Genomic DNA, 57,671 nt, shown 5'->3' with positions numbered 1-57,671 from the left:
GGTGCCCGGCGGCGGATCGCCTCCAGCCAGCGCGAACCGTTCTTCGAGCCCATGCCGCGCCGCCCCAGCCAGTACAGGGCGATGTCCCCGAGGAACGCGGCCACCGACGCCACCACGAACACCATCAGCAGCGCGAACGGCGCCGTCTGGTGGAACGCCACCACGGCCGCCGAACTGACCAGCGCCCCCGTCGGCACGACCGGCAGCAGCGCCCCCACCAGCACCAGCAGGAACAGCGTCGGATAGCCGATCGCCTGCTGCGTCGTCTCGTAGGGCAGGGGAGTGGCCGCGACGGACAGCACCATCACCGGGCGCCCTCCGCGACCCCGCTCGACGGGCGTCTCACTCCGCCACCCCCGGTCGTACGCTCTCCCCGTGCTCCAGCCGGTGCACCGCCACCTCGGGCGCGCGCAGCGCGGCGAGGCGCACGAACTCCGCACCGGGCGCATGGAATTCATGGGGGCGCACGGCGTCCATCCCGATCGGCCAGTACGTGCCGTAGTGCACCGGGATCGCGCTGTGGGGCGCGAGCAGCGCGAGCGCCTCCGCCGCGCGCCCCGCATCGAGATGTCCCTCGCCGAGACAGGGCCCCCAGCCGCCGACCGGCAGCAACGCCACGTCGACCGGCCCGACTTCCTTGGGCATCGACTCGAACAGCCCGGTGTCCCCGGCGAAATAGGTCCGCGCCTCACCCTCGACGACGAACCCGAGCGCCGGTGAGCGGTGCGGTCCGACCGGCAGGCGCCGCCCGTCGTGGTGGGCGGGCACGGCACGGACGACCAGGTCACCGACGCTCACCTCGTCCCCGGGCGCCACCTCGCACAGCCGCAGATGCCGCAGCCTGCGCAGCCCCCGCACCTGGCGCGGCGCCCCGCGCGGCACCACCAGCCGGGTACCCGGCGCGAGCCGGGCCAGGGACGGGACATGCAGATGATCGGCGTGCAGATGGGACACCAGCGCCACGTCCGCGACCGCCGCCTCGGGCGGGGGCGTCGCCCCACGGCGCCTGCGCAGATGCGCGAGCCGGCGCGTGAACAGCGGGTCGGTGAGCACGCGCGTGCCCGAGTCCTCCACCGTGCAGGTGGCGTGACCCCACCAGGTGACCTCCACCGGCACTTCTTTCGCCTCCTTCGCGCTACTCCCCCGAGCCTACGGGCTGGAGTAGGGTCTCAGGCTCTGGACCCGGAGGTGAGGGGGACGCCGTGGGAGACAAGAGTGACGCCTTCGCCCTGTCCTGCCAGGAGATACCCCGTGAGTGCCCGGGGCGGACGGCGGGACGCGGAGCGGTCGTGCGGGTCGCCGCCATCGCCAGCCTGACACCTCTGGAGGAGCTGGAGGCGGACCCCTTCCTGGTCGACTCCCGCAGCCAGCACGCCATGTGCGCCCGCTGGGCCGCCGAGCGCGGCTACGTGGTGACGCGCGAGCTGCTCGTCCGCGGTCTGCGCCCCGACCACTGCGCCTTGTGGGCCGACGTCGACGCCGGCCATGTCGACCTCTTCGTCGCCCCCAGCCGCCGCGTCCTCGAACGCGCCCTCGCCTCCGTCGACGACTTCACCGCCGAGTGCGCCCGCCGCGGTGTCCGCGTCGAGACCGTCGGCCGCGCCGAACCCGCCTACGACGCCCAGATGAAGGCCAGCGTCCACCGCCGTCTGTCGATGCCGACAGCGGGCTACGACGGCCGCTGAGCAACGAGGACCGCCGCCCGCCGAGGACCGCCGCCCGCCGAGGACCGCGGCACGCTGAGGGGCGCCGCCCGCTGAGGACCGCCGCCCGCTTTGGGTCGCGGCACGCTGAGGACCGCCGCTCGCCGAGGGTCGCGGCACGCTGAGGGGCGCCGCCCGCTGAGGACCGCCGCCCGCTTTGGGTCGCGGCCCGCTGAGGACCGCCGCCCGCTTTGGGTCGCGGCCCGCTGAGGGGCGCCGCCCGCTGAGGACCGCCGCCCGCTTTGGGTCGCGGCACGCTGAGGACCGCCGCTCGCTGAGGGTCGCGGCACGCTGAGGGGCGCCGCCCGTCGAGGGCCGCTGGGATCCGGGAGTCGCCGCGCATCGACTGCGGGGGCCGGGGGCCGCCGCGCTCCGAGAACCGCGGGGATCCGAGAACCGCCGCCCGTCGAGGGCCGCTGGGATCCGGGAGTCGCCGCGCATCGACTGCGGGGGCCGGGGGCCGCCGCGCTCCGAGAACCGCGGGGATCCGAGAACCGCCGCCCGTCGAGGGCCGCTGGGATCCGGGAGTCGCCGCGCATCGACTGCGGGGGCCGGGGGCCGCCGCGCTCCGAGAACCGCGGGGATCCGAGAACCGCCGCCCGTCGAGGGCCGCTGGGATCCGGGAGTCGCCGCGCATCGACTGCGGGGGCCGGGGGCCGCCGCGCTCCGAGAACCGCGGGGATCCGAGAACCGCCGCCCGTCGAGGGCCGCTGGGATCCGGGAGTCGCCGCGCATCGACTGCGGGGGCCGGGGGCCGCCGCGCTCCGAGAACCGCGGGGATCCGAGAACCGCCGCCCGTCGAGGGCCGCTGGGATCCGGGAGTCGCCGCGCATCGACTGCGGGGGCCGGGGGCCGCCGCGCTCCGAGAACCGCGGGGATCCGAGAACCGCCGCCCGTCGAGGGCCGCTGGGATCCGGGAGTCGCCGCGCATCGACTGCGGGGGCCGGGGGCCGCCGCGCTCCGAGAACCGCGGGGATCCGCGAACCCCGGGGATCCGACAACCGCCGCCCGTCGAGGGCCGCTGAGGACGGGGAGCCGTCGCGCGCCGGACGCCGCCGAGAGCCGCTGACTGCCGTAGGCCGTGGCGAATTGGGAGCCGTCGCGCATCGCCGGCCGCCGGAGGCCGACAGCGCGCTCCGTGCCGTGCCCGGGGCGTACCCCGGCGCTGCCTCCGTGCCACCCCTCGGTGCCACCCCGGCTCCCCGGCCCTTGTGACAGGCTGGGCGCAGGAACGGGACGTAAGGGTGGCCGGACGTGGGCGGTGAGCGTTGGCGGAGGGTGCTGAGCGGGTTCTGGCGGATGCTGGCCGTGTGGGCGGTGTCGACGCTGACGATGCTGGTGCTCGCGGGTGCCCTGCCCGACTTCCGGCTCCAGTCCAGCACCGGCGAGAGCGCCACCCAGATCGCCGTCACCGCGGCCCTCGGCGCGGGGGTCTTCGGTCTGCTGTCCTCCCTCGTGTGGCCGCTGCTGGTACGGGCGTTGCTGCTGGTGCCCGCCCTCGTCCTCGGTGTGCTCGTCTTCTTCCTCAACGGCTCGCTGCTCCTCATCGCCCTGTGGATCAACCCCTCCGGTCAGGGTGAGGCCGCGCCCGAGACCGCCGTGGTCGTGGCCGCCGTGATGTCCGCGGTCGCCTCCGCCACCGGCGGCGCCCTCGCCGTACGCGACGACGACGCGTACCGGCGCCGCCTGTACCGGCTGGCCGACCGCCGCCGCAGGCACGCCGACGGCCCGCCCGGTCCCGTCGGACCCGGCACCGTCTTCCTCCAGCTCGACGGCGTCGGCCACGACGTGCTGGAGGCGGCCACCGCGAAGGGCCTGATGCCGACCGTCGCCGCCTGGCTCGGCGCGCCCGCGCCCGGCACCGGGCACGTCCGCGCCACCCACCGGCTCACCCCGTGGCGCACCGACTGGTCCAGCCAGACCGGTGCCAGCCAGCTCGGCATCCTGCACGGCAGCAACCACGACGTGCCCGCCTTCCGCTGGTACGAGAAGGAGAGCCGGGAGGTGATGGTCTGCAACCGTCCCTCCAGCGCCGCCGAGCTCCAGCGCCGCGCCATCGAGCGCACCGGCGACGGGGGCCTGCTCACCGTCGACGGCGCGAGCCGCGGCAACCTCTTCAGCGGCGGCGCCGACCAGCTCGCGCTCGTCCTGTCCATCGCGGCCCGCCGCGGCAAGCAGAACCGGTCCCGCGCCGGGTACTTCGCCTACTTCTCCGACCCCGCCAACGCGGTCCGCACCGCCCTGTCCTTCGCCGCCGACGTGCTGCGCGAGATCGGCCAGTCCACCCGCGCGCGCCTGCGCGAACAGCGGCCCCGCGTCAAACGCGGCGGCCTCTACCCGTTCATCCGCGCGTTCGCGACCGTCGTCGAACGCGATGTCGTCGTCGCCGCCGTCATCGGCGACATGTTCGCGGGACGCGCCGCGATCTACGCGGACCTCGTCGCCTACGACGAGGTCGCCCACCACTCCGGGCCCCACAGCCAGGACGCGGAGAAGATCCTCGAACGCCTCGACCGCTCCATCGCGTTGATCGCGCAGGTCGCTGAACACGCCCCTCGCGCCTACCGCATCGTCCTGCTCTCCGACCACGGGCAGAGCCCCGGCGAGACCTTCCTCGGCCGTTACGGCCTCACGCTCAGCAACCTGGTGCGCGCCGGCTGCGGCCTGCCCGTGCCGCGCAGGGCGGAGCGTACCCACAGCGGCGCCGAGGCCCGCTCGGCGGTCCGGGCCGCGCTGCGCATCCCCGTCGAGGAGGGCGGTGAGGAACACCGCCCGACCCGCCGCTCCGAGCCGGTCGTGCTCGCCTCCGGCAACCTCGGCCTGGTGTCCTTCCCGGACGTGCCGCACCGGATGAGCCGGGAGGAGATCGACGCCCGCCACCCCGCCCTGCTGTCCACCCTCGCCAACCACCCCGGCGTCGGCTTCGTCCTCGTCCGCAGCGAGGAGCACGGCGGCGTCGTCCTCGGCGCGCACGGCGCGGAGATCCCCGTCGCCGAACTGAGCGACGACCGTCCAGGACCGCTGGCCGACTTCGGTCCCGGCGCCGCCGACGCCGTACGCCGCACCCACGGCTTCCCGCACACCGCCGACATCATGGTCAACTCCTGGTACGACCCCCAGGAGGGCGAGGTCCTCGCCTTCGAGGAACAGATCGGCTCCCACGGCGGCCTCGGCGGCTGCCAGTCCCGAGCCTTCCTCCTCTCCCCCCTGGCCCTCTCCGCCCCGGTCGAGGAGAACGAGGAGTTGGTCGGAGCGGAACACATCCACCGGGTCCTGAGACGCTGGCTCAGAGAGGCCCACGGCCCACAGGTACCGGTGGGCGCGCAGGCGCCCCACAGGGGCGCGGGGAACCGCGCGACCAGCCCGAACGAACCCGCACCCGCCAACCCGCAGGACCCGGCAGACGCGTAGGCACCCTCGGCCGCTCTGATAATTCGGCTGCGGTCCTTCGAACAGGCGCCCACACTTGGTCGCACCGTCCGGAGGACAACCCCAGGAGCCCACCCCTTGCAGGCAGCCGTCACCGTCACCCCGTCCCGTCTCCCCGAGTTGCTGCTGGGCCTCGCCACCGTGCGGCCCGTGTTCGTCTGGGGTGCCCCCGGTATCGGAAAGTCCTCCCTGGTGCGGGACTTCGCCGAGTCGCTGGGCCTGGAGTGCGTGAGCCTGCTCGGTACGCAGCTCGCCCCGGAGGACCTGATGGGCGTACCGCAGATCCGTGACGGACGCTCGGTGTTCTGCCCGCCGGAGGCCATCGCCCGCGACGAGCCGTACTGCCTGTTCCTCGACGAGCTGAACGCGGCGACGCCGGATGTCCAGAAGGCGTTCTACTCGCTGATCCTCGACCGCCGCATCGGCGCCTACGAACTGCCGAAGGGCTCCATCGTCATCGGCGCGGGCAACCGCGCCACCGACAACGCCCTCGCCCGCCCCGTCGCCTCCGCGCTCGTCAACCGGCTCACCCACGTCCACCTGGAGGCGTCCGCGAAGGACTGGCTGGTGTGGGCGGCGGGCAGCGGCATCCACCCCTGGATCGTCGACCACCTCACCGACCGCCCGGACCACCTGTGGTCCAAGCCGCCGAAGACCGAGGAGGCGTTCTCCACCCCGCGCTCCTGGCACATGCTCTCCGACGCCCTGCACTCGTTCGGGCCGGGCCTCGACGAGGACACCCTCCAGGTCCTCGCCCACGGCACCCTGACGCCCGCCCACGCGGTCGCCTTCTGCGGCTACGTCAAGGTCGTCCGCAGCCGCTTCGGCATCGAGGCGATCCTGAAGGGCGACGCCCGCTGGCCGAGCCGCATGGAGGACCGCGACCTGCTGTACTTCCTCGCCGACTCGTTCCGCGGCCGGCTCATCAAGGACCTGCCCGCCGGCAAGCAGCACATGTCGGCGAACGGCCGGCAGATCGCGTACCGCGCCAAGTCCCTGCTGGTGCAGCTCGCCGAGATCTCCGTCGAGGTCGCCCAGACCGTCATCGCCTCCGACGCCGACGGCCACCCCGTGCTGCCCGCCTGGTTCCTGGTGGAGGCGGCCCGTGACATGCCCCGGCTGGTGGAGGCCCGCCGATGAGCCGCGGCGGCGGCAGGAACCAGGGCAACGGCAAGAAGAAGCGGGACATCGCGGGCGCCGCCTACTCCGCGGGCCTGGAGCTGGTGCGGGCCAACCCGGCGCTGCGCTCCATGGGGCTCACCCATTGCCGCAGCGAGACCTGCGAGCTGGTGCCCCGCGACGGCCTCGTCACCGTCGACTCCGAGGGCGAGGTGCACGCCCACCCCGACCGGCTCGCGGAACCCGGCGCCTGGGCCTGGGCCCTCGCCCACGCCTCCCTCCACGTCGGCTTCGGGCACGTCCCGGCCGCCACGGGGGAGCGGGAGCAGCCCGACCGCTTCGACCTCGCCGCCCGCTGCGTCGTCGTCAACCGCTTCCTGCTCACCTTCCCCATCGGCGACGCCCCCGAGCACCTGCCCACCTCCTACCCGGACGGCGACGAGGAGCAGCTCGCCGCCCGCTGGCGCCAGGGCGGGCTGCCCACGGCGTACGAGCGCTGCGGCACCGCCGACAGCGAGCCCGACCAGATCCTCCTCACCTGGCCGAAGTGGGCCGGACAGCCCCCGGACTGGCAGCTCGCCTTCGCCCACGCCCTCGCCGGGACCATGTCCGCCGCGATGGACATGGCGGGTGGCCGCCGCGACTCCCTGGACGGCGAGACGGTCCGCAAACGGCCCTGGGAGGAGGCGCTGAGCTGGTTCATCTCCTCCTACCCCCTGCTCGGCGGCATCGCCTCCGGCATGAAGGTCATCGCCAAGGCGGATATCGCCCACGCCCACGACATCGCCGTCGCGGCCGTCGACGCGACGGCCGGCGAGATCTACATCAACCCCCTCCGCGACTTCGAGGACGAGGAGTGGCGGTTCATCCTGGCCCACGAGATGCTGCACGCCGCGCTGCGCCACGGCGACCGCTGCGGCACCCGTGACCCGTACCTGTTCAACGTCGCCGCCGACTACGTCATCAACGGCTGGCTGTGCGAGATGCAGGTCGGCACCATGCCCGAGGGGCTGCTGTACGACCCCGAGCTGAAGGGCCTGTCCGCCGAGGAGGTCTACGACCGCATCTCCGACGACCTGCGCCGCAAGCGCCGTCTGTCCACGCTGCGCGGCAAGGGCACGGGCGACATCCTCGGCGGCCCGCTCGGCACGCCCGGCGACTACGTCGACCTCGACGAGTTCTACCGCCGGGGCCTCGGCAGGGGCCTGGACCTGCACCAGCGGCAGGAGCGCGGGTACCTTCCGGGCGGCCTGGTCGAGGAGATCCGCGCCCTGACCCACCCGCCCCTGCCCTGGGACGCGCAACTCGCCCGCTGGTTCGACGAGTTCGTGCCCCGCCCCGAGCCGGTACGGAGCTACGCGCGCCCCTCGCGCCGCCAGTCCGCCACGCCCGACATCCCCCGAGCGGGCCGGTACTTCCCGCCCGAGGAGGTCGCCCGCTGCACCTTCGGTGTCGTCCTCGACACCTCCGGCTCCATGAACCGGGTCCTGCTCGGCAAGGCCCTCGGCGCCATCGCCTCCTACGCCGAGGCCCGCGACGTACCGGCCGCGCGGGTCGTCTTCTGCGACACGGCCCCGCACGACGCGGGCTACGTCCCGGTCACGGAGATCGCCGGACGCGTCCGCGTCCACGGGCGCGGCGGCACCGTACTCCAGCCCGGCATCGACCTGTTGCAGCGGGCCGACGACTTCCCGCCGGGCGCGCCCCTCCTGGTCATCACCGACGGCTGGTGCGACGCGCTGCGCGTACGCCGCGAGCACGCCTACCTGATCCCACAGGGCGCACGCCTGCCGTTCACGGCCCGGGGGCCGGTGTTCCGGGTGCAGTGAGCGGGAGCCGACGGGGCCACGCGTGACCCCCGGTCAGTGGTGCGGCACGAAGCCCGAGCGGACCCTGCCGAACTCGTTCAGCGCTCGCAGGGCGGGTGCCATGACCGGGCCGTGGGCCATGTCGCTGAAGGAGACCGTGTGGCCCAGCGAACCGGCGAGCGTGATCAGCTTCTTCAGGGTGACCCGGTCGTCACGGAACACCGGGACGGGGATCCGCTCGTGCGCCGCCTCCAGCACCCGGACGTGCTCGCTGAGCCGGCTCGTCGCCGCGTCCCGGTCGCCCTCATAGAGGTCGTCCAGCGCGTGGAACGTGACCTCGCTGGTCCACAGGCCCACCGCGTGCACGGTGACGGTCTCCGCGGTGAGCGTCGGCGTAGCCGCCAGGTCGAGTTCGTGCCGACGGGCCTCACGTGCCACGGTGTCGACGTACTGCACGGTCGCCGTACCCAGCCCCGACAGATCACGCCGCGGCGGCACCCGCACCTCCAGCACCACCCAGTACGTCTCCTCGAAGGCGAGGTCCGGAGCGAAGATCCGGATGCCCTGCTCGTCGGTGACGATGTCCGGCAACGGCTCGGCCCCGTAGTCCTTCCGCGCCCGCTCGCCAGCCCGCGCGGCCTCGCGCAGCACCGCCGCACGGGCCCGGGGGTCGCCCACCAGGTCGTGGCCGTACAGATGCCGGATCTCCACGTCGGGGGCGATGTCCAGCTTCAGCTGGATGTCGACGGCCGCCAGGTGGTCGCGTCGGCTCAGGTCGCCCAGGAGGTCCGTCTTGACCTGCTCCGGCCGGGTGACGAGCGCGCAGTGGCCGCCGGCCAGCCCGGCGAGGGCGGCCAGTTCGGGCATCCGGGCGTCGCTGCCGAAGCCGAAGCAGGACAGGGTGAGGTCGCCGCGCAGCCGCGCCGCGATGTTCGTACGGATCGTGATCCAGTCCCGTTCGCCGGACGTGGGATCGCCGTCGGAGAAGAGGTACACACAGTCGACCGTCCCCCCGCTCACCGAGTTCCGGGCGACCTCGTCGATGCCGTACTGCACGGCGAGGTTGATGTCCGTGCCGCCCTCGGCGGTCAGCGCGGCCACCGTCCGCCCGAACCGCTCGGGTGAGAGGTCCTGCTTGCACACCGAGGGCAGCACCGTGCGGACCTGCTGGTTGAAGGCGATGACGGCCACACAGTCCGTGGGGCGCAGTTCGTCGTACAGCGTCTCCAGGGCGGACTTGACCGTGTCGAGCTTCTCGCCGCGCATGGAGAGGCTGACGTCGACGACGAACACGAAGTTCACGGGCAGGGGTTCACCGGCGGGCACGTCCCTCGCGGGGGCGTCGGCCGCCTTCAGCGTGACCTCCACGAAGTGGGTCGTCGCCTCGTTCGCCTTGAAGTCGCCCTCCACTGCAGCGACTCCATGACTGACGGCGACGGCCTCCTGGCCCTGGGGACCGGGCACCTGGTCGGTACGTTCCGCCACGAAGTCGTCGAACCGGATCTGTTCCTGCCCGATGATCACGCCCTGCTCGATCAGATCCCGCGCACCGAGCAGCGACCGGGTCCCGAAGGCACTGTTCCTACGGATGAACAGGCCGTCGTGGGGGAGGGGCAGCGATGCGTCGTGCGCAGGACGGGGAGGGCGGTCGGTCGGGGGGTGGATGTGGAGCGAGTTGATGTGGTCGGCCTGGACGACGGTGCCGGTGGAGTCGCCGGTGAAGTTGTTGCGGGGCGCTGCCCCTTGTGTCGGGCTCCCTGCCAAGGGGGGCGCGCCGGTCACTGGTCGGGGGCGACCGGCGGCACGGCGGGGCCTGCTCGCCATCCTTCCCCACTCGGTGAACATGGGCGGATCCGCCGTCCTCCGGAGCCCCGAGCGGATCTCCCGGCCCTGGCGCAGCCATCGCCACAGCGGTTCGTCGAGGGTGCCGGGGGCGGGGGCGGTGATCTCGGGATGGACCACGACGGTCAGTGTGCTCCCGTCGTGGAGGGTGTCGTTCATCAGCTCGTCCACTTGAGACGAGTCGACGTACCCCCAGGACGACAACCGCAGCGGCACATACATGCCCTCCGCCTCCGCGAACGCCCGGCAGTCGGCGAAACGTCGCCTGTCGTCGTCGGAGATCACGCCGGGCACGGCGAACGACCGCCGCCACCCGATGAACGGTAACGCCACCACGTGCCCGACCGCCCGCGCGGCCGGTCGGCGCGACGCGCCGCTGCGCCCCGGAACGCACATCCGCAGCGCCGCACCGGCCCGTAACAGGTTCCACAGCGTCGCCCCGTCGTCCGGTGACCGCTCGAACGGCCCACTGCCGGGGTGGACGACGACCACCGCGTCCGGATGGGTCGCCAGCGCCTCGTCCACCTCGTCCACGGTCCGCGCGGGCTCGTCCAGCGGCGCGAGGCCCATGGTGAGCGCGTACCCGCAGACCAGCTCGACTGCCGAGTACGGGCTGGCGTACGGCCCGACGTACACGACCGCCGTCCGCCCGGCCCCCGTTGCGTTCTCCTCACTCCGCATGCGCACCAACCCCGTTGTGCCCCAGAAGACTTGGAAAGTTCGACTACGTTCCCGGACTGTACGGCTTTCCCCTGACGCACGTCAGGCGAACGATCCGTCGGCCGCGGCGGGACACCGCCCCGTCGGCTGGGTGCGGGGCGGCTCGGTGTGATCGGATGGGGTCCGACCCCGTTGGAACGGGACCCACGTGAAAGGAAGAACCGTGGCTACCACGCGCTCCGCACACACCGTATGGGAAGGCAACCTGCTCGAGGGCAACGGTGTCGTCACCTTCGACTCGTCCGGCGCCATCGCCGAGCAGCCGGTGACGTGGGCCGCTCGCACGCAGGAGGCGAACGGCAAGACCAGCCCCGAGGAGCTGATCGCCGCCGCCCACTCCAGCTGCTTCTCGATGGCGTTCTCGCACGCCCTCGCCGGCGCCGGCACGCCGCCCACCAAGCTCGTCACCTCCGCCGACGTGACGTTCCAGCCGGGTGAGGGCATCACCGGCATCCACATCACCGTCGAGGGCGAGGTGCCCGGTCTCGACGAGGCGGGCTTCGTCGCGGCGGCCGAGAACGCCAAGGTGAACTGCCCCGTCAGCCAGGCCCTCAAGGCCGTGCCGATCACCCTGTCGGCCAAGCTGGCCTGACCCGCGGACCCACGACGGCCGGACCGGTCACCCTCTCGGGGGCAGGTCCGGCCGTCGGCGTCGCGGATGCGCGAGTCGCCGGGGGCGAGCACATTGGGCGCATGAGTGACGACGCACAGCCATCGGTGCCCGACGCGGAGCTGAGAATCGCCGTCGCCTTCACCGGCGGCCTCAGCCTCGCCGTCTGGATGGGCGGCGTTGCCCGAGAGCTGAACCTGCTGACGACCGCCGCGCGCGCCGACGCGTCCGGCACGCCCGCCGGGCTCGTGCGCGCCCGGTACAAGCGGCTGCTCGACCTGCTGCGGCTCGACGTCAGCGTCGACGTGCTCTCCGGCACCAGCGCAGGCGGCATCAACGCGGCCCTCCTGGGCCTCGCCACCGTACGCGGCTGCGACCTGGGCGGACTGCGGTCGCTGTGGCTCGACGAGGGCGCGCTCGGGACCCTCCTGCGTGACCTGGACGAGCCGCGACCGCCCTCCCTCCTCCAGGGCGAGGAACGACTGTTGCGCGGTCTGGAGACGGGGCTGAAGTCGGTCTTCGAGGACCAGGTGAAGGGCCTCGACCGTGTGGAGGGCCTCGACCCCGATCCCACCCGGGTCTTCATCACCACCACGCTCCTGGACGGCATGCCGCACCCCTTCCGGGACGACTACGGCAGCACCGTCCACGACCGCGACCACCGGGGGCTGTTCCGGTTCACCGCCACCGACCTCGAACGCCCACAGATCATCCCGGCGCTGGCCCGGGCGGCCCGCTCCAGCGCCTCCTACCCCGTGGCCTTCGAACCCGCGTACATCCCCGCGGGCGAGCCCACGCATCAGCGTCCCGACATGGGCCCCTACATGGTGCGGCTGCCCGCGACGCAGTTCTGCGCCGACGGGGGACTGCTGGCCAACCGCCCGATCGGGCCCGCGCTCCAGGCGGTCTTCGACCGGCCCGCGACCCGCGAGGTGCGCCGGGTGCTCGCCTACGTCGTCCCGTCCGCCGACGGCGCCTCCGAACGGCCCGCGGCGCCGCCCGTCCCCGACGACGTCCCGTCGCTGGGGCCGATGGTGCTGAAGGTCTTCGGCATCGTCACCTCCCAGAGCATCAGCGCCGAGCTGAGCGCCCTGGCCGCCCACAACGAGCGGGTCAGGAGCCGGCTGCGGGCGGAGACCCGGTTGGCCCGGATGGCGGTACGGGGCGCCGACCTCGGCGACGCGGACCTGCACCGGGAACACCGCGCGAAGCATGTGCGGGCGCTGGCCCGGTCCGTCGCCGAGGAGACCCTGGGCCAGATGATCGCCTGCGGCGCCGGCCCCCGGGAACGCCCGGTCGGTTTCGGCCCCGACCTGGACCGGCTCACCGCCGGGGCGGTCGACGTCATCGAGGGCGCCGGTCCGTTGCCGGAGGCCCTGCCGGGGGACGCGGAGGTCTTCGACGCGCTCGCCCGTTACGGGCGGCCGCTGCTCGACGCGGGCAAGGCCACCGTGCTGCGGCTGCTGCGGGAGAGCGGCGCTCAGGCACCGGCCGACATCCGTAAGGCCCTGGAGGAACAGGCCGGGAAGGTGCACGCCGCGATGCCGGCGCGGAGCAGGAACGATCTCCGTACGCAGGTCCGGCCGACCGTCGAGGCGGTGCTCGGCCGCGTACCCCCGGACGACGACCCCGTGGGCGCCGTGATCCGGACGCCCGGCTGGGCCGCCGCGATCACCGTACAACTGCCCACCGCGCAGGACCTGCCGGACCTGGCGACGGCCTGGCGGACCATGGTGGACGCGGTCCTCGACACCCGGCGGCGGTTCCCCCACGGGGCGCCCGGCGGGGGCGACGAGGCCCCGGCGTGGCAGGTGCTGCTGACCTATCTGGCCGGGACCCCGGCCGGGGCCGGGCCCGAGGCCGGGCCGGGTGATGCGCCGCCCCCCGGCGCCGTCGCGCGGCGGCTGTTCGACCTCCTCGCCGCCCAGCGGGTGATCTTCCCGGACGAGACGGCCGCCCGGCAGCGCGTGGAACTGATCCAGATGAGCGCCGACACCCGCACCCTGCTCGATGACCGGCAGACCGCCGCACAGAAGCTCACCGGGTTGCAGCTCCATCACTTCGGGGCGTTCTTCAAGCGGTCCTGGCGGGCCAACGACTGGATGTGGGGCCGGCTGGACGGCGCCGGATGGCTCGTCCACGTGCTGCTCTCCCCGCAGCGCCTGAAGGGGCTCGCGGCCGAGGGCGTGCCCGTGGGGGAACGGCTGAGGGAGATCGCCGGAACCGAGGCGCCGAGCGGGGTGTTCACCCCGGGTCCCGAGGGGGAGCCCGCCGAGCTGGCCTTCCTCACCGCGGACGACTCGGCGCCCCTGCCGGCGAGCCTGCCGCAGACGTCGATGTGGGTGGCCCTCGGCATCCAGCGGCTGATCGCGGCGGAGGAGCTGCCCTGTGTCGCCGAACAGGCCGAGGCCGACCAGAAGGCGGGCGGCGCCCATGCCGCGGCCGACTTCCTCCAGCGCTACCGACGGCGCTACCCCGACTCCCGGCAGCCGGTCGACCCGGACACCGTCGACGAGTTCCTGCGCGCCTGCCGGATCTCGGAGGAGACCTTCCGTCGTGAGAAGGACAGCAGGCTGCTGAAGCACACGGTCTCGCACGCCGCCGTGGTGACGGCCAACGCGGTCCGCGCGACAGTCGACCGGTGGTCCTGGCGCCTGCTCTTCGGCGGTGTGAGCCGGGCGCTGCGCCTGGCGCACGCGGTGCGCAGACGCACCTAGCCCCCGGCCCGGCCGCACCCACCGGGCCCCGTGCCCCGGTGGGGGACGCCCCCATGCCCCATTGACAAGAGGCCACTCAAGTTTTGTGCTGGTGGTAGGAGCCATGGGTCGGCGGGCAGGCGTGCGGGCGCGGGAGCCACGGGCGCGACCCGGGCGGAACCTTGCGGGAAGGGGACGGCGATGGGGCGTGCGGTCGGAATCGATCTCGGGACGACGAACTCGGTGGTGGCCGTGCTGGAGGGCGGCGACCCGACCGTCGTCACGAACGCGGAGGGCCAGCGGACCACCCCCTCCGTGGTGGCCTTCGCCAAGAACGGCGAGGTCCTCGTGGGCGAGGTCGCGAAGCGGCAGGCCGTGACGAACGTGGAGCGCACCGCGCGCTCCGTCAAACGCCACATGGGCGACGGGGGCTGGCGCTTCCCCGAGCAGGGCTCCGTGGACGGCACCCGCCTGAGGGCCCAGGAACTGTCCGCCCGAGTACTGCAGAAGCTGAAGCGGGACGCCGAGGCGTACCTCGGCGACGACGTCACCGACGCGGTGATCACCGTCCCGGCGTACTTCGACGACTCCCAGCGGCAGGCCACCAAGGAGGCCGGGGAGATCGCCGGCCTCAAGGTCCTGCGGATCATCAACGAGCCCACGGCCGCGGCCCTCGCGTACGGCCTGGACCGGGGTGACGAGCAGACCGTCCTCGTCTTCGACCTCGGCGGCGGCACCTTCGACGTCTCGCTGCTGGAGATCGGCGACGGCGTCATCGAGGTCAAGGCCACCAACGGGGACACGCATCTCGGCGGCGACGACTGGGACCAGCGGGTCGTGGAGTACCTCGTCAAGAGGTTCAAGGGACAGCACGGCATCGACCTCGGCAACGACAAGATGGCGCTCCAACGGCTCCGGGAGGGCGCCGAGAAGGCCAAGATCGAACTGTCCAGCTCCTCCGAGACGTCCATCAACCTCCCGTACGTCACCGCCTCCGCCGAGGGGCCGCTGCATCTGGAGGAGCGGCTGACACGCGCCCAGTTCCAGGAGCTGACGGCCGATCTGCTCGACCGCTGCAAGACGCCCTTCCACCAGGCCGTGAAGGACGCCGGGGTGAAGCTCTCCGCGATCGACCACGTCATCCTCGTCGGCGGCTCGACACGGATGCCCGCCGTGACCGAGCTGGTGAAGGAGCTCACCGGGAAGGACCCGCACAAGGGCGTGAACCCCGACGAGGTGGTGGCCGTGGGCGCCGCGCTCCAGGCGGGCGTCCTGCGCGGCGACGTGAAGGACGTCCTGCTGCTCGACGTCACCCCGCTGTCGCTGGGGATCGAGACCAAGGGCGGCATCATGACCAAGCTGATCGAGCGGAACACCACGATCCCGACCCGGCGTTCGGAGATCTTCACCACGGCCGCCGACAACCAGCCCTCGGTCGGCATCCAGGTCTACCAGGGGGAACGGGAGATCGCCGCGTACAACAAGAAGCTCGGCGTCTTCGACCTCACCGGCCTTCCCCCGTCACCGCGCGGGGTGCCGCAGATCGAGGTCGCGTTCGACATCGATGCCGACGGGATCATGCACGTCTCGGCGAAGGACCTGGCGACCGGGCGCGAACAGAAGATGACCGTCACCGGTGGTTCCGCCCTGCCCAAGAACGACATCGACCGGATGATGCGGGAGGCCGAGCAGTACGCGGAGGAGGACCGGCGGCGCCGGGAGGCCGCGGAGACCCGCAACCAGGCGGAGCAACTCGTCTACCAGACCGAGCGGTTCATCCGTGACAACGAGGAGCGGGTACCGGCCGACATCCGCGGCGAGGTCGAGGCCGCCGCGGCCGAGCTGAAGCAGCTCCTCGACCACCCCGAGGACACGGCCGCCCTCCGGGCCGGCATCGACAAACTCGCCACGGTCAGCCAGCGCATGGGCCAGGCGATGTACGCGACGGCCTCCGGGGCGCGGACCGAGGAACCCCGCCCCGGCCCGGACCCCGCCGACGAGGAGGGCGTCGTGGACGCGGAGATCGTCGACGACGACAAGAACACCAAGGGGGGCGCGGCCTGACGGAGCCGGCGGCCCCGAGTCGCGGGGCCCGCCCCCTTCACGAGGCGGCGGCGCTCAGACGCCGGCCGTGGCGACCTGCTCCGACGCGTCGCCGCCTCGTTCCCGCTCCCAGGCCGCGGGCGGGCTCAGTACGTGTCGCGGTACCGCCGCAGGATCTCGCGGGTGCGATCCGCGGAGGCGGCGTGCGCGGCCATGTGGTCGAGGACCTCCAGATGGAGGGCGACCTCACGGCGCGAGTCGAGGTAGAGGGCGCCGGTGAGGTACTCCGTGTAGACCATGTCGGGGAGTTCCGGCTCCGCGAAGCGGAAGAGGGCGAACGGGGCGTACGTGCCCGGATGGGGCCCGGCGGCGAACTCGGCGACCTGGAGGATCACATGGTCCTTCTCGGTGACGTCCAGCAACCGGTCGATCTGGTCCCGCATGACCTGGGAGCGGACACTCACCGGCCGTCTGAGCGCCGTCTCGTCCATGATCACCCACAGATGCGGAGGGTGCTCGCGGGTGAGGAGCTTCTGCCGAGCCATGCGCAGCGACACATGCCGTTCGATGGTGTCGGCGCCGGTCTGCCCGAGGGTCCCCGCCTCCATCACGGCCCGCGCGTACTCCTCGGTCTGGAGCATCCCGGGCACGAAGTGCGGCTCGTACTGCCGGATCAGATGGGCGGCGCCCTCCAGGCTCACATACAGGCTGAACCAGTCGGGCAGCACATCGTGGAACCGCTGCCACCAGCCGGGCTTGTTCGCCTCCTCGACGAGCTTCACGAACGAGGCGACTTCGTGCTCGGCGACACCGTACGTGGTGAGCAGGACCTGCACGTACGGGATCTTCAGCGCGACGTCGGCGGTCTCCATGCGCCGTACGGTGGCCGGGGCGACCCGCAGGACGCGCGCGGCCTCCTCGCGCTTGAGCCCGGCGGCCTCACGCAGTTCCTGGAGCCGTCTGCCGAGCACCACCTGACCGACGGTGGGCGCGGGCCGCCGCTCACTCACGCCACGCCTCCCCACGCGCCGAAGTACGCGTCAAGTCTGTCATGTTCCGGTGCACATCTCATGAGGTCGAGCGGAACGGGAAGCCCCCGGTTCCGGTTCGACCACGACGACGCCGTGGCGGAACACGCCACGGCGACCCACAGAGTAAAGGACGCTTCCGAAGAGTGAGCAACGGCTCCCCAGCGTGACATCCGTCATGGCCCCCTCCGAAGCGGCCCGCGCAGACCAGAGCCGGCGACCCGCCCCGAGCCGGCGACCCGACCGCCGAGGTGCCAGCCCGACCGCCGAGGTGCCGGCATGCTCCCGAGCCACCGGCATGACCTCCGAGGTAATCGACCGCCGTGCCCCGTACGCGGCAAGGTGAGGGCAGCGGGTTCCGGGCCGGCGCACTCCGGCCCGGGGCCCGGCCCCGGCGGTCCGTACGGCCGTCCCCGGCCGACCCGCTTCCCAGCCGACCGACTCCACCTCGACGGAGGGTGATGCCCCATGTCCGCGACCCCGCTCGCCGCTCTCGCCCGGACCACCGACCCCCGGACCATGCTGCGCCGCTTCCTGGCCGCGGACGCCGCCGTGACCGGGGTGAACGGGCTCGCCTACCTCCTCGCCGCCGGGCCGCTCGGCCGGTTCCTCGGGGTGGACCCGGGTCTCCTCACCGCACTCGGCGCGTTCCTCACGGTGTACGCGGCGGGCGTGGCCCTGCTCGCCGCGCGCGGGCGTCCGCCGGTGCGGTCCGTGCACGTGGTCGTCGAGGCCAACCTCGCCTGGGCCCTCCTCAGTCTCGTCGCCCTCGTCCTGTGGCTCACACCGAGCACGGCGGGCGCGGTGTGGACGGTGCTCCAGGCGCTGACGGTCGCCGGCTTCGCGGTGGCGCAGTACACCGCCCTGCGCGCGACGACCGATTGAGTAGTCGTCACATGACCAGTGACTGAAGGTACTTGACCGTCGCCGGGTCGGCCGGGAGGAACGTCTCGATGGCCAGCTCGGCCACGGTCACGTCCATGGGGGTGTTGAACGTGGAGATCGACGAGATGAAGGACAGTACGTGGCCCGCGTGCTCGATCCGCATCGGCAGCGCGAAGGACACACCCAGCTCCTCCTCGGGCTCCTCGTCGGCCGTGGCGGGCGGCAGCGGATACGCCGCGACCTCCTCGTACAGGGCGCGCAGCGGCTCCGAGCGGCGCAGGGCGATCTGGCGTTCCATCTGCTCCAGCAGGTGACCGCGCCAGGCCCGCAGATTGCGGATGCGGGGCGCGAGGCCCTCGGGGTGGAGGACCAGCCGCATCGCGTTGAGCGGCGGCACCAGCAGCGACTCGGGGACGCCGTCGAGCAGCATCGCGATGCCCCGGTTGGCGGCCACCACGTGGTACGTCGCGTCGAGCACCAGCGCCGGGTACGGCTCGTAGCCCTGGATCAGGCGCTCCACGCCCTCGCGGAGGGCCGCCATCGACGGGTCGTCCAGCGGGGTCTGCGGATATCGGGGCGCGTAACCGGCTGCCAGGAGCAGCGCGTTGCGGTCCCGCACGGGCACGTCCAGGTGCTCGGCGAGCCGCAGCAGCATCTCCTCGCTGGGCCGGGAGCGGCCCGTCTCCACGAAGCTGATGTGCCGCGCCGACGAACCGGCCCGCAGTGCCAACTCCAGCTGACTGACCCGCCGTTGCTCCCGCCATGCCCGCAGCAGCGGGCCGGCTCCCTGGTCGGGAGGGGTGCCGGGACGACTCGTGAGGCCGGACGGGACAATGGTCATACGTCAGAACGTAGCCGAGGCGATCGAGGAGTGGCGCGTGTACGACCCGTGGAACCCGTCCTGGGAGGCGACGGCGGTGTACCGGGCGCGGGTGCGGGGCTGCCTGCTGGGCGGGGCGGTCGGGGACGCGCTCGGCTACCCCGTCGAGTTCGCCTCGCTGGCCGTCATCCGCTCCACGCACGGCGATCGAGGGGTGACCGGCCTCGTCCCGGACGTGGACGGCGTGGTCGGGCGGGTCAGCGACGACACCCAGATGACCCTCTTCACCGTCGAGGGACTGCGGCAGGCGCACGAGCGGGCCCGCCTCAAGGGCATCGACGGCGCCTGGCCCCAGCTCGTCCGGGAGGCCTACGGCCGCTGGCTCGACACCCAGCGGCAGCCCGGCCCCGGCCCGCGCCCCACCTCGGGTCTCGCCGCCCTGCCCTGGCTGTACGCCCGCCGCGCCCCCGGCAACGCCTGTCTGTCCGGCCTCGCCCAGGTCCACCACCCCGACCCGGCCGCCCCGCTGGGGAGCCCCGGCCCGGTCAACCCCGAGTCCAAGGGCTGCGGCACGGTCATGCGCTCGGCGCCCTTCGGGCTGGCCCGCGTCCCGGCGGAGGCCGCGTTCGGGATGGCCGCCCGCGCCGCCCGGATGACGCACGGACACCCCACCGGCGGGTACGCGGCGGGCGCGCTGGCAGCGATCGTCGCCCATCTGGTCGCCGACGAATCGCTGGAGGGCGCCGTCCTGCGCACCCTGCGGCTGCTGTCCCGCCACCCCGGACACGAGGAGACCGGCACGGCCCTGAACCGTGCCCTCGACCTGGCCGCCGAGGGCGCCCCCACGGCCGAGAAGGTCGAGTCGCTCGGCCAGGGCTGGGTCGCCGAGGAGGCCCTCGCCATGGGCGTCTACTGCGCCCTCGCCACCCACAGCGTCAGCGAGGCCCTCCTCCTCGCCGTCAACCACTCCGGCGACAGCGACTCCACCGGCTCCATCTGCGGCAACCTCCTCGGCGCCCACTACGGCGACCACGGCCTCCCGCACGACTGGCTGGCCGCGACCGAGGGCCGCGCCGACATCACCGTCCTGGCGGACGACTTCGCGACGGAGAGCGTAAGGAAGTGACGGCCGGGGTTCGGATCCGTCCGGACCCGAGGGCGTGCCTCCCGGCCGCCCGAGCGGCCGGGCGCCTCAGGGGTCGGGGGTGCGGGTTCGTCGGCGGCTGCGGGTGCGTTGTGGCTTGTCGCGCCCACGCGGCGGAGCCGCATGTGTCACCTCCCCGCGCCCCCGAAAAGCGACCGGGGCTGCGCCCCGTGCTTTTCAGGGGCGCCCATCCGATGTCAGCGGCGCCGTGGGATGAAGGCCGGGCCGCAGACCCATGCCTTCAGGGGCGCGGGGAACTGCGCGAGAAACCACGCACCACCCGCAGTCGCCGACAAACGCGCAACCCCCTGGGCGCCCGGCCGAATGCGTACGGCGCCCGCTGGCCCCGTGCGGTGTGACCAGGACCGCGGCGGCCCCGCTGTGGCACGCTGAGAGGGACCGCACGTCATGGAGGGGACGTCACGGAAGGAGCGGGCCATGCCCGTCGAACCCTTGTCGCAGAAGGAGATCGAGGACCGGCTCGCGGAACTGCCGGGCTGGTCGCTGGACGGGGACCGGATCGCCCGCACCTACCGGCTGGCCTCGCACTTCGCGGCGACCGCGATGGTCGTGCACATCGCCCGCACCCAGGAGGAGCTCGACCACCACTCCGACCTCACCCTCGGCTACAACACCGTCTCGCTCACCGTCCACACGCACAGCGCGGGCGGCGCCGTCACCGAGAAGGACTTCGAACTGGCCCGGCGGGTGGAGGCACTCGCCCCCGGCCACGGGGCGAGCTGAGCCGGTGCTCGACTACGACAAGGAGGCGGACGACTACGACGCACTGCGCGGCGGCGAGCCCCGCGCCGAGGCCGCCGCCGACGCCGTACTCGGCCTCGTCCCCCGGGGCGCGCGCAGCCTGCTCGACGTCGCCTGCGGCACCGGCATCGTGACCCGGCGGTTCGCCGCCGCCCGCCCCGGGATGCGGGTGACGGGCGTCGACCTCACCACCGCGATGGCGCGCCGGGCCGCCGCCCGCCTCCCCGGTGCGATCGTCATGGGCGACAGCCGCCGACTCCCCTTCCCCGACGACGCGTTCGACGCCGTCACCAGCGTGTGGCTCCTCCATTTGCTCGCGGACCCGGACGACGTTCGAAGGGTCGTCGGTGAGTGCGCCCGTGTGCTGCGTCCGGGCGGTGTGTACATCACCACCGTCGACAAGGGGGCCGCCCACAACGTCGGCAGCGACATCGACGCCGTCCTCGCCACCCGCCCCCGCCGTCCGGCCACGGACACCTCGGCGGCCGTCGGGAAGCACGCCGACGAGCACGGGCTGCGCCCCGCCGGCGAGGCGCGCTTCCCGGGCCGCGGCCAGGGCCGGAGCCCCCGCCGCGCCCTCATGGACCTGCGCCGCGGCTGGTTCGTCACGCTCCCGCCCGGCGATCCCCTCGCCGACGACTTCGCCGTACGCCTCGCGGCCCTCCCCGACCAGGACCGGCCCCGCCCGGACCCGGAGTTCTCGCTCCGGGCGTTCCGCAAGAGGTGACCTGGGCCGGCGGTCAGGTCACCGCCGGCCGCCGGAACTCCATGATCCAGTTGGTCAGCCAGGTCTCCCCGCCGTCGAGCGAGAACGCCTGCTCCCAGCGGGCGGTGGTCGCGGACACGCCGGACCAGACGAACCGCACCCGGACGTCCTTGCCGTCGTGCGTGTCGTCTCCGTGGAACTCGCCCCGACCGCCCTCGAACCGGCCGACGACCGGGGGGAACAGCCTCCCGCTGCGGCTGGACGACCAGTTCAGTGACCACACGCGGGCCTCCGGATCGAACAGCCGCAGCGTCAGCCCCTTCGCCCCGAGGTGCGGCATGTCGATCTCGTCGATGTTCGCCGCCCCGTCGAACAGGGGCAGGCAGCGGCTGGTGGCCGGGAACTCCTCCCAGGCACTGTCCGGGGCGAGGAAGTCGGTGCGGCGGCGGTGGCGGACCTCCCACTCACCGTGGAAGAAGTCGAAGTCGTGCGGCCCGCTCATACCCGGCCCCCGGTGGTTCCGGCGGGCAGGGAATCAGCCAAGTAGGCGTCCAGATCGGGGAGTTGCGGTGCGAGCATATGGCGTACCCAGGCGTCGCGTTCGTGTGCGATCGGCGGCAGCTCCCACACGCAGCCGATCCACGGCCGCCCGGTGGCCACGAAGTGGGCGGGATCGCGGTCGGGGCAGCCGAGGACGGGCTGGCCCGCCGCCGCGCCCCCGAAGTGCAGGACGTTGTCCCACACCCAGCTGTACGCGTTGAGATAGGCCCCGTCGTCCCCGCCCCGGTGCAGTACGACGAAGGTCGCGGGCTGTGTCCCGTCCGGCTCCGGCAGCAGTTCGGGGAGGATCGCGTACGCGGCCTTCTCGACCTCGGGCGCGATGCCGGCCGGGTCCGCGGTGACGTGGTAGCGCTTGATGTGCCGGCCGGCCACCTCGAGGGGCGGCGGCACGGTCAGCAGTTTCTCACTGAAGGACATGACGCGACGCTAGGACCGCTTCACTGACATCCTGTGTCAGTGAAGTCCAGCCGTCTCGTCTCGATCCTCCTGCTGCTCCAGACCCGGGGCCGGATGACGGCCGCCCGGCTCGCCGAGGAGCTGGAGGTGTCGGTCCGCACGGTCTACCGGGACATGGAGGCGCTCGCCGCCGCCGGTGTCCCGCTGTACGGCGACGCGGGCCACGCCGGCGGCTACCGCCTCCTCGACGGCTACCGCACCCGGCTCACCGGACTCACCGGCCAGGAGGCCGAGGCCCTGTTCCTCGCGGGCGTCCCCGGTCCCGCCGCCGAACTCGGCCTGGGCGCGGTCCTGGCCGCCGCCCAGCTGAAGGTGCGCGCGGCCCTCCCCGACGCGCTGCGCCCCCACGCCGACCGGGTCGCCGGCCGGTTCCACCTGGACGCGCCCGGCTGGTACGCGGACGCCGACGACACCCCGTTCCTGCCTGCCGTGGCGGACGCCGTCTGGAACGGCCGGGTCCTGCATGTGCTCTACCGCCGCTGGGCCGAGCCCACCGACGTACGGCGCCGCCTCGAACCGTACGGGCTCGTCCTCAAGGCGGGCCGCTGGTACGTCGTCGCCGGCCCCGGGCCGCGCACCTACCGCGTCGACCAGATCCTCGAACTCGCCCCCACCGAGGAGGAGTTCACCCGTCCCGAGGACTTCGGGCTGGCCGCGTACTGGGCGGCGTACCAGCGCGACTTCCACGACCGGCTGCACCGCGCCGAGGTCGTCGTCCGCCTGGCGCCCGGCACCCGGCTCACCGGCCCGCAAGGGCGCGCGGTGGACGCGGGCGGCCGCCCGGACGACGACGGTTGGACCCGGGCCACCGTCCCCGTGGAGTCCCTCGACCGGGCCCACGACGACTTCCTGCGGCTCGGCACCGCGGTGGAGGTCCTGGAGCCGGCCGAGCTGCGCGAGCGCATCGCCCGGACGGTCGCCGAACTCGCCGCGAGATACGCACCGGGGGGCGGCAACTCGGCTGCGACCGGCGGCTGAGGAATCGGAACCCGTCTGCCATCCCGGGAGGTACCCTGTGCCGCACCCGCACGCGCACCACGGACGGACGATCCGCAAGGCCCGCAGAACGATCACCACACTGGCGGCGACCGCGTGACCGCCGCCGGACTCGCCACGTTCGGCGCGCAGCCCGCCGCCGCGGCCGGCACCCGCCAGGTCGAGAAGCTGGACCGTTCCTCTCCTGGTGGGACGGCGACCCCGTCCGTGAACTCCTCGACGGCACCCGCATCGACCCCGGTCGGGACCGGCACCAGGATCACGACCCTGTTCCACGACACCCAGTACCGCACGGGCCTGGCCTGGCAGAACACGGCGTACAACCAGCCCCCCGCACACCAGGTTCTTCATCGGCGCCGGGATGCCCACGGCGCCCCGGCCGCCGGTCCGCGCGCCCTGACCGGGATGACGACGCAGACACGAACGGATGTATTTTCGGCCGTCCTGGTGACGTCGGCCGGTCCGGGCGGGATCATCGTCCGGCCCGCCCCGTCCAGCACGCCGTCACCTCCAGGGCAGCGGCAGAGAAAGACCGTCGATGACCTTGTCCCGTCTCGTCACCGCCGCACCGGCGATCATCATGCTCGTCGCCGCCACGGTGATGCTCCTGTGGTGGATCCGGCACCGTGACGACGAATGAATGAGGGCGCGCGCCGTGACGGCGCGCGCCCTCGTCGCGTCCCGCTCGGGTGTCAGGTCACCGTGCAGGACTGGTCACCGAGCCGGAAGGCGGTCGGTCTGCCGTTCGTCCCCGACCAGCTTCCGGTGAAGCCGAAACTCACCGACGATCCCGCCGCGACGTTCGCGTTCCAGGCGAGGTTCTTCACCGAGACCGCCGCACCCGACTGGGTGTGGGCCGCGTTCCACAGCTGCGTGACGCTCTGGCCGTTCGGGAAGGACCAGTTGAGGGTCCAGCCCGTCCAGGCGCCGGTGCCCGTGTTGGCCAGCCGCACATCGGCCTGGAAGCCGCCCGACCACTGGTTGGTGATCTTGTAGGTCACCGTGCAGGCGCCCGTCGGCTGCGGTTCCGGATCGGGATCCGTGCCACCGCCCCCGCCGCCGCCCGTGTCGGAGGTGTCGCCGTAGATGACCCCGCGGCCGTTGGTGGAGACGTACACCCGGCCGTAGACCCGCGGATCACCCGTGATCGCCGCGCCGGTCCAACCCCACTGATGGGCGTCGTCGTTGATCCGCGTCCACGTGGCGCCCTTGTCCGTCGAACGGAAGATGCCGCGCACCCCGCCGATCCTGGCGCTGGTGTACAGCGTCTGGTACGAGGCGCCCGCGGCCGCCTTGCCGAAGCCGATGGTGTCGGCCTGCGCGACGTTCGACAGCTTGGTGAAGGTGGCGCCGCCGTCGGTGGAGTGCCACAGCCCGTACGCGCCGCCCGTCTCCCCGCCCGCGAGCCACACATCGCCCTTCGTGCCGGGCAGCGCCTTGAAGCGCACGCTGTCACCGCTCGGCAGGCCGCTCGCGTTCGACGCGGTGAAGGTCGCGCCGCCGTCCGTGCTGACGTAGAACTTCCCGGACTTGAAGCCGTAGAAGGTCTTCGGGTCGACCCGGTCGGACTCGACGATCGCGCCGGACGGTATCCCGCTCGACTCCTGCCACGACGTCCCGAAGCCCGTGGTGTACCGCACGCCGGTGCCCGCCGGGCTCCACACGAAGCGGCTGCCGTCCGCGCCGGCCGCGACCGTGCCGCCGCCGCTCACCCCCGACGGATCGGTGCCCGCGAACCAGTTGGCGCCGTTGTCCGTCGAGAACGCGATGTGCGGGCCCGAGTCCAGGTTCCCCACCCGCACCACGGTGTTCGGGTCGGTCTCGGCGAAGTCCAGACTGGTCGTCGTCGTGAAGTTCGGCTGGGTGAACATCATCGACGGGACCTTCGTCAGATCCGTGTGCCGGAAACCGCCGATGTCACCGAGCGCGCTGAGCAGCGGCGCCCCGGACGGGGGAGAGGCGAGGTCGTTGACGGCCGTCTCCTCCAGGCCCCGCACCATCGGCTTCACGGTGAACTTGGCGCCGCTGTCCCAGTTGGTGAGGTTCTCGGTGCCGTAGATCGTCGCGCCCGTCCCGTACATCATGCGGTTCGAGTCGAACGGGTCGATCTCCAGCGACTCCGTCATCCAGCCCAGCTTCGGCGTCTGTTCCGGCGGCGACGGGTTCGCGCCCCACGTCAGCCACGGCGACGACGAGACGTCCATGGTGAAACGGTTCTCGCGGTTCGGGTACGACGTGTAGTCCCACGCCTTCGTCCAGGTCGCGCCCTTGTCGGTGGAGCGGAAGATCTGGGTGTCCGGCCACCAGGAGCTGTACGCCGTCGCCATCACCGTGCCCGGCTTCTGGCGGTCCAGCGTGAGCCCGCTGAAGCCGAAGTACGTGTCGGCCTCCGCCACGGGGCTGATGTTCGTCCAGGTCCCCGTCGCCGTCGCGTACCGGTAGAGCCGGCCCTTGCCGCCGTCGTACGGGCCGCCCGTGTCGCTGTACGCCACGTACAGATGGCCGTTCGTCGCGTCCAGGACGCCCTTGTGGGCCAGTTGGCCGGTCGGCTGCCCGGCCACCCGTGACCAGGTCGCGCCAGCGTCCGTCGACCGGTAGACCGCGTTCTCCTTGTCGGCGACCCCGACGTAGATCGTCTTCGTGGCCGTGCCCGCGCCTCCCGTCGACTCGTCGAACGTGACCCAGACGATGCCCTGGTTGTCGCTGGAGTACCCGCTCGTGTCGGACGGGTCGGCCACGTAGTTGCCGACGTTCGGGAAGTTCGTCACCTGCGACCAGGTGGCCCCCGAGTCCGTGGACCGCCACAGCCCCTTCCCGCTGGGCGCCCCCAGATACAGCACACTGTTCCTGTGGGGGTCCACCGCCAGCCGCTCACCCATGCCCCGCCCCGGCATGTTCCCGCCCAGCTTGAACGGCAGATGCGCCTTCTGCCAGCTCGCCCCCCGGTCGGACGAGCGGTAGATCGCGCCGTTGCCCGGGTCCCAGCTGTTGGTGTACGTGCCGGCCGCCACGTACACCTTGTTCGGGTCGACCGGGTCGGAGGCGAGGCTCACCACACCCGTGTGCCCCCAGTCGTCCCAGCCGACGGAGTCCAGCAGCGGCGTCCATGTCTTCGACGACTCCACCCACCGGTACGCCCCGCCGATGTCCGTGCGGGCGTACGCGAGGTTCTTCTCCTTGCGGTTGAACACGATGCCGGGCACGAACCCGCCACCGTCGATACGGGCGTTCTTCCATGTGTAGGTGTCGGCGGCGATCGCCACCTTCTCGCCGGACCGCTCGGCTTGCTCCGCCTGTCCGCCCCGCTCGGCGGCCACCGCGGGCGGGGAGCCCGCGAGGAGACCGGCCGCGAGGGCCAGAACGGTGGTGAGGATGCGGGTTCTTCGCACGGTGAAGTCCTCTCCGGACGCGTGGGGGGAGGCGGATGGACGGGCGGCGCGAACAGCCGGGCGGCCCCCTGTGCGGGTGGGGACCGCCCGGCCCAGGTCCTGCCCCCGCCGGAGCGCAGGACCTCGTACCCGGAGCTTCAGCGGGGACTTATTCGAGGAGCTCCGCGTACGCACCCATGGCCAGGGCGATGTCCGCCTGGGCCCAGAACCGGTGGTACGTGAACGACGGCGCGGCGCCACCCGCCAGATACGCCTCGATCTTCGACCAGGCCGGGTCGTCCTCGTAGAACGACCGGATCGACTCGAACGTCGACGACGAGTTGATCGCGTCACCGTTCGGCATCGTGCCCGTCCACCCGCTCGGGATGTACACCCGGTCGTCGAACCGGTTGTAGTCCGTACGGGTCTCCGGGACGGCGACCCCGAGCGCGTCCTGGTGGTGCTGCCACAAGCCGTCGAGCAGCGCCTTGGCGACCCGGGCCGCGTCGGCGTCACCGGAGCGATCGGCGTAGTACGTCAGCGTCTTGGCGTACGAGCCCGCCACGCCGACGTCGTCGGTGTAGTCGGCGACGGTGACGTGCAGCCCGCTGTTGGAGCCGGGGCTGGACGGGTTCCAGGTGTTCGGGGCACCGGACCACTGGAGCGTGGAGGGAATCCGGTACGTCCCGTCGGGGTTGATCGTGGTCTTGGACAGCGCCCAGTCGACCCACTTGTCGAGCACCGTCTTCGCGGCGGCGTTGCCGGTCTGCTGGTAGTACTCGGCGACCCGCTCCATGGACCACGTCTGGAAGCCGAACCACTGATTGGACGGCGGGTCGTGGTACACGGGCTTCTCGTCGTAGTACATGCCGTAGAAGGTCGGCGTCCCGGCCGGGGGAGTGGCGTACCGCCCCGCCCAGCTGTTGGTGGCGCCGCCCGCGATCGCGCCCTCGTTGGACTGGAGCCAGCGGTAGAACTCGATCTGCCGGTCCAGGGACTTGGCCCAGTCCGCCTGCCCGGTCGCCGACTTGGGCTTCAGCGGGGCGTAGTTGGCGAGGGCGTACGCGGCGAGCGGGTTCTGGTAGCCGCCGTGCGCGTGGCTGGAGCCGATGCGCCAGGCCCAGCCGGCGTTGGTGTCGGTGGCGCCGCCCCACGCGTAGTACCAGGAGAGCAGGTAGAAGGAGGCGTCCTTGCCGGTGCCCGCGGGGCATGTGGTCGGCCCCACGCAGTTCCCGACCTTCTTGAAGTACTTGTCGTACATCGCGTAGCGCAGGTAGTCACCCATCTTCGCGGCCTTGCCGATGGTCGCGGAGACGTCACCGCCCTTGCCCTGCTGCTTGGCCCAGACGTCCGCCCAGTACGCGGCCTGCACGGCGCGCGCGTCGGCGTCGGGGGCGTTGGTGAACTTCCACTGCTTGGCGTAGGAGGCGTCACGGGTGAACAGGTCCAGGTACCCGTTCCTGCCGCCGTACTTGAACTGGTCGCAGGTGGGCTGCGGGACGGTCTCCCACACCGACTCCTGCGGTCCGCGCTGGAAGGTGTTGATGTACGACGGGCCCGTGTCGGCCGGACCGGCCTCGCACTTGCCCGGCGAGTTGCCGTAGCCGTAGACGTTGTCCACGTCCTGCAACCAGTGCATGCCGTAGATGTCGTCCGTGTTGTAGGCGCTCTTCAGCTCCCCGGCGATCGGGTCCGAGCCGACCGAGACCGACGTGTTGAGCTGCGCCGGGTACTCATTGGGGGTGTCGTGCTCGGGGGCGTACGTCGCCGGCTTGTTCGCCGTGTAGAAGGAGTTGGTCGGCTGGTCGGCCTTGGTGGGGATCATGTACTTCTCCATGATCTCCCAGGCGCCGTTGAACTTGGACCAGTCGCCCGTGACCTTGCCGTACATGGCCTGGAGCCACAGGAGGTAGCTGTACGCCTCCGAGGTGGTCTCGTGGCCGTGGTCCGGCGCCTCGACGATCAGCGTCTCCACCGAGTGGTACGGGATGCCCTCGGGGGAGAAGTAGCCGTTCGCCGGGTTGGTGATCTTGCCGTAGAGCTCCAGGAAGCGGGCGTCGTACACCTTCGACGCCGCCAGCTGTGTCACCGTCACCGCCGCCTTGGCGTGACCGGTGGCCGTCGACTCGAAGACCGCGGAGCCCGTGCCCGAGGAGTCGGCCGTGACGGTCACCTTCTGGGCCGTGTTCCAGTTCGACGGCGTGAAGGTCAGCGACGCGCCACCCGTGACCGACAGGCCCGAGTTGCCGGAGGCCCGCGCGGTCGTCACCGTCACATTGCCCGACGGCTGCGTCGAGAGCTTCACGTCGTACGTGCCCGTCTTGCCCTGCTGCACGCCCAGTTGCGTCGGTGAGGCCACCACCGCGGGTCCCGAGGCGACCGTGATGCCGACCGGCGCGGACTCCGCCGACGCGCCCAGGCTGTCGTACGCCTTGGCGACCAGCGAGTGGCTGCCCACGGACAGACCGGTGGCCGAGAAGGTGTACGGCGAGGTCGTGTCCGTGCCCAGCAGCCTGGTGTCGTCGTAGAACTCCACCTTGGTGACGGTCGCGTTGTCCGCGGCCGCCGCGGTGGCCGCCATCGGCACCGGGTCGCCCTGCGAGTACGTGGCACCCGCGGTCGGGCTGGTCAGCACGGTGATCGGCGGCTGGTGGGCGCCGACACACGCGGTGCCGTTGATCGCGAAGTTGGTCGGCGCGGTGTTCGTGCCGCTGTAGGTGAACTGGGCGCCGGTGCTCACCGCGGCCCCGACGGCGATGGTGCCGTTCCAGGACGCGTTCCTCGCGGTCACCGTCCGGCCGGACTGCGACCAGGTGCCGCTCCAGCCGCTGGTGAGCGTCTGGTTGCCCGCGTAGGAGTACGTGAGGGTCCAGCCGTTGATGGCCTCGGTACCCCGGTTGGTGAGGGTCAGCTCGGCGGTGAAGCCCGAGCCCCAGTCATTGGTCTTGTAGTCGACGTTGCAGGCCACGGCCGCCGCGGCGGCGGGGGACGATCCTGTGCCCAGCATCGTGAGGGGAAGAGCGAGGGCCGCGACCACGGCGGTCCACAGGCGCCGTGCGGTACGGCGTCCGCGTCTGGGGTGCATGCTCTGGTTCCTTCCGTGCGGCTCTTACGAAGGTGGGGGCGGAGCAGCAACAACAAGCCTTGAACCAGTGGGAGCGCTCCCATATTGAGGAGAGGGGTGCAGGCGGTCAAGGTGCTTGAAGAGTCGAAAAGATTCGATGACGGACGAGAAGATTTGTGGCGGGCAATAACGCAACACCCCTGTCTTTTACCGTCGCTTGGCGCTACCTTCACCAGCACCAGTGGGAGCGGTTCCACCAGTCGACGCGGCCGTCACGGCGCGCCCGATCTGCAAGGAGTCGCTCATGCGCCACCCCCCGCGTTCAGGTCTTTTACTCGTCTCCGTGAGCGGGCACGTCCCGCCGGACGGTGACGGGCCGCCGGTGTCCGAGCTGCCCGGCGACAGGGTCGTCCAGCGGGTTCGCGGACACCTGCGACCTGGGTCCGCGGCCGTGGAACCGACCCACCCCGCCCCGCGGCGATCCGCTTTTCGCCCGGGCCGGAACGGGAGCACATGGCCGGCTCCCGCCGGCCCGGCCTGAACCCCGCCCGCGACGACAGTCCCACCTCGTCGGCCGTCGGGCCGAGCGAGCGTCCGCGCCGCCTCGGCAGACGGGCACCCCGCACGACCCCCTACGGAACCTCCACGTACACCCCACTACGGAAGAGGAAACCCGCACTCATGAGCCGTACCAGAACAGCACTCCTCGCGGCGATGGCACTGGTCGCCGGCGCCGCCGGGACCGCGGTGGCCGCCGTGCCGGACGACTCCGGCATCCGGGCGATCCCCTGCACCGTCGACTACAAGGTGCAGAACCAGTGGTCCACCGGCTTCACCGCCGCCGTCACCATCACCAACAACGGCGCCGCGAAGTCCTCGTGGTCCGCGAAGTGGTCGTACGCGGGCAACCAGCGGGTGGGCAACGGCTGGAACGCGAGGATCTCCCAGAGCGGCAGCGCGGTGACGGCGTCCAACGAGACGTACAACGGGTCGCTCCCGACCGGTGGTTCGGTCAGCTTCGGCTTCAACGCCTCCTACAGCGGCTCCAACGCCCTCCCGGCGACCTTCACGCTGGACGGCGTGACCTGCAACGTCGACGACGGCGGTGGCGGTCCGGGCGAGCCGGGTCCGGGCAACCCCGGCTCGCGGGTGGACAACCCGTACGCCGGCGCCAAGGTGTACGTGAACCCGGAGTGGTCCGCGAACGCCGCCGCCGAGCCGGGCGGCAGCCGGATCGCCAACCAGCCCACAGGTGTGTGGCTGGACCGCACCGCCGCCATCGCGGGCGCCGGCGGCAAGATGGGGCTGCGGGCCCACCTCGACGAGGCGCTGCGGCAGAAGGGCTCGAGCGAACTCGTCGTCCAGCTGGTGATCTACAACCTGCCCGGCCGTGACTGCTCGGCCCTCGCCTCCAACGGCGAGCTGAAGGCCGACGAGATCGACAAGTACAAGACGCAGTACATCGACCCGATCAAGGCGATCCTCGCCGACCCGAAGTACGCCTCGCTGCGCATCGTCACGACGGTCGAGATCGACTCGCTGCCCAACCTCGTCACCAACACCGGCAGCCGCCCGACGGCCGTGCCGCAGTGCGACGTGATGAAGGCCAACGGCAACTACGTCAAGGGTGTCGGCTACGCGCTCAACAAGCTGGGCGACGTCCCCAACGTCTACAACTACGTCGACGCCGGCCACCACGGCTGGCTCGGCTGGGACGACAACTTCGCCCCCTCCGCCGCCATCATGAAGGAGGCGGCGACCGCCGAGGGCGCCACGGTGAACGACGTCCACGGCTTCATCACCAACACGGCGAACTACAGCGCCCTGAAGGAGAACAACTTCACCATCAACGACACCGTGGCCGGCAAGTCGGTCCGCGAGTCGAAGTGGCTCGACTGGAACCGCTACGTCGACGAGCTGTCCTTCGCCCAGGCCTTCCGGACGCAGGCCGTCTCGGCCGGCTTCAACGCGAACGTCGGCATGCTGATCGACACCTCCCGCAACGGCTGGGGCGGCACCGCACGGCCCACCGGACCGGGCGCGAGGACGACCGTCGACACCTACGTCGACGGCGGCCGCTACGACCGCCGCTTCAACACCGGCAACTGGTGCAACCAGGCCGGAGCCGGTCTCGGCGAGCGTCCGCAGGCGGCCCCGGCGCCGGGGATCGACGCCTACGTGTGGATGAAGCCCCCGGGTGAGTCCGACGGGGCCAGCTCCCAGATCCCGAACGACGAGGGCAAGGGTTTCGACCGAATGTGCGACCCGACGTACACGGGCAACCCGCGGAACAACAACAACATGTCCGGTGCCCTGGGCAACGCGCCGCTGTCCGGGCACTGGTTCTCCGCCCAGTTCCAGGAGCTGATGCGGAACGCGTACCCGGCGCTGTGACCTTCGCCGGCTGAGAGGATCCGCCAGGGGTGCGCACTTCCCCCACCCCCTGGCGGGTCCGGCCGCACGGCACACCCGCACGCGCGACGGCCGCCCGCCCCCTTCTCCACGGGGACGGGCGGCCGTGGCCGTTTCGGTGACATGGTGGTGTGACGCACGTCACCGTGACGTGGGTGGGGTACGGCGATGAGTTCCGGACGGGACGCCGGTCTTCATCGCCGTAACCCCCGGAGCGGACGAGGAGACCACCCCATGCGCATCGTCATCACCGAGTTCATGAGCCTGGACGGCGTCGTGCAGGCCCCCGGCGGCCCCGAGGAGGACACCGACGGCGGCTTCGCCCACGGCGGCTGGACGCAGGAGTTCTTCGACCCGGAGGTGGTCGGCGGGGCCTGGGACGAGGCGCTGCGCGCGGCCGACGCGCTGCTGTACGGGCGCCGCACCTGGAAGGCGATGGCCGGGGCCTGGCCCGAGCGCGCCGGTGACCCCTTCGCCGACCGGATCAACGCCCTCCCCAAGTACGTGGTCTCCAGCACCCTCGGCGACGACGAGCTGACGTGGAACACCACCCGCCTCCCCGGTGAGGAAGCCGTCGCCCACATCCGCAAGCTGCGCGAGAGCGAAGGCGGCGACCTGCTCGTCATGGGCAGCGCCGGCCTCGCCCGGACCCTCCTGCACGAGGGCCTCGTCGACGAGCTGCGGCTGATGGTCATGCCGGTCGTCCTCGGCGGCGGAAAGACGATCTTCCCCGACGGCGGCGCCAAGCACACCCTGAAGCTGGTCTCCACGGTCACGAGCCCCACGGGTGTGAACGTCTGTGTCTACCGGGCCGCCGACAAGGGCTGACGCCCGGAGAGCGCCAAGTCCGGAGATTTTGCCGTTACGGCAAGGGAGATTGCCGTTCGGTGGTGCGTCGGCGCAGGCTGACGGCAACCGGAAGAGAGGCTCACCACCATGGGACACCACCACCAGCACGGCCAGGGCGAGGGGCACGGCCACGGTCAGGGGCACGGGCGTCACGACCACACCGACATCGACTGGGCCGAGCTGGCCGAGCACCTGGAGGAGCAGGCGGAGCTGTTCGCGCCGCTGAACCGCCAGGCCGCCGCCTGGGTGGCCGAGCGGCAACCGGAGCCCGGGCTCGTCGTCGACGCGGGCAGCGGTCCGGGTGTGGTGAGCACCCTGCTCGCCGACACGTTCCCCGGCGCCCGGATCGTCGCCGTGGACGGCTCGGGGCCGCTGCTGGAGCGGGCCCGGTCCCGGGCGGAACGCCTCGGCGTGGCCGACCGGTTCGCCACCCTGGAGGCGGACCTCCCCGGGGGGCTGGCCGAGTTGGAGTACCCCGTGGATGTGCTGTGGGCGAGCCGCAGCCTGCACCACCTCGGCGACCAGCGGGCCGGCGTCGCCGCCTTCGCCGAACGGCTGGCCCCGGGCGGGGTGCTGGCGCTCGTCGAGGGCGGGCTGCCCACGCGGTTCCTGCCCCGGGACATCGGCATCGGCCGCCCCGGACTCCAGTCCCGGCTCGACGCGGTCGAGGAGCTCTGGTTCGGCGAGATGCGGGCCGCCCTGCCCGGCACGGTCGAGGAGGCGGAGGACTGGCCGGGCCTGCTCACCGCCGCGGGCCTGCGTGGCGCGATCTCCCGCACCTTCCTGCTGGACCTGCCGGCCCCGGCGTCGGAGGCGGCACGCGCCCACGCCCTCACCACCTTCCGGCGGCGCCGGGAGACCCTCGCGGAGTACGCGGACCACCTCGACCCGTCCGACCTCTCCACACTGGACCGGCTCCTGGACCCCGACGACAAGGCCAGCCTCCACCACCGCCCCGATGTGTTCGTCCTCGCGGCCCACACGGTCCACCTCGCCCGCGCGTGACACGGGCAAAGGGGCGGTGGGCGCCCGTGGCACACGAAACCGCCCGCCGGAGCATCTCCGGCGGGCGGTCTCGTCGGTCGGCGTCGGCGGCAGGGCCGACGTCGGCGAGCCTCAGGCCATGCCTCAGGCCATGTCGAAGGTCGCCGGGTCGGGGCCGATGCGGCGGTCCTCGTTCAGCGCGCTGATCGCGGCGATGTCCTCGGTGTCCAGGGAGAAGTCGAAGACCTCGATGTTCTCCTTGATGCGGGACGGGGTCACCGACTTCGGAATGACCACGTTGCCCAGCTGGAGGTGCCAGCGCAGCACGATCTGGGCCGGGGTGCGGCCGTGCTTCTGCGCGATGGCGATGATCGCCGGGACCTCCAGCAGGCCCTTGCCCTGGCCGAGCGGCGACCAGGCCTCGGTGGCGATGCCCTGCTCCGCGTGGTACTCGCGGGAGGCGCGCTGCTGGAGGTGGGGGTGCAGCTCGATCTGGTTGACCGCCGGGATGACGTCGGTCGCCTCGATCAGCGTCTCCAGGTGCTCCGGAAGGAAGTTGGAGACACCGATGGCCCGCGTGCGGCCGTCGGCGTACAGCTTCTCGAACGCCTTGTACGTGTCGATGTAGGTGCCGCGGGCCGGGACCGGCCAGTGGATCAGGTACAGGTCCACGTACTCCAGGCCGAGCTTGTCCAGCGACTCGTCGAAGGCGCGGAGCGTGGCGTCGTAGCCCTGGTCGCTGTTCCAGAGCTTGGTGGTGACGAAGAGGTCCTTGCGGGGGACGCCGGAGGCGGCGAGCGCCTTGCCGGTGCCCCGCTCGTTGCCGTAGATCGCGGCCGTGTCGATGCTGCGGTAGCCGGCCTCCAGCGCCGTGCCGACGGCCTGCTCGGCCTCGTCGTCCGGCACCTGCCAGACGCCGAAGCCCAGCTGGGGCATCTCGACGCCGTTGTTCAGGATGATCGGGGGGACCTTGCTGCTCACGAGCTCTCGATCCTTAAAGTCGTCGGTTGGTGCTTCCCATCGTCAACGATCACGGCACGCGATGCATTCCTGAGCGGCTCGCACGCGCACCGAATCGCAGAATGGCCGGAAATGGATCCGACGGTTCTACGTTATCGGTCCGGACCATTGACCGAACACCGTCACGCGGGAAGTCTTGCCGGCGCTCGACGTACATCACTGAAAGCCGGTCACGTACGTGAATGGATGGCCATGACCCCCACACGCAGGACCCTCCTCGGCGCCGCACTCGGCGGCACGGCCGCCGCCCTCGGTCTGCCGGCCACCGCGCACGCCGCCTCCTGGCAGCTGAAGTGGTCCCCCTCGGCGAGCGCGGACGGACTCCGCGCCTTCGAGACGATCGAGGACGACCGCGCCGACTCCCACACCGCCGGCGGGCCGCACATCCGCGCCACCGGCGACACCTGGCGGTTCGACATGCACACCGTCGACCGGGACACCTCCACCGACCGACAGCGCCAGGAGGTCACCGGCCTGCGCACCGGCAGCGGCTTCCTCCGCTGGACAGAGGGGCAGACCTGGCGGGTCACCTACCAGATGTATCTGCCGAGTTCCCTCAAGGCGACCACCAGCTTCACCCACATCATGCAGATGAAGCAGCCCGGCAACGGCACCTCCCCGCTCGTGGTGCAGTCCCTGCGCCGGGTGAACGGGGCGCAGACCATCGAGCTGAAGCTGCCCATCGACGACATCCTGGTCGGCCGCACCGACCTGGCGCCCCTGCACGACTCCTGGACCGATGTCGACATCCAGGTCAAGGTCGGCGACGGCTCGGCGGGTTCGGTGCGCTGGATCCTCAAGAAGGGCTCGACGACACTGATCGACGTCTCCCGAAGCGGCGTCGACACCTTCCTCGCCGACCGGCTGCGCCCCAAGTGGGGCATCTACCGCTCCCTCGGCGACACCTCGGGCTCCCTGCGGAACTGTCACATGCTGCTGCGGAACATGCGGGGCTACCAGCTGGTCTGACCCGGGTGCGCGAAGGAGGGCGGGCGCGTCCCCGGTGCTCTCACGCCCGGTACAGCGCCTCCACCTCCTTCGCGTACATCTTCTCGATCGCCTTCCGCTTCAGCTTCAGCGACGGCGTCAGCAGACCCTGCTCCTCGGTGAACTGGTGCGCCAGTATCCGGAACGTGCGGATCGACTCGGCCTGCGAGACGAGGGTGTTGGCGGCGACCACCGCCCGTCGCACCTCGGTCTCCAGCTCCGGGTCGCGCACCAGGTCGGCCGGTGACAGCTTCGGCTTGCCGTGCATCTGGATCCAGTGCTCGACCGCCTCCGCGTCGAGCGTGACGAGCGCGGCGATGTACGGCCGGTCGTTGCCGACGACGATGCACTGGGCGACCAGCGGATGGTCCCGCACCCGCTCCTCCAGGATCGCCGGGGAGACGCTCTTGCCGCCCGAGGTCACCAGGATCTCCTTCTTGCGCCCGGTGATCGTGAGATAGCCGTCCTCGTCGAGGGCGCCCAGATCTCCGGTGGCGAGCCAGCCGTCGTGCAGGGTCTCGTCGGTGGCCTTGGGGTTGTTGAGGTAGCCCTGGAAGACATTGGGGCCGCGCAGCCACACCTCGCCGTCGTCCGCGATGTGCACGGTCATCCCCGGGATGGCCTGGCCGACGGTGCCGTACCGGGTGCGCTCGGGTGGGTTCGCCGTCGCGGCCGCCGTGCACTCCGTCAGCCCGTACCCCTCGTAGATGTGGATGCCGGCGCCCGCGTAGAACAGGCCGAGCCGGCGGTCCATCGCCGAGCCGCCGGACATCGCGTACTTGATCCGGCCGCCCATGGCCTCCCGGATCTTCGCGTAGACGACCTTGTCGAAGAACTGGTGCTGCATCCTGAGACCCGCCGTGGGGCCGGGCCCGATGCCCCAGGCCTTCGCCTCCATCGCGTCCGCGTACTTCACGGCGACCTCGACGGCCTTCTCGAACGGGCCCGCCCTGCCCTCCCGCTCGGCCTTGCGCCGGCTCGCGTTGAACACCTTCTCGAAGATGTACGGCACCGCGAGGAAGAACGTCGGCCTGAAGGCGGCCAGGTCCGGCAGCAGCACGGCCGCGCTGAGCTGCGGCTGGTGCCCGAACTTCACCTTGCCCCGGATCCCCGCCACCTGCACCATCCGCCCGAAGACGTGCGCGAGCGGCAGGAACAGCAGGGTCGCCGGCTCCTGGCCCCTGCGGGACTTGAACAGCGGCGCCCAGCGCTCGATGACCGTGTCCGCCTCGACCATGAAGTTGGCGTGGGAGATGACACAGCCCTTGGGGCGGCCCGTGGTGCCGGAGGTGTAGATGATCGTCGCGACCGACTCAGGGGTCACCGCCCGCCGGTGCCGGTGCACCACCTCGTCGTCGAGCTGCGCGCCCGACTCGTACAGCTCCTCCACGGCACCCGCGTCCAGCTGCCACAGCCGGCGCAGCTGCGGCAGCCGGTCGATGACCGTCGCGATGGTCATCGCGTGGTCCTCGTGCTCGACCATCGCGGCCGTGCACTGGGAGTCGTACAGCATCCAGAAGACCTGCTCGGCGGAGGAGGTCGGGTAGACGGGGACGACCTGGGCGCCGATGGTCCACAGGGCGTAGTCGAACAGGGTCCACTCGTACCGGGTGCGGCACATGATGGCGACCCGGTCGCCGAACCGGACCCCTTGGGAGAGCAGGCCCTTGGCCAGCGCCAGCACCTCGTCACGGAACTCGGCGGAGGTCACGTCGCGCCACTCGCCCCGCTCGTCCTTGCGGCCGAGCGCGATGTACGTCGGGTCCTCCTGGGCGTACTCGAAGACGACGTCGGCCAGACCGCCCACCGGCGGCGCCGACGCCAACGGAGGGTTGGTGAACTCGCGCAAACCCGCTCCTCATGGCGCTCCGCACAGCGCGTGAAAGCTACCTCACCGGGAGCCGGGATGGGAGGGGAAACGGAGGGGACGAATCGCCAAGATCAGTACGAGCGGGTAACCGAAAATGTGTGCAGACGGGAAGAGTTGGGGCGAAATCCCTTACGGCACAGTAGGTTTCGCCACCGTAATCTCCACGGAATCTGTACGACCCGATTACGGCCGCCGCCGGGGCCGGGTCGCGCCGCTTCACGTCCGGCCCCGGCGGCTGCGGCCACACGGACCGACATCAGTTCCAGCGCAGCGGAGCACCGGTCCGTCACACCCCGTGGGCCCCGCCGTGGAGGCGGTCGCCGCCGGAGAGGATCGCCGCGGCCAGCGCGTCCGCCGCGCTCGCCGCCGCTCCCGGCCGCCGTCCGTGCACGAGCACGAAGTCGACCTCGCCCAGCTCCGGCAGCCCGGCCCGCTCGGGCACCCGGACCAGACCGGGGGGCACCAGACGACGCGAATGAGCCATCACGCCGAGGCCCGCGCGGGCGGCGGCGATCAGGCCGTTGAGACTGCCGCTGGTGCAGGCCACCCGCCAGGCGCGGCCCTCCCGCTCCAGCGCCTCCAGGGCCAGCGCGCGGGTGATGCCCGGCGGCGGGTAGACGATCAGCGGCACCGGGCGGTCGGGGTCGAGGCGCAGCCGCTCCGCGCCGATCCACACCAGCCGGTCCGTCCAGACCGGCTCGCCGTGCGGGTCCTCCGGGCGCCGTTTCGCCAGCACCAGGTCGAGCTTGCCCGCCGCCAGCCGCTCGTGGAGCGTGCCGGACAGCTCGACCGTCAGCTCCAGGTCGACCTCGGGGTGGTCGTGCCGGAAGCCCTCCAGGATCTCCGGCAGCCGGGTCAGCACGAAGTCCTCCGACGCGCCGAAGCGCAGCCGGCCACGCAGCCGGGTCCCGGTGAAGAACGCCGTCGCCTGCTCGTGCACCTCCAGCAGGCGGCGCGCGAACCCCAGCATCGCCTCGCCGTCCTCCGTCAGCTCCACCGAGTGCGTGTCCCTGGTGAACAGCTGCCGCCCGGCCGCGTCCTCCAGACGGCGCACATGCTGGCTGACCGTGGACTGGCGCAACCCCAGCCGCCGCGCCGCCTGCGTGAAGCTCAGCGTCTGCGCCACGGCGAGGAACGTCCGCAGGTGCGTGGGGTCGTACATGAGGCGCACCCTACCCCGGTCATCACGAAACACGATGACTGTCAGAGCCGTATGACGGATTCCCGATCACGGGGTGGGAGAGGACCATGGACAGGGGCTCTCCGGCCCCCGCCGAACACCTCCGATCGAAAGCACGTGGAGCACCGTGAAACGCCTGCGCCGGCCCAGTGGGATGCCGATCGACCCCTACATCCTGCTGTTGCTCGGGACGGTGGGCCTCGCGGCGCTCCTCCCGGCGCGGGGCGCGGCCGCCGAGGTCGCCTCCGGCGCGTCCACGGCCGCGATCGCCTTCCTGTTCTTCCTCTACGGCGCCCGGCTCTCCACCCGTGAGGCCCTCGACGGCCTGAAACACTGGCGGCTCCACGTCACGGTCCTGGCCTGCACGTTCGTCGTCTTCCCGCTGCTGGGCCTGGCCGCCCGGGGCCTCGAACCGGTGCTCTTGAGCCACTCCCTCTACACGGGGCTGCTCTTCCTCACCCTGGTCCCGTCGACCATCCAGTCGTCGATCGCGTTCACCTCGATGGCCCGCGGGAACGTTCCCGCCGCGATCTGCGCGGGCTCCTTCTCCTCCCTCGCCGGCATCGTCATCACCCCGCTGCTCGCGGCGAGCCTGCTCGGCGGCAGCGTGGGCGGCTTCTCCGCCGACGCGCTCTGGAAGATCGTGCTCCAGCTGCTCGTGCCGTTCGTCGCGGGACAGCTCGCCCGCCGCTGGATCGGTGGCTTCGTCACCCGGCACAAGCGGATCCTCGGTCTCGTCGACCGCGCCTCGATCCTCCTCGTCGTCTACGTCGCGTTCAGCGAGGGCATGGTGCGCGGCATCTGGAGCCAGGTCAGCCCGCTGCGGCTCGGCGGACTGCTGGTCGTCGAGGCCGTGCTCCTCGCGGTGATGCTCACGCTCACCTGGTACGGCGCGAAGCTCCTGCGCTTCGGCCGGGCCGACCGGATCGCCATCCAGTTCGCCGGCTCCAAGAAGTCCCTCGCCTCCGGACTGCCCATGGCGAGCGTCCTCTTCGGCGCCGAGGCGTCCCTCGCCGTGCTCCCGCTGATGCTGTTCCACCAGATGCAGCTCATGGTCTGCGCGGTCATCGCCAAGCGCCGCTCGCACGACCCCGAGGAGGCGGAGGTCACGGAGGGGCGAGACGGAGCGACACGAACCGAGGTCGGTACAGGGACACATTCCGCGTGATGTTCAGCTGAGCCGCCGCCGCGTTCGCGTCCAGCCAGTTGACGTCGTAGCTGAGGACCAGCCGACCGTCGCCGCCGACCGCCTCGTGCGCCTGCGGGTTGTACGCCGCGACCCCGTCCCTCGGCAGGGGCGGGCCGAACCCCTTCGTGGGCCCGTGCCAGGGCCCGGTGGGGGAGCAGGCCCAGTACGCGGTGACGGTCGTCAGGCCCTCGGTCCCGGCGGCCATCGTGAACAGCACATAGGTGCGCCCGTCCCGGACGACGCTGAAGGCGCTGCCGACACCCTTGTCCTCCCCGTTGCCCAACACCGCCGCGGGCCGCCCCCGCACCGCCCACCGCGAGCCGTCCCAGTACTCCCACGCGCCCGGCTCCCCCAGCCTGCCGCGCGGCACCCGGGCGACATACGCGTGGGAGGTCGGCCGGGACGCGGCCTGGGCGTCGGTGCCGCCGAAGACGTACGTCCAGTCGCCCGCGTCGACGGCCGTCGTCCCGAACAGCACCCGCCGGGCGGGAGCGGCGACCGACGCCTGGTCGAGGACCGTCCTGACCCCCTCCAGCCGCAGCGCGGGCAGCGACAGTGTGGCCACCTCGGTGGCCGTGGGCACCCCGTAGATCCAGGGCGCCTGACCCGCCGTACGCGTCCACAGCAGCACCCGGACGACCTTCTCGGCGGAGCCGGGGGAGCGGGGCTCGACCCGGGCGGCCACCGGCCAGCGCCACTGCCCCGGGGCGGGGTCCGGGAAGACGGGGGCCGGGAGGGTGGACTCCAGCCGGCCCGAGGCCGACATGACGACGGCCGAGTTGCGCACGAGGGGCGTCGCGACGTCCCGCCAGGCCACGGACTCGCCGACCGGGTTGGGCGGTGCGTGCACCTGGCCCAGATAGGTGTCGGAGAACAGCCACAGCACCCGCCCGTCGGGCAGGCGCACCGAGTGGGTGCCGTCGCCGCCGGTCCAGTCGTCGGTGCGGGTCGCGTCGTCGCCGTAGCGGGCGAACTCACCGGTCAGCGGCTCGTCCGGGTCCCAGTCGCGGACGGTGCGGGCCGTGCAGGTGCGGCCGCCCTCCCGGTCGTCGTCCGGGAGGGCGGTGAGCAGCACGGCAGCGAGGGCGAGGACCAGTGCCAGAACGATGACCGGTCCCGCCCCCGTCCGCCGTCGTGCTCCCGCGTCGTCGGGCACGGGAGGGACGTTAGTGGCCCCGGTCCACGCGGTCCATGGGCAGCCACAGGATCGCGTCGCGCCGCGCGGCCGTGTCCCCGGCCCGCAGACCGGTCACCTCGTCGTCGCTCAACGCCCGGTCGACGACAAGGACTTCGTCGAGAGCCCCGGTGAAGTGGACCCGGCTGTCGACGCGTTGCCCGAGATGCACCCCGAACGGGGAGTTCCTGCTGACCGATCCGGCGACGTCGCCGACGGCGAACCGTGTCCCGTCCACGAACAGCGTCAGCTGCCCGCCACCGCGCCGCAGCGCCAGGTGATGCCACTGCCCGTCGTTGTACGCGCCCGTCGACCGCACCGACACGGTCCTGGGCGGCGCGGCCCCGTCCCGCACGGTCATCAGCGCGGTCAGCCTCCCCGACGCCGGTTCACCGCGCACCCACACCTGGGGCTGCGTGGTCCCGACCCCGCCCATCCACAGCAGCGGATGCTCCCCGGTGGCCGCCGTGTACCGGAACCAGAGCGAGGCGGTGAACTCCTTGTCGTGGAGCGGCAGTCGGGACCGGTACGGCAGCCGTACGGCGTCGTCGGCGCCGTCGAACGCGATCGCGCCCCCGAACGCCCCGTCGGTGGGCCGCGCACCACCGAGCACGGCGGCGCGCCTGCCGCCGGGCGCCCGGTCAGGAGTCGTCGGGTCGGGGCCCCGGCGCGGCTTCAGCCAGTCCTCCGTGAACCGGGCGAAGCGGATCTCGTCGCGGGCGTCGACGGCACCTCCCTCGTACAGCAGCCCCACGACATCGTTGCCGTCGGTGCCGCGGTCGATCCGCACCAGATCCGAGTAGCCGGACCAGTCGGTGGTGACGACCGTGCCCCGGTCCACGCTCTCCCAGGTGCGGCCGCCGTCGTACGAGGAGCGGATCGCCATGGTCCGGCGGCGGTCCGGGTCGGCGGGCCCGGCCAGGAGCATGCGGTCGCCGAGCCGCAGTACGGAGCCCTGCACCTGGGGCATGTACAGGTCCGGGAGCGCCCGGAACGGGGAGGCGAAGCTGCGACCGCCGTCCCGGCTGACCGTCTGGCTGCGGTGCCCGAGGTCGGTGCCGTCCTGCTCGCGCCCGCTCACCAGGACAGAGCCGTCGGCGCGTTCGGTGAGTGTCAGCTCCGACGGCTTCTGCCGGAACGTTCCGTCGGTGGCGATCGGCCAGGTGTCGGTGGCGCCGATCCGCCAGTTCTCGCCGCCGTCGTCGCTGGTGACGAGCGCCGCGTGGTTGGCGGAGACCCGGCCGTCCGCCCAGGTCTCGGCGTTCACGCCGAAAACCAGGCGTCCCGCGTGCGGGCCCCGGGTGAGCTGGATGCCGTGCACCGGCCCGGTGGCGTACCAGGAGTTCCAGTGGGCCGGGCGGATCTGCTCGGCGAGCGAACGCGGCTCGGACCAGGTCAGTCCGTCGTCGTCGCTGTACTGGAGGTGCGGGGTGCGATCACAGGGAACGTCGCAGCTCGCGCTGTCCGTACGGCCCGTGTTGTAGGTCTCCGCCAGCACGATGCGGCCGGTGTCCCGGTCCACGACGGGGGCGGGGTTGCCGTGGGTGTCGCCGGCGCCCTCGTTGACGACCTGGAGCGGGCCCCAGGTGCGGCCGCCGTCCGTGGACCGCTTCAGCACGAGGTCTATGTCGGCCGCGTCGCCGCAGTTCAGGACGCGTCCCTCGGCGAAGGCCAGCAGGGTGCCGGCGGTGCTCCGCACGATCGCCGGGATGCGGAAGCAGGCGTACCCGGGGTCCTGGGACGCCTTGAACAGAACCTGTTGCTCGAACTCGGTGGCGCCGGTCCGTGGTCGGCCCTCCGCTCCGGCGGGGTGGGGGAGGGCGAGGAGTGCGGTGGTGGTGAGTGCGGCGGTGAGTACGGGGATGAGTACGGCGGTGAGGGTGGATCTGAGACGTGCGCGAAGACTCGACGGCACGGTGCGGCCAGCCCTTCATGCGTCCGGATGAGGGGACGTCGGACGTCCCATGTCCGATGTCCGGCCACAGACGGTACGGGGGGTTGGTGGGGCCGACAAGAACCGTGCGGGTGGTGTGTCAGGCGGGGGCCTGATGGCTCGGGGGTGCGGGTGCGTACTTGCAACCGGTACCTAGGTACAGGTTTACCGTCGGATGTGTCCCCGCCGCCGGGGACGTGACGACAGGAGTGAGCGCGATGAGTGATCTTGCGTGGGTGCCGCAGTCCTGCACCCTGCCCTGCCCACGGAGGAGCGGCCCCTGCGGGTCGCGGAGTGGGATGCACTGTTCGCCGAGTGGCTGACCTCGCTGTCGAGGCCGCAGCCGCTCCACCTTCGCCTTGACCGGGCTGGCGGCGAGGGAGAACCGCCATGTCGGCCCCTGCTGCTGACCCCCGCCCTCACCGCGCCCCGAAGGCGCTCGGGGGACTTGCCGCGTTGGTCCGCGTGGCCTGCTGCGCGCTGCCCGTCCTGATCACCGCCGGAGTCGTCGACGCCGGCGCGGGGGCGGTGGTGGGCCGGCTGCCCGCCGTCGCCGTCGCCCTGGCCGTGCTCGCCGCCGGCACCTGGTGGTACAGCCAGCGCCGCCGATCCTGCTCCTGCTCGCCGAAGACGGCAGGTCAGGGCAGGTGCGGTTTGCAAGACGTCCGCCGACCCGCTGAAGATCGGCGGCCCTGGCCGCCGGTAGGGGCCGACGGTATGACTGTCGCTCGTTCCGTTGCCCCGTTCGTCCTCGCCGCTCTGTTCGAGAGGTCGCCGACGCCTACCGCCCCGACCGCTTCGACGTCATCGGGGTGCTGGTCTGCCTCGCCGGCATGGCTGTGATCATGTACGCCCCGCGCAGCCACTGATCCCGGCACCGGGTGCTCACCCGGCCTTCCCGGAGGTCCGGACGAATCGAAGGCGGCTGCCCGGTGGCTTTCCCTCAAGGTGAGGCCGGGCCGTAGAGAGCGGGCACCGCTACCGGCGAGGATGCCCGCCATGAACACCGAACAGAATCTCGTCCCGCCGCGTGCCACGCACTCGGCCCCCGTCGTGTTCGGCGCGGGAGCGGCCATTGGTGTCCTGGGCGGGATGATCGGGCTGGGTGGGGCGGAGTTCCGCCTGCCGCTGCTGATCAGCCTGTTCGGGTTCGCCGCGCTCTCGGCGGTCATCCTGAACAAGGCGATGAGCCTGGTCGTGGTGCTGACCGCGCTGCCCGCGCGCCTGGCGGCGATCCCGGCCGCTGACGTCGCAGCGCGCTGGCCGGTCGCGGTCAACCTGCTGGCCGGCAGTCTGCTGGGGGCGTGGGCGGGGGCCTCGTGGGCGGTGCGGATGCGGTCGGCCACCCTCTACAAGGTCCTCGTCGCCCTGATGGTCTTCATGGCCGCCGCCCTGGTCGTCACCCACACCACCACGTTCGGCACCCTCGATCCGCCGCCGTGGGCGCAGGTGCCCGCCGGGGTGGTGGCCGGGTTCGGGATCGGTGTGGTCGCGGCGATCATGGGCGTGGCCGGTGGCGAGCTGCTGATCCCCACGATCGTGCTGTTGTTCGGGGAGAACATCAAAACCGCCGGGAGCCTGTCCCTGCTGGTTTCCCTGCCCACGATGCTCGTGGCGTTCGCCCGCTACAGCCGTGACGGCAGCTTCGCCGTCCTGGGCGCCAACCGCCGCTTCGCGCTCGTCCTTGCTGCGGGCTCCGTCGCGGGCGCGGTGCTGGGCGGGCTGCTGCTGGGGGTGTTCCCCGATGCGGTCCTGATCCCCGTGCTGGCCGTGATCCTGCTCGTCTCCGCGTACAAGCTCGCCCGCCACGACTGACCCGCGCCGCATGCTCGTACGGTGTCCTGCGGCGCTCGGCGCATCGCTTCACGCAAGCCGCGTCCTCGGCGCCGAGCTGCTCGGCCAGGTACTCCACGACCTTCCACGGCTCCGCGAGCGGATCCTCCCCGAGGAACCGGGCGATGTAGCGGACCGCGCAGATCCGCACCGCCATGCCCAGCCGGTGCGCGTCCGTACGACGCAGCGCGATCAGATCACGGTCGTCATCGTCGATGAAGAAGAACCGCTCCAGCTCCGGGCGTGCGGGCACCTCCGTGAACGTCCCGTACGCCTCGGCCTGCTCATCAGTCAGAAACTCACCGGCACGAAGCGTCACACCCGAGGCCCAGTCCCCTTCAGGGGCGCGGGCGGTGACACATGCGGCTCCGCCGCGCGGGCGCGACAAGCCCCCACCCGCCCGCACCCGGCGACGCACCAGTGGCGGAGCGACGCGTACCCGGCGGCTGAACCGGCGGATCCCTGTCGTGGGGAGCCGGTCCGGTCAGCCGCTCCGGGGGGCCGTGGCCCGCAGGGCGATCCGGTGTTCTCCCGCGTACACGTTCATGGAGGCTCCCCGGAGGAAGCCGACGAGGGTCAGCCCCGTCTCGGCGGCCAGGTCCACCGCCAGTGACGACGGCGCCGACACCGCCGCGAGGACCGGGATCCCGGCCATCACCGCTTTCTGCGCCAGCTCGAAGGAGGCCCGCCCCGACACCAGCAGCACGGCCCGTGACAGGGGCAGCGACCCGTTCTGGAGGGCCCGCCCGATCAGTTTGTCCACCGCGTTGTGCCGGCCCACGTCCTCCCGGACGTCGAGCAGCTCACCGTCCTCGGTGAACAGGGCCGCCGCGTGCAGGCCCCCGGTCCGGTCGAAGACCCGCTGGGCCGCGCGGAGCCGGTCGGGGAGGCCCGCGAGGAGGTCGGGGTCGAGGCGGACCGGGGGAGCGTCACCGCCGTGGGTGTCGTCGATGGGCCAGCGGGCCGTCGTACGGACCGCGTCCAGGGACGCCTTGCCGCACAGCCCGCAGGACGACGTGGTGTACACGTTGCGTTCGAGGGTGATGTCCGGGATCACCACCCCGGAGCTCGTCCGCACGTCCACCACGTTGTACGTGTTGGAGCCTCCCCCACGCTCGGCTGCGCTCGCGCGGGAGGTGCCCCCATCCGTGGCGCCCGCGCAGTACACGATGTTCTGCAGGTCGGACTTCTCGGCCAGCACGCCCTCGCTGACCAGGAACCCGGCGGCGAGCGCGAAGTCGTCGCCGGGGGTGCGCATGGTGATCGCGAGGGGCTTGCCGTTGAGGCGGATCTCCAGTGGCTCCTCGGCGACGAGCGTGTCCGGGCGTGAGGAGACCGCCCCGTCCCGGATGCGGATCACCTTGCGTCGTTCCGTGACTCGTCCCATGTCCTGCCCCTGTCCCGACCGGTGCCGATCAGACCCGGTTCTGTACGCGCTGGTGGCCGAAGCGGCCCTTGATGCACAGATTGCCGCGGGTCACCGGTTGTCGTGCGGCGAGGTGACCTTCACGATCTCATTGTCCTGCACGTGGAGCGTGAGGTTGCGTCCGGGCCGAAGCGGTCCGGTTCCGCCTCGTACTCCTTGATCCATCCGGCGAGGCTCGGCGCGGCGGGACCAGGCGGGGACGAGGGTCCTCGCGCCCTCGACCTCCACCTGCCATGACGGGAACCGATCGCCCCCGGACGCCCCCTCGGCTTTGGCCTCGGACATGTCCATGTCCTAAGGTTCGCGGGCGAGAACGATCAACGGGGTGAACGCATGCGTGTGACACGCGACTTGGCGGCCATGATGGTCGCGGCTGTGACGATGGTGTCCCTGACCGGATGCGACGACGGGGAACAGGCCGGCGGCAAGAGCCCGTTCGACCGCGTGGGCGCGGAGAGAACCGGCGAGGAACAGGCCGAGGGCGATGACGGCTCCTCCGGCGTGCCGGGCCAGCGCAACGGAGGTGCCACGAGTGATCTGCCGGGCGGTCTGACCACGCGGCAGAAGCTCATGCTCGACAACCTCCCCGAGTCCGGGTCGGTCATGGCGGCCGGTGAGTACCTGCAGCGGTTCACCACCTGCGAGCAGTACAGCATCGACCCGGCCGACACCCGCTACTACCCCATGGACGAGAAGTTCGACGAGAGCTGGGGCGTGCGCTTCCGCGGCACCTGCGACGACGCGGGCGACAGCCACATCCGTGTCTTCTGGACCGGGACGGACGGCATGAAGACCTTCCAGGAGGCCTACCGCGCCGACATCGCCGAGCGGATCGAGAAGTCTCCGAGCGCCGGCATCGACGGCGGCTTCGCCATCGGGAAGGACTTCGCCGTGATCGCGCCGGACCCCGACTCCGTGCGGCAGCTGTCCTCGTCGTTCCTGCTGGTCCTCAACTGCAACCCGAACTTCGAGCCCGTCGGCGACATGAGCACCGCGCCCGCGCAGGTCGACGGGTGTGTGCTGACGGACGACTTCACCGACTGAGCTGTCCCGCACGACCGTTCGGCGCGCGTCGCATACCGTTCATCGCATACGGTCGACGTGCCGCCTTCTCAACTCCCCCGTCACTCCCTACCGTCCGGGATCATGAGTCCCCCCGTCGCGCCCGTGGGCTGGAGCCGCTGGCTCGTTCCCCCCGCCGCCCTCTCCGTCCATCTCTCCATCGGACAGGCCTACGCCTGGAGCGTGTTCAAGCCGCCGCTCGAATCCGCGCTCGGCCTCAGTGGCACGCAGAGCGCGCTGCCCTTCCAGCTCGGCATCGTCATGCTGGGGCTGTCCGCCGCGTTCGGTGGGACGCTCGTCGAGCGCAACGGGCCGCGCTGGGCCATGACCGTGGCCCTGATCTGCTTCTCCTCCGGTTTCCTGATCGCCTCCCTGGGCGCGGCCACCGAGCAGTACTGGCTGATCGTCTTCGGCTACGGCTTCGTCGGCGGCATCGGCCTCGGCATCGGCTACATCTCGCCCGTCTCCACCCTGATCAAGTGGTTCCCTGACAGGCCCGGCATGGCCACCGGCATCGCCATCATGGGCTTCGGTGGTGGCGCGCTGATCGCCTCACCGTGGTCCGCGCAGATGCTGGAGTCCTTCGGCGCCGACTCCTCCGGGATCGCCGTCGCCTTCCTCGTCCACGGACTGTCGTACGCCGTGTTCATGACCCTTGGGGTGCTGCTCGTGCGGGTGCCGCGCGGCGAGAAGCCCGTCGACAGCGGACCGAGCGCCTTCGAGGGCCCGCAGGTCTCGGCCCGCGACGCCATCCGCACCCCGCAGTTCTGGTGCCTGTGGGTCATCCTCTGCATGAACGTGTCCGCGGGCATCGGCATCCTGGAGAAGGCCGCCCCGATGATCACGGACTTCTTCGCCGAGTCCTCCACCCCGGTCTCGGCCGGCGCGGCGGCCGGCTTCGTGGCGCTCCTGTCGGCGGCCAACATGGCGGGCCGCATCACCTGGTCGTCGACCTCCGACCTGATCGGACGCAAGAACATCTACCGCGTCTACCTCGGCGTCGGCGCCCTGATGTACCTGCTCATCGCACAGTTCGGCGACTCCTCCAAGCCGCTGTTCATCGTCTGCGCCCTGGTCATCCTCTCCTTCTACGGCGGCGGCTTCGCCACGATCCCCGCCTATCTGAAGGACCTCTTCGGCACCTACCAGGTCGGCGCCATCCACGGCCGGCTGCTCACCGCCTGGTCCACCGCCGGTGTCCTCGGCCCGCTGATCGTCAACTGGATCGCCGACCGCCAGGAAGAGGCGGGCAAGAGCGGCCCCGACCTCTACGGCATGTCCTTCTTCATCATGATCGGCCTGCTCGTCGTCGGCTTCGTCGCCAACGAACTGGTCCGGCCCGTGCACCCCCGCTTCCACATCCCCGCCCCGAAGGAGGCCGCCGATGCCGTCCAGCGACAGCAGCCCGAATCAGCCTGACCGGCGCCCGCTGATCGTCTTCGCCTGGCTGTGGGTGGGCGTACCGCTCGCCTACGGACTGTACGAACTCGTACGAAAGGCCACGCAGCTGTTCACCGCATGACCGCTCGGTCGAGTACGTGGATGTCCAGGAGTCTGACAGAAGCCCACAAGATGGGTTCGTCTTTACTGTCGCCTCACTCGCCCCCCTACCCGTGGGTCACTGCGCAGACTGGTGAATCCCGCTGACCACAGGCTATGAGGGGGAACACCCATGATCGGCTCGCGCATCGCCGCCGTCGGCCACTACCAGCCCGCCAAGGTGCTCACCAACAAGGACCTGGCGGGCATGGTCGACACCAGTGACGAGTGGATCACGACCCGTGTGGGCATCCGCACCCGGCACATCGCAGGACCCGACGAACCCGTCGACGAGCTGGCCGCGCACGCCGCCGCCAAGGCGCTCGCGACGGCCGGCCTCACCGCCGCCGACATCGACCTCGTGCTGGTCGCCACCTCCACGGCCGTCGACCGCTCCCCGAACATGGCCGCCCGGGTCGCCCGCCGGCTCGGCATCCCGTCCCCGGCCGCCATGGACATCAACGTCGTCTGCGCCGGCTTCACCCACGCCCTCGCCACCGCCGACCACGCCGTCCGCGCGGGCGGGGCCACCCGGGCGCTCGTCATCGGTGCCGACAAGATGTCCGAGGTGACGGACTGGACCGACCGCACGACCTGTGTGCTCGTCGGGGACGGTGCGGGCGCGGCGGTCGTCGAGGCGGCCGACCCCGCCGCCGGGGCGCCCGGCATCGGGCCGGTGCTGTGGGGCTCGGTGCCCGAGATGGGCCACGCGGTGCGGATCGAGGGGACGCCCGCACGGTTCGCCCAGGAGGGGCAGAGCGTCTACCGCTGGGCCACCACCAAACTGCCGCCCATCGCCCGCGTCGCCTGCGAGAAGGCCGGCCTTGCCCCCGCCGACCTCGCCGCGGTCGTCCTCCACCAGGCCAACCTGCGCATCATCGAGCCCCTCGCGGAGAAGATCGGCGCCGTCAACGCCGTCGTCGCACGGGACGTCACCGAGTCCGGCAACACCTCGGCCGCGAGCATCCCGCTCGCCTTCTCCAAGCTCGTCGAACGCGGCGAGATCTCCACCGGCGACCCCGTGCTGCTGTTCGGCTTCGGCGGCAACCTGTCGTACGCCGGACAGGTCGTCCGCTGCCCCTGAGCACCGCCTTGGTGGTGATGTGACGAGACAGACGCGTCAACTCCCTGGCCAATGGGGCTCGTGGACTGTAGACGAAGGACAATCCATACTGGCCGTCGACCTCGCAGTTGACCTCGACTTCCAGTACGGGCCGTTGGCTTTCCGCGTGCGGTACACCCAGTGGTGCTCTGGAAGGGGACCCGATGTTGTCGACCGGACTGCCGCACGGGGCCGTCCCCAGGCTGGAACGTCCCGGCCCGCTGCGCGACCGCGTCTACGAGGCCCTGCTCGAACTGATCACCACCCGCGCCCTGCGCCCCGGCCACCACCTGGTCGAGAGTGAACTCGCCGGCCACCTCGGGGTGTCCCGGCAGCCGGTCCGCGAGGCCCTCCAGCGGCTGAACACCGAGGGCTGGGTCGAGCTGCGGCCCGCGCAGGGCGCGTTCGTGCACGAGCCGACGGAGGAGGAGGCCGACCAACTCCTCACCGTCCGCACCCTGTTGGAGGCGGAGGCGGCCCGCCTCGCCGCGGCGAACGCCGGTACGGCGGGGATCACGGCGCTGACGGAACTCTGCGCGGAGGGCGAGCGGGCGGTGGAGGCGGACGACGTGGACGCCACCGTCGCACTGAACGCCCGCTTCCACGCGAAGGTCATGGAACTCGCCGGCAACACGGTCCTCGCCGAACTTGCCGCCCAGGTCGACCGCCGCGTCCGCTGGTACTACACGCCGGTCGCCCGGCAGCGCGGCCACCAGTCCTGGAGCGAACACCGCGAACTGATCGCGGCGATCTCGGCCCGCGACGAGCAGCGGGCGACGGAGGTCATGCGGGCACACACGGAGCACACCCGCAAGACGTACCACGACCGCCCTCGGCCGTAGCGCCGGGTCAGGATTCAGTGCCCGACAGGTCGAAGGTGGCTGTGCCGCGATGGCTGAGGGCCACCAGGGCGTCGGGGCCGGCGAAGTCGACGTCGATGACTTCGCCGTGGAGATCGATGTCAGCGAGCGGCCGGCTGTCGATACCGCTCAAGGTCGGCCTCTCGAATGCCTGGAATGCCATCGACAGCGCCATGGGGAGCAGGAACCAGGCCAGCGGCTCACTGCGGATCAGCAGGAACCAGCCGCAGAATGCCAGGAGATTGAAGACGCGGTTGACCCAGTGCCACGTGTGGATCAACCGCAGGTCGGCGATGTGCACGGCGGATCCCTGGAGCAACGCGAGCCGTAGGCCCCGACGGATCGGGTGGGCGGCCGCGAGCCGCCCCGGGACGGCGAAGGCGAGGGTCTTGGACGGCAGGGTCCGCGGCTGCGGAACCACCCCGAGGGTCATCATGGTGTGCAGTGCGTCCTTGCCGGTGACGAGGGCGAGCGAGGCACGTCCCGTCTCGACCAGAAGGCATTCCCGCACGGCTGCCCTGCGCTGCTCGAGAGCGCCCAGCCAAGCTTGTGCGTCGGGGTTCCAGACATGCTTGTGCAACGCCTCGTTGAGGTTGAAGGGATAGGCGGTGCCATGAGGCATCCAGCCGCACGAGAAACCGGTCGAGGACTGCGTGTCCTCCTCCCAGCGAAGCTCCCAGAGACTGCGTGAGGGCTTCGTGCCGAGAGAGGTGCGCGTCACCGTCGAGTCGTCCGCGCAACTGACGACGTACGGCCGTCCCCGGACGAGGCCGAGGGACACCGAGAGGACCCTGTTCTGATGGGCGGGGACCGTCGTGGAGGACCATTCCGGGTCCGCGTCGAGGGTGAAGACACGGACGGACCCTGATCGCTCACCCACCGCCACCAGGAGCTTCTGGCCCTGGCATCGGGCTGCGAGAGCTGTGACGTACGAGTCGCACGAGCCTACGGGCGCGTCCGTTCCGTTCCTCAGGTCGAGGGCGAACACCTTGTCGTAGGAGCTCACGATGAGCAGCGCCGTTCCGTGGTGGGACACGCAGGCGGTGTACTCGGGCTCGTACGGCGCGCGGTGCCTGGCCATCACCTGCCCGTCGGAGCAGTCCCGTAGGACGATGTGGTCGGGGTGGACGACCACCACGACCCGGCGGCCGTCGTGTTCCGTGGTGTGCACGGCGATCGGTTCACCGGGCTGTTCCGTTTCTCGACTCATTCGGGCACCTCGGGGAAGTCCCAGATCCTGACGGCGCCGGAACGTTGACCGGCCGCTATCACCACATGGCCGTGACGCAGTTCGAGGACGCGTACCTGGCTCACGGCCGAGCGCAGGTCGTAGAAGTCGCAGACCGACAGGCCCGGCCGCGTCAGCGAGAAGAGTTCCAGTGGCTGGTCGCAGTAGTCGTGTCCCGCGATCGCGAAGGTGTCACCGCCCCTCGCCCACACATCGACGTCCCGGACGGACTCGGGGCTCGTGCGGAGCTGCTGCGGCGCACGATCCAGATGGACCCGGAAGACCGTGTGGTTGTCCTTGCCGACCAGGAACTGCGGGGGATCCGTTCCGGGGATGACCTGAATGCCCCTGGCGTAGCCGCTGCCTCCGGAACGACGCTCGCTGCGGCCGGTCTCCAGATCGATGAGGTGGAGGCCGTTCCAGGCGCTCACGACGGCCCGAGGGCGTCCCCCGACCGGGGTGACGACGACGGTCGCGTTGCTTCTCATGAAATCGCATGCGCGGTCCATGGGCAGGGCAGGGAGCTGGGTCGCCCCCACCACGTCGTAGCGGTGCAGGAGACCGTCGTCGGTCATGCAGAACAACCGCGGCTCGCCCCCGACTTCGGCGAACGCCACCGCACTCGTCTCACTGTCCGAGGCCGCATGGCCGACGGACCAGCCGCCGAGTGCCCGGTTGCCCCCGAACACATCCCAGAGCTGGACCCGCCTCGCGCTGCTCGTCGCCATGTACACGTGACCGTTCCCGACCGCGGTGTCCAGGCCGGTGATGTGCTTTCCCCGGGTGATGGTGCCCCTGATGACCGGACGGTCGGCGTCGACGTTCCACACCTCGATCTCGCCGGCGTCGGACACGACCGCCAGATACTGCTCGCCGCCGTACCGGAACGCCGACATGCGGGTGACCTCGCCGGAGAGCTTGGTGAGGGTGTAGCCGCTGCGCCGGGGGCGCAGGTCGACCCAGCGGGCCTTCCAGGGCGAGGTGTCGGGCACGGGCGGCATCCGGGCCCGGAGGGTACGGGCGTCATGGGTGCGCACCGCCAGGTCGAGCGCCGCCGGCCGCAGTTCCGGCTCCGTACGGCGGAAGTCGGCGGCGGCCTGCCGGTAGGCGTTGATCGCCGCCCGCACCTCCGACACGTCCCGGTCGGCGGGCAACCGGTGACCGTCCAGCGCCCCGAGGAGGCGGTACGGGATCGCGCCGAGCAGGTACGCCGGGTCGAGCATCAGCTCGTCGAGGACGGGGTGGCCGCCGGCCTTGGCGATGTGGGTGGCGAGGTAGGCATGGGTGTAGAAGCTGGCCCGTCGCCAGTCACGGGTTCCGTCGGCGCGTACCGGCGTGTGGTCGACGAGGTAGTCGACGAAGCACCGGTGCACCGCCTGAGGATCCGGCACCGTGCGCAGATGCTCCGCGAGGGACAGATGGTGGGGGTGGTAGACGGTGTGCCCCTGGTCCGTCGACCTGACCGCGTAGCTCCCCACGTGCTCGCGCAGCCAGAGCACGTCGTCGTAGTCGTAGCGGCGCCCCGCCATCCGGCCGGCGAGGCCCGCCCAGATGTCCTCGTCCGGCAGGCCGTTGCCCTCCGCGAAGGCCAGCGGGCGCAGCAGGTCCAGGGCCCGCTCGGCCCGCTCCCGGCCGAGCCGCTCGGTCAGGTCCCGCTCCAGGATCTCCCCCGGCAGACGCGGCAGTTCGGTCTCCCAGCCCGGGCGGAGCTCGGGCGGTTCCGCGCGGGCGGCGAGCATCCGGGCCAGCAGCCGGCCCACCAGGAACGACGGCTCGGCCACCTGGGCGACCCCCTCGGCCACCCGGGACACCGTCCCCGCGGGCGCCCGCCGGAACGGGCTGTCCCGGGTCGCCTGGAGCAGGACGTGCTCGACGTGGCGCCGCAGGCCCTCCGGGTCGGCGAAGTCGCCGTCCAGGTCGACCATGTCGCACAAGTCGCGCAGACGGGTGGCCAGTTCGGTGCGCATGCCGAGGAGGAGGCGTACCGAGCCGTCGAGGAGCAGGTGCTTCAGGACCTCGTCGACCAGCAGCTCGGGCTTGTCGGTCTCGTCGACCGCGTCGATGAGGACGACCGGGGCCGACGCCGTCGAGCGGCGGGCGGCGTGGGCGACGGCGTCGACGATCGTCTCCGCCTTCAGCCCGGCCGCGTGGATCACCGTGGTGAAGCTGTTCCGGGGAGGGAGGGCCTCCTCGGAGACACCGACCCGGTCCAAGGGCACGTGCTCGTGGTGGCGGGAATCCGCAAGGGACGCGATCAGTCCGAGGACAGCCGTCTTACCCGATCCCGGGCCGCCCGAGACGACGAGGCCCCGGCGGTTGTCAGCCGGGTCGGTCAGCCAGGTCACGATCCGGCGCAGTGCCTCCCGCCGTCCGGTGAAGTCCCAGGTGTCCTCGTCCGTCCGGACCGAGGCCCTGGCCTTCGGCAGGAAGTGCCGTGCGAACGCCTCGCGCTGCCGCTCGGTGGAGGCCCGCTCCCGCTTGATCCGCTCGTGCCAAGCGAGGGCCCTGAGGTCCTGTGCCGCGATGTTCTCCCCGCCCGTCCCGATGTACACGGTGGCGTGGTGGATGTCGCGCCCGGCGACGATGGAACCGGTGCCCTCGGCGATCAGCGTGTGCGGGCGGGACCGGCCCCAGGGAAGGCTCCGGCCCCACGGAAGGCTCCGGCCCCACCGAAGACCCCACCGATTCCGTTCACGCGAGCCGTGGCGTCTCATGAGGCCGTCGCTGTGTCCATGCCGGTTTCGTATACCCGTCCGAGGCGCCGTACAAAGCAAACCGCCCTGGCCTGGGCGGATATACGGCTCTGTGATCATGTGAGTCCGAGATGTGGCGGTAACGGGACGCTTCTTTGTCCTGTGAGTGGAGAAAGTTGACGGCAATCTCCGCGCAACTTCTTCCCAGTCGTGGTGACCGCTGCTACGTTCCCTGCGAAAGCAAGCCACACCGAGGTGGCCGGAACCCAGCGCGACACAGGCCGGTTGAGCGGGGAGGGGCTCGTGAGACGGATGACGGCTCGTCCCGCGAACGCGCATCAGGCACGGCTGCTGAAGCTGTTGCGGGACGGCGGACCCGCTTCCCGCGCACAGCTCGGCGACCGGGTCGACCTCTCCCGGTCGAAGCTGGCCGTCGAGGTGGACCGGCTGCTGGAGACGGGTCTGGTCGTGGCCGACGGACTCGCCGCCTCGCGCGGCGGCCGGCGCTCGCACAACATCCGGCTCGCCCCCGGGCTCCGCTTCCTGGGCGTCGACATCGGCGCGACCTCGATCGACGTGGCCGTCACCAACGCCGAGTTGGAGATCCTCGGTCACATCAACCAGCCCATGGACGTCCGGGACGGCCCCGTCGCCGTCTTCGAACAGGTCCTCTCCATGGCCGCCAAGCTGAGGGCCTCGGGGCTCGCGGAAGGGTTCGACGGCGCCGGCATCGGCGTCCCCGGACCGGTCCGCTTTCCCGAGGGCGTCCCGGTGGCCCCGCCGATCATGCCCGGCTGGGACGGGTTCCCGGTGCGCGAGGCGCTCAGCCAGGAACTCGGCTGCCCGGTAATGGTCGACAACGACGTGAACCTGATGGCGATGGGGGAGCAGCACGCGGGCGTGGCCCGTTCCGTGGGCGACTTCCTCTGCGTCAAGATAGGCACCGGCATCGGCTGCGGCATCGTCGCAGGCGGCGAGGTCCACCGCGGTACGACGGGCAGCGCCGGCGACATCGGCCACATCCTCGCCGTACCGGACGGCCGCCCCTGCGCCTGTGGCAACCGGGGCTGCCTGGAGGCCCACTTCAGCGGAGCCGCGCTCGCCCGCGACGCCAAGGAGGCCGCCCAGCAGGGCCTCTCGGTGGAGCTGGCCTCCCGGCTGGAGACCAACGGCACCCTGACCGCCGTCGACGTCGCCGCCGCGGCCGCCGCCGGTGACGCCACCGCCCTCGACCTGATACGCGAGGGCGGCAACCGCACCGGCCAGGTCATCGCCGGACTCGTCAGCTTCTTCAACCCCGGCCTGGTGGTGATCGGCGGCGGGGTGACCGGCCTCGGCCACACCCTGCTCGCCGCCATCCGTACCCAGGTCTACCGCCAGTCCCTGCCCCTCGCGACGGGCAACCTGCCGATCGTGCTGGGGGAGTTGGGGCCCACCGCCGGAGTCATCGGCGCGGCCCGCCTCATCAGCGACCACCTGTTCTCACCCGCGTAACCGCCCCGTACGGAGCGATCACCAGCACAGCGCCCTGCTCTGCCCGGCTCAGCCCTGCCCCACCCTGCTCTGCCTGAACGCGCCTGCCCCGCAGGCTGATTCGCCCTGCAACCGGCCCGCACGCCCGCCAAGGGGAACTCATGGCACCAGAATTACCGCTGCTCACCATGTCCGGCATCACCAAGTCGTTCCCCGGCGTCCGGGCCCTCGACGGCGTCGACCTCGACGTGCAGGCGGGGGAGGTCCACTGCCTGCTCGGTCAGAACGGCGCCGGCAAGTCCACCCTGATCAAGGTGCTCGCGGGCGCTCACCAGCCCGACGGCGGCACCATCGGCTGGCGGGGGGAGCCCGTCACCCTCAAGTCGCCGATCGCCGCCATGCGGTTGGGCATCGCGACCATCTACCAGGAACTGGATCTGGTGGAGCACCTCTCCGTGGCCGAGAACGTGCATCTGGGGCACGAGCCCACCGCCGCCGGATTCGTCGTCCGCGGCAAGGCGGCACGCGCCTCGACCGCCGCCCTGCTCAAACGCCTCGGGCACCCCGAGATCGATCCGGCGCGTCTCGTCGGTGAACTCTCCGCAGCCCAGCAGCAGATCGTCTCGATGGCGCGGGCGCTCTCCCACGACGTACGCCTCATCGTGATGGACGAGCCGTCCGCCGCCCTCGACCCCGACGAGGTCGACAACCTGTTCAGGATCGTGGGGGACCTGACCGCCGACGGGGTCGCCGTCGTCTACATCTCGCACCGGCTGGAGGAGATCCGCCGGATCGGTGACCGGGTGACCGTACTGAAGGACGGCCGGGCCGTGGCCGGCGGACTGCCCGCCAAGTCGACGCCGACCCGCGAGGTGGTGGCGCTGATGACGGGACGGAACGTCGAGTACGTCTTCCCGGACCGGCCGCCCGCCCCGCCGCCGGAGGCCACCGCGCCCGTCCTTCAGGTGCGGGGGCTCGCCCGTGACGGGGAGTTCGAGGCCCTCGACCTCGACGTCCGGCCCGGGGAGATCGTGGGCCTCGCCGGACTCGTCGGCTCCGGACGCTCCGAGATCCTGGAGACGATCTACGGCGCCCGC

The 57,671-nt window shown here is 71.8% G+C and carries 42 protein-coding genes and 5 pseudogenes (1 of these 47 running past the window's edge); 28 read left to right on the top strand and 19 right to left on the bottom strand.

Annotated elements, in window-relative coordinates; genetic code table 11:
• Positions 1 to 305: the start of a DedA family protein gene (locus tag M8J73_RS05265; protein ID WP_206188005.1), read on the bottom strand. The gene continues 307 nt to the left of window position 1, outside the view; 305 of the gene's 612 nt are visible here — the first part of the coding sequence; its start codon is at positions 303 to 305; the stop codon falls past the left edge of the window.
• Positions 306 to 342: 37 nt separating this feature from the next.
• The gene (locus tag M8J73_RS05260) at positions 343 to 1,116 is read right to left on the bottom strand and encodes an MBL fold metallo-hydrolase (protein WP_055541998.1); all 774 of its coding nucleotides are present in this window, start codon (positions 1,114 to 1,116) and stop codon (positions 343 to 345) included.
• A gap of 113 nt (positions 1,117 to 1,229) precedes the next feature.
• Between M8J73_RS05260 and M8J73_RS05255 the strand changes: the two genes are divergently transcribed.
• The 4 genes from M8J73_RS05255 (at position 1,230) to M8J73_RS05240 (ending at position 8,080) form a co-directional block, all read left to right on the top strand.
• The gene (locus M8J73_RS05255; RefSeq protein ID WP_283946334.1) at positions 1,230 to 1,685 is read left to right on the top strand and encodes a hypothetical protein; all 456 of its coding nucleotides are present in this window, start codon (positions 1,230 to 1,232) and stop codon (positions 1,683 to 1,685) included.
• 1,317 nt (positions 1,686 to 3,002) lie between these two features.
• Positions 3,003 to 5,114, top strand: coding sequence for a phage holin family protein (locus M8J73_RS05250; RefSeq protein ID WP_055542898.1), 2,112 nt, complete (start codon positions 3,003 to 3,005; stop codon positions 5,112 to 5,114).
• A gap of 96 nt (positions 5,115 to 5,210) precedes the next feature.
• The gene (locus M8J73_RS05245) at positions 5,211 to 6,272 is read left to right on the top strand and encodes an ATP-binding protein (RefSeq protein WP_055542899.1); all 1,062 of its coding nucleotides are present in this window, start codon (positions 5,211 to 5,213) and stop codon (positions 6,270 to 6,272) included.
• Entirely contained in the window at positions 6,269 to 8,080 is a 1,812-nt protein-coding gene (locus tag M8J73_RS05240) for a vWA domain-containing protein (RefSeq protein ID WP_249828298.1), read from the top strand. Before M8J73_RS05245 ends, M8J73_RS05240 begins: the two co-directional genes overlap by 4 nt.
• Before the next feature lie 33 nt (positions 8,081 to 8,113).
• Here the strand turns inward: M8J73_RS05240 and M8J73_RS05235 are convergent, their stop codons facing one another.
• Positions 8,114 to 10,582 (bottom strand): VWA domain-containing protein, encoded by a 2,469-nt coding sequence (locus tag M8J73_RS05235; protein ID WP_249828333.1) that lies wholly within the window; start codon positions 10,580 to 10,582, stop codon positions 8,114 to 8,116.
• Between the two features lie 202 nt (positions 10,583 to 10,784).
• Here M8J73_RS05235 and M8J73_RS05230 point away from each other — a divergent pair, with 202 nt between their 5' ends.
• The 3 genes from M8J73_RS05230 (at position 10,785) to dnaK (ending at position 15,991) form a co-directional block, all read left to right on the top strand.
• Positions 10,785 to 11,213 carry an OsmC family protein gene (locus M8J73_RS05230; protein ID WP_055541002.1) on the top strand — a complete coding sequence of 143 codons (429 nt, stop codon included), beginning with the start codon at positions 10,785 to 10,787 and terminating at the stop codon, positions 11,211 to 11,213.
• Between the two features lie 101 nt (positions 11,214 to 11,314).
• On the top strand, positions 11,315 to 13,948 hold the full coding sequence (locus M8J73_RS05225) for a patatin-like protein (protein WP_079055078.1): 2,634 nt from the start codon (positions 11,315 to 11,317) through the stop codon (positions 13,946 to 13,948).
• Between the two features lie 180 nt (positions 13,949 to 14,128).
• The gene (dnaK, locus tag M8J73_RS05220) at positions 14,129 to 15,991 is read left to right on the top strand and encodes a molecular chaperone DnaK (protein WP_055541004.1); all 1,863 of its coding nucleotides are present in this window, start codon (positions 14,129 to 14,131) and stop codon (positions 15,989 to 15,991) included.
• A 125-nt stretch (positions 15,992 to 16,116) separates the two neighbouring features.
• Here dnaK and M8J73_RS05215 read toward each other — a convergent pair whose 3' ends face one another.
• A complete protein-coding gene (locus M8J73_RS05215) occupies positions 16,117 to 16,980 on the bottom strand; it encodes a Sco1979 family transcriptional regulator (RefSeq protein ID WP_055541005.1) in 864 nt (287 codons plus the stop codon).
• A 486-nt stretch (positions 16,981 to 17,466) separates the two neighbouring features.
• On the opposite strand from M8J73_RS05215, the gene M8J73_RS05210 reads away from it, so the two are divergent.
• Positions 17,467 to 17,883 carry a hypothetical protein gene (locus M8J73_RS05210; RefSeq protein WP_055537483.1) on the top strand — a complete coding sequence of 139 codons (417 nt, stop codon included), beginning with the start codon at positions 17,467 to 17,469 and terminating at the stop codon, positions 17,881 to 17,883.
• A 7-nt stretch (positions 17,884 to 17,890) separates the two neighbouring features.
• Here the strand turns inward: M8J73_RS05210 and M8J73_RS05205 are convergent, their stop codons facing one another.
• Positions 17,891 to 18,724 (bottom strand): helix-turn-helix domain-containing protein, encoded by an 834-nt coding sequence (locus tag M8J73_RS05205; RefSeq protein ID WP_055537484.1) that lies wholly within the window; start codon positions 18,722 to 18,724, stop codon positions 17,891 to 17,893.
• On the opposite strand from M8J73_RS05205, the gene M8J73_RS05200 reads away from it, so the two are divergent.
• The 3 genes from M8J73_RS05200 (at position 18,717) to M8J73_RS05190 (ending at position 21,336) form a co-directional block, all read left to right on the top strand.
• Positions 18,717 to 19,829 carry an ADP-ribosylglycohydrolase family protein gene (locus tag M8J73_RS05200; protein WP_079054699.1) on the top strand — a complete coding sequence of 371 codons (1,113 nt, stop codon included), beginning with the start codon at positions 18,717 to 18,719 and terminating at the stop codon, positions 19,827 to 19,829. The genes M8J73_RS05205 and M8J73_RS05200 overlap by 8 nt on opposite strands.
• A gap of 456 nt (positions 19,830 to 20,285) precedes the next feature.
• Complete coding sequence (locus tag M8J73_RS05195; RefSeq protein WP_055536714.1) at positions 20,286 to 20,591, top strand: 4a-hydroxytetrahydrobiopterin dehydratase; 306 nt, start codon at positions 20,286 to 20,288, stop codon at positions 20,589 to 20,591.
• 4 nt (positions 20,592 to 20,595) lie between these two features.
• Positions 20,596 to 21,336 (top strand): class I SAM-dependent methyltransferase, encoded by a 741-nt coding sequence (locus tag M8J73_RS05190; RefSeq protein ID WP_055536715.1) that lies wholly within the window; start codon positions 20,596 to 20,598, stop codon positions 21,334 to 21,336.
• Positions 21,337 to 21,349: 13 nt separating this feature from the next.
• Here M8J73_RS05190 and M8J73_RS05185 read toward each other — a convergent pair whose 3' ends face one another.
• Both M8J73_RS05185 and M8J73_RS05180 read right to left on the bottom strand, forming a co-directional pair.
• Positions 21,350 to 21,817, bottom strand: a complete 468-nt coding sequence (locus tag M8J73_RS05185) for a hypothetical protein (protein ID WP_055536716.1) — start codon at positions 21,815 to 21,817, stop codon at positions 21,350 to 21,352.
• On the bottom strand, positions 21,814 to 22,293 hold the full coding sequence (locus M8J73_RS05180; RefSeq protein ID WP_055536717.1) for a hypothetical protein: 480 nt from the start codon (positions 22,291 to 22,293) through the stop codon (positions 21,814 to 21,816). The genes M8J73_RS05185 and M8J73_RS05180 overlap by 4 nt, the downstream gene beginning before the upstream one ends.
• 39 nt (positions 22,294 to 22,332) lie before the next feature.
• Here M8J73_RS05180 and M8J73_RS05175 point away from each other — a divergent pair, with 39 nt between their 5' ends.
• Entirely contained in the window at positions 22,333 to 23,310 is a 978-nt protein-coding gene (locus M8J73_RS05175; protein WP_055536718.1) for a helix-turn-helix transcriptional regulator, read from the top strand.
• A gap of 146 nt (positions 23,311 to 23,456) precedes the next feature.
• A pseudogene (locus M8J73_RS44685) lies at positions 23,457 to 23,728 on the top strand (rhamnogalacturonan lyase family protein); the annotation flags it as partial.
• A 292-nt stretch (positions 23,729 to 24,020) separates the two neighbouring features.
• On the opposite strand, the gene M8J73_RS05170 reads toward M8J73_RS44685, so the two are convergent.
• Together M8J73_RS05170 and M8J73_RS05165 are read right to left on the bottom strand one after the other, a co-directional pair.
• Positions 24,021 to 26,717: a cellulose binding domain-containing protein gene (locus tag M8J73_RS05170; RefSeq protein WP_055536720.1), complete on the bottom strand. Its 2,697-nt coding sequence runs from the start codon at positions 26,715 to 26,717 to the stop codon at positions 24,021 to 24,023.
• A gap of 148 nt (positions 26,718 to 26,865) precedes the next feature.
• Positions 26,866 to 29,781: a glycoside hydrolase family 48 protein gene (locus M8J73_RS05165; protein WP_055536721.1), complete on the bottom strand. Its 2,916-nt coding sequence runs from the start codon at positions 29,779 to 29,781 to the stop codon at positions 26,866 to 26,868.
• Between the two features lie 660 nt (positions 29,782 to 30,441).
• Between M8J73_RS05165 and M8J73_RS05160 the strand changes: the two genes are divergently transcribed.
• The 3 genes from M8J73_RS05160 to M8J73_RS05150 all read left to right on the top strand — a co-directional run bounded on the left by M8J73_RS05160 (position 30,442) and on the right by M8J73_RS05150 (position 34,026).
• Positions 30,442 to 32,154, top strand: a complete 1,713-nt coding sequence (locus M8J73_RS05160; RefSeq protein ID WP_055536722.1) for a glycoside hydrolase family 6 protein — start codon at positions 30,442 to 30,444, stop codon at positions 32,152 to 32,154.
• Between the two features lie 252 nt (positions 32,155 to 32,406).
• Positions 32,407 to 33,000 carry a dihydrofolate reductase family protein gene (locus M8J73_RS05155; RefSeq protein WP_055536723.1) on the top strand — a complete coding sequence of 198 codons (594 nt, stop codon included), beginning with the start codon at positions 32,407 to 32,409 and terminating at the stop codon, positions 32,998 to 33,000.
• 108 nt (positions 33,001 to 33,108) lie between these two features.
• Entirely contained in the window at positions 33,109 to 34,026 is a 918-nt protein-coding gene (locus M8J73_RS05150) for a class I SAM-dependent methyltransferase (protein WP_055536724.1), read from the top strand.
• Positions 34,027 to 34,149: 123 nt separating this feature from the next.
• Here M8J73_RS05150 and M8J73_RS05145 read toward each other — a convergent pair whose 3' ends face one another.
• Positions 34,150 to 34,986 carry an aldo/keto reductase gene (locus tag M8J73_RS05145; protein ID WP_055536725.1) on the bottom strand — a complete coding sequence of 279 codons (837 nt, stop codon included), beginning with the start codon at positions 34,984 to 34,986 and terminating at the stop codon, positions 34,150 to 34,152.
• 231 nt (positions 34,987 to 35,217) lie between these two features.
• Here M8J73_RS05145 and M8J73_RS05140 point away from each other — a divergent pair, with 231 nt between their 5' ends.
• Positions 35,218 to 35,994 carry a hypothetical protein gene (locus M8J73_RS05140; RefSeq protein ID WP_055536726.1) on the top strand — a complete coding sequence of 259 codons (777 nt, stop codon included), beginning with the start codon at positions 35,218 to 35,220 and terminating at the stop codon, positions 35,992 to 35,994.
• 40 nt (positions 35,995 to 36,034) lie between these two features.
• Here the strand turns inward: M8J73_RS05140 and M8J73_RS05135 are convergent, their stop codons facing one another.
• Positions 36,035 to 37,861, bottom strand: a complete 1,827-nt coding sequence (locus M8J73_RS05135) for an AMP-dependent synthetase/ligase (RefSeq protein ID WP_249828297.1) — start codon at positions 37,859 to 37,861, stop codon at positions 36,035 to 36,037.
• 307 nt (positions 37,862 to 38,168) lie between these two features.
• Positions 38,169 to 39,044, bottom strand: a complete 876-nt coding sequence (locus M8J73_RS05130) for a LysR substrate-binding domain-containing protein (protein ID WP_055543126.1) — start codon at positions 39,042 to 39,044, stop codon at positions 38,169 to 38,171.
• Between the two features lie 145 nt (positions 39,045 to 39,189).
• On the opposite strand from M8J73_RS05130, the gene M8J73_RS05125 reads away from it, so the two are divergent.
• On the top strand, positions 39,190 to 40,230 hold the full coding sequence (locus M8J73_RS05125; RefSeq protein ID WP_079055286.1) for a bile acid:sodium symporter family protein: 1,041 nt from the start codon (positions 39,190 to 39,192) through the stop codon (positions 40,228 to 40,230).
• On the opposite strand, the gene M8J73_RS05120 is transcribed toward M8J73_RS05125, so the two are convergent.
• Positions 40,169 to 41,407: a DUF5005 domain-containing protein gene (locus tag M8J73_RS05120; RefSeq protein ID WP_249828296.1), complete on the bottom strand. Its 1,239-nt coding sequence runs from the start codon at positions 41,405 to 41,407 to the stop codon at positions 40,169 to 40,171. The two genes, M8J73_RS05125 and M8J73_RS05120, sit on opposite strands and share 62 nt — an antisense overlap.
• A 10-nt stretch (positions 41,408 to 41,417) precedes the next feature.
• Complete coding sequence (locus tag M8J73_RS05115; protein WP_055543380.1) at positions 41,418 to 43,340, bottom strand: sialidase family protein; 1,923 nt, start codon at positions 43,338 to 43,340, stop codon at positions 41,418 to 41,420.
• A 408-nt stretch (positions 43,341 to 43,748) separates the two neighbouring features.
• On the opposite strand from M8J73_RS05115, the pseudogene merT reads away from it, so the two are divergent.
• The 3 genes and pseudogenes from merT to M8J73_RS05110 form a co-directional block, all read left to right on the top strand.
• Positions 43,749 to 43,958 (top strand): annotated as a pseudogene (gene merT / locus M8J73_RS45875) (mercuric ion transporter MerT); the annotation flags it as partial.
• Positions 43,959 to 44,128: 170 nt separating this feature from the next.
• Positions 44,129 to 44,227: pseudogene (locus M8J73_RS44680) on the top strand (YnfA family protein); the annotation flags it as partial.
• 130 nt (positions 44,228 to 44,357) lie between these two features.
• A complete protein-coding gene (locus M8J73_RS05110) occupies positions 44,358 to 45,173 on the top strand; it encodes a sulfite exporter TauE/SafE family protein (RefSeq protein WP_249828295.1) in 816 nt (271 codons plus the stop codon).
• A gap of 7 nt (positions 45,174 to 45,180) precedes the next feature.
• On the opposite strand, the pseudogene M8J73_RS45185 reads toward M8J73_RS05110, so the two are convergent.
• From M8J73_RS45185 to M8J73_RS05095, 3 genes and pseudogenes are all read right to left on the bottom strand, one after another.
• Positions 45,181 to 45,510 (bottom strand): annotated as a pseudogene (locus tag M8J73_RS45185) (DUF4158 domain-containing protein); the annotation flags it as partial.
• A gap of 165 nt (positions 45,511 to 45,675) precedes the next feature.
• On the bottom strand, positions 45,676 to 46,578 hold the full coding sequence (gene fdhD / locus M8J73_RS05100) for a formate dehydrogenase accessory sulfurtransferase FdhD (protein ID WP_249828294.1): 903 nt from the start codon (positions 46,576 to 46,578) through the stop codon (positions 45,676 to 45,678).
• Positions 46,579 to 46,606: 28 nt separating this feature from the next.
• Positions 46,607 to 46,740 (bottom strand): annotated as a pseudogene (locus M8J73_RS05095) (2Fe-2S iron-sulfur cluster-binding protein); the annotation flags it as partial.
• 210 nt (positions 46,741 to 46,950) lie between these two features.
• Between M8J73_RS05095 and M8J73_RS05090 the strand changes: the two are divergent.
• From M8J73_RS05090 to M8J73_RS05070, 5 genes are all read left to right on the top strand, one after another.
• The gene (locus tag M8J73_RS05090; RefSeq protein WP_055540975.1) at positions 46,951 to 47,661 is read left to right on the top strand and encodes a hypothetical protein; all 711 of its coding nucleotides are present in this window, start codon (positions 46,951 to 46,953) and stop codon (positions 47,659 to 47,661) included.
• Positions 47,662 to 47,763: 102 nt separating this feature from the next.
• Entirely contained in the window at positions 47,764 to 49,098 is a 1,335-nt protein-coding gene (locus tag M8J73_RS05085; RefSeq protein WP_055540974.1) for an OFA family MFS transporter, read from the top strand.
• On the top strand, positions 49,064 to 49,201 hold the full coding sequence (locus M8J73_RS05080; protein WP_169797899.1) for an MFS transporter small subunit: 138 nt from the start codon (positions 49,064 to 49,066) through the stop codon (positions 49,199 to 49,201). The genes M8J73_RS05085 and M8J73_RS05080 overlap by 35 nt, the downstream gene beginning before the upstream one ends.
• A 150-nt stretch (positions 49,202 to 49,351) precedes the next feature.
• On the top strand, positions 49,352 to 50,302 hold the full coding sequence (locus tag M8J73_RS05075; protein WP_055540973.1) for a beta-ketoacyl-ACP synthase III: 951 nt from the start codon (positions 49,352 to 49,354) through the stop codon (positions 50,300 to 50,302).
• Between the two features lie 182 nt (positions 50,303 to 50,484).
• A complete protein-coding gene (locus M8J73_RS05070) occupies positions 50,485 to 51,162 on the top strand; it encodes a GntR family transcriptional regulator (protein ID WP_055540972.1) in 678 nt (225 codons plus the stop codon).
• Positions 51,163 to 51,169: 7 nt separating this feature from the next.
• Here M8J73_RS05070 and M8J73_RS05065 read toward each other — a convergent pair whose 3' ends face one another.
• Positions 51,170 to 52,390, bottom strand: a complete 1,221-nt coding sequence (locus M8J73_RS05065; protein ID WP_157873252.1) for a WD40 repeat domain-containing protein — start codon at positions 52,388 to 52,390, stop codon at positions 51,170 to 51,172.
• Positions 52,387 to 54,960 carry a WD40 repeat domain-containing protein gene (locus M8J73_RS05060; protein ID WP_157873251.1) on the bottom strand — a complete coding sequence of 858 codons (2,574 nt, stop codon included), beginning with the start codon at positions 54,958 to 54,960 and terminating at the stop codon, positions 52,387 to 52,389. The genes M8J73_RS05065 and M8J73_RS05060 overlap by 4 nt, the downstream gene beginning before the upstream one ends.
• Positions 54,961 to 55,413: 453 nt before the next feature.
• On the opposite strand from M8J73_RS05060, the gene M8J73_RS05055 reads away from it, so the two are divergent.
• Positions 55,414 to 56,595, top strand: coding sequence for an ROK family transcriptional regulator (locus M8J73_RS05055; RefSeq protein WP_055540969.1), 1,182 nt, complete (start codon positions 55,414 to 55,416; stop codon positions 56,593 to 56,595).
• Positions 56,596 to 56,735: 140 nt separating this feature from the next.
• Positions 56,736 to 57,671: sugar ABC transporter ATP-binding protein (locus tag M8J73_RS05050; protein WP_249828293.1), on the top strand; the 936-nt coding region annotated here is incomplete at its 3' end.

It is taken from the genome of Streptomyces neyagawaensis, from assembly GCF_023516595.1.
Lineage (GTDB): Bacteria > Actinomycetota > Actinomycetes > Streptomycetales > Streptomycetaceae > Streptomyces > Streptomyces neyagawaensis.
This window is presented reverse-complemented; position numbering and strand designations above follow the sequence as displayed.

What these genes read in the sequence shown, in the direction of transcription:
- M8J73_RS05155 (WP_055536723.1), top strand. Translation starts at nt 32,407, where the DNA reads ATGCGCATCGTCATCACCGAGTTCATGAGCCTGGACGGCGTCGTGCAG.
- M8J73_RS05205 (WP_055537484.1), bottom strand. Translation starts at nt 18,724, where the DNA reads ATGACCATTGTCCCGTCCGGCCTCACGAGTCGTCCCGGCACCCCTCCC.
- M8J73_RS05250 (WP_055542898.1), top strand. Translation starts at nt 3,003, where the DNA reads ATGCTGGCCGTGTGGGCGGTGTCGACGCTGACGATGCTGGTGCTCGCG.
- M8J73_RS05165 (WP_055536721.1), bottom strand. Translation starts at nt 29,781, where the DNA reads ATGCACCCCAGACGCGGACGCCGTACCGCACGGCGCCTGTGGACCGCC.
- M8J73_RS05075 (WP_055540973.1), top strand. Translation starts at nt 49,352, where the DNA reads ATGATCGGCTCGCGCATCGCCGCCGTCGGCCACTACCAGCCCGCCAAG.
- M8J73_RS05240 (WP_249828298.1), top strand. Translation starts at nt 6,269, where the DNA reads ATGAGCCGCGGCGGCGGCAGGAACCAGGGCAACGGCAAGAAGAAGCGG.
- M8J73_RS05090 (WP_055540975.1), top strand. Translation starts at nt 46,951, where the DNA reads ATGCGTGTGACACGCGACTTGGCGGCCATGATGGTCGCGGCTGTGACG.
- M8J73_RS05070 (WP_055540972.1), top strand. Translation starts at nt 50,485, where the DNA reads ATGTTGTCGACCGGACTGCCGCACGGGGCCGTCCCCAGGCTGGAACGT.
- M8J73_RS05180 (WP_055536717.1), bottom strand. Translation starts at nt 22,293, where the DNA reads ATGTCCTTCAGTGAGAAACTGCTGACCGTGCCGCCGCCCCTCGAGGTG.
- M8J73_RS05080 (WP_169797899.1), top strand. Translation starts at nt 49,064, where the DNA reads ATGCCGTCCAGCGACAGCAGCCCGAATCAGCCTGACCGGCGCCCGCTG.
- M8J73_RS05055 (WP_055540969.1), top strand. Translation starts at nt 55,414, where the DNA reads ATGACGGCTCGTCCCGCGAACGCGCATCAGGCACGGCTGCTGAAGCTG.
- M8J73_RS05160 (WP_055536722.1), top strand. Translation starts at nt 30,442, where the DNA reads ATGAGCCGTACCAGAACAGCACTCCTCGCGGCGATGGCACTGGTCGCC.
- M8J73_RS05210 (WP_055537483.1), top strand. Translation starts at nt 17,467, where the DNA reads ATGTCCGCGACCCCGCTCGCCGCTCTCGCCCGGACCACCGACCCCCGG.
- fdhD (WP_249828294.1), bottom strand. Translation starts at nt 46,578, where the DNA reads ATGGGACGAGTCACGGAACGACGCAAGGTGATCCGCATCCGGGACGGG.
- dnaK (WP_055541004.1), top strand. Translation starts at nt 14,129, where the DNA reads ATGGGGCGTGCGGTCGGAATCGATCTCGGGACGACGAACTCGGTGGTG.
- M8J73_RS05235 (WP_249828333.1), bottom strand. Translation starts at nt 10,582, where the DNA reads ATGCGGAGTGAGGAGAACGCAACGGGGGCCGGGCGGACGGCGGTCGTG.
- M8J73_RS05200 (WP_079054699.1), top strand. Translation starts at nt 18,717, where the DNA reads ATGGTCATACGTCAGAACGTAGCCGAGGCGATCGAGGAGTGGCGCGTG.
- M8J73_RS05195 (WP_055536714.1), top strand. Translation starts at nt 20,286, where the DNA reads ATGCCCGTCGAACCCTTGTCGCAGAAGGAGATCGAGGACCGGCTCGCG.
- M8J73_RS05185 (WP_055536716.1), bottom strand. Translation starts at nt 21,817, where the DNA reads ATGAGCGGGCCGCACGACTTCGACTTCTTCCACGGTGAGTGGGAGGTC.
- M8J73_RS05130 (WP_055543126.1), bottom strand. Translation starts at nt 39,044, where the DNA reads ATGTACGACCCCACGCACCTGCGGACGTTCCTCGCCGTGGCGCAGACG.
- M8J73_RS05085 (WP_055540974.1), top strand. Translation starts at nt 47,764, where the DNA reads ATGAGTCCCCCCGTCGCGCCCGTGGGCTGGAGCCGCTGGCTCGTTCCC.
- M8J73_RS05150 (WP_055536724.1), top strand. Translation starts at nt 33,109, where the DNA reads ATGGGACACCACCACCAGCACGGCCAGGGCGAGGGGCACGGCCACGGT.
- M8J73_RS05065 (WP_157873252.1), bottom strand. Translation starts at nt 52,390, where the DNA reads ATGAGTCGAGAAACGGAACAGCCCGGTGAACCGATCGCCGTGCACACC.
- M8J73_RS05140 (WP_055536726.1), top strand. Translation starts at nt 35,218, where the DNA reads ATGACCCCCACACGCAGGACCCTCCTCGGCGCCGCACTCGGCGGCACG.
- M8J73_RS05225 (WP_079055078.1), top strand. Translation starts at nt 11,315, where the DNA reads ATGAGTGACGACGCACAGCCATCGGTGCCCGACGCGGAGCTGAGAATC.
- M8J73_RS05110 (WP_249828295.1), top strand. Translation starts at nt 44,358, where the DNA reads ATGAACACCGAACAGAATCTCGTCCCGCCGCGTGCCACGCACTCGGCC.